The 57,175-nt window shown below is 58.8% G+C and carries 55 protein-coding genes (2 of these 55 only partly in view); 28 read left to right on the top strand and 27 right to left on the bottom strand.

All coding sequences use genetic code 11. The annotated features are described in order from the left end of the window. From HNQ50_RS03045 to HNQ50_RS02990, 12 genes are all read right to left on the bottom strand, one after another. Positions 1–675, bottom strand: the 5' portion of a protein-coding gene (locus HNQ50_RS03045; protein WP_184097417.1) for a GntR family transcriptional regulator. 117 nt of this gene lie to the left of the window's left edge; 675 of the gene's 792 nt are visible here — the first part of the coding sequence; its start codon is at positions 673–675; its stop codon lies beyond the left edge, outside the window. A 71-nt stretch (positions 676–746) separates the two neighbouring features. Then, on the bottom strand, positions 747–1,685 hold the full coding sequence (kdgK, locus tag HNQ50_RS03040) for a 2-dehydro-3-deoxygluconokinase (RefSeq protein ID WP_184097415.1): 939 nt from the start codon (positions 1,683–1,685) through the stop codon (positions 747–749). Then, entirely contained in the window at positions 1,685–2,734 is a 1,050-nt protein-coding gene (gene fba / locus HNQ50_RS03035) for a class II fructose-bisphosphate aldolase (protein WP_184097413.1), read from the bottom strand. The genes kdgK and fba overlap by 1 nt, the downstream gene beginning before the upstream one ends. Before the next feature lie 50 nt (positions 2,735–2,784). Next, positions 2,785–3,840 carry a class 1 fructose-bisphosphatase gene (locus tag HNQ50_RS03030; protein WP_184097411.1) on the bottom strand — a complete coding sequence of 352 codons (1,056 nt, stop codon included), beginning with the start codon at positions 3,838–3,840 and terminating at the stop codon, positions 2,785–2,787. A 26-nt stretch (positions 3,841–3,866) separates the two neighbouring features. Further along, a complete protein-coding gene (gene tpiA, locus HNQ50_RS03025; protein ID WP_184097409.1) occupies positions 3,867–4,682 on the bottom strand; it encodes a triose-phosphate isomerase in 816 nt (271 codons plus the stop codon). A 222-nt stretch (positions 4,683–4,904) separates the two neighbouring features. Beyond that, a complete protein-coding gene (locus HNQ50_RS03020; RefSeq protein ID WP_221302964.1) occupies positions 4,905–7,154 on the bottom strand; it encodes a glycoside hydrolase family 28 protein in 2,250 nt (749 codons plus the stop codon). A gap of 168 nt (positions 7,155–7,322) precedes the next feature. Continuing rightward, entirely contained in the window at positions 7,323–8,573 is a 1,251-nt protein-coding gene (locus HNQ50_RS03015) for a porin (protein ID WP_373282220.1), read from the bottom strand. A 296-nt stretch (positions 8,574–8,869) separates the two neighbouring features. Beyond that, positions 8,870–10,159 (bottom strand): MFS transporter, encoded by a 1,290-nt coding sequence (locus HNQ50_RS03010; RefSeq protein ID WP_184097405.1) that lies wholly within the window; start codon positions 10,157–10,159, stop codon positions 8,870–8,872. Between the two features lie 612 nt (positions 10,160–10,771). Next, a complete protein-coding gene (gene glcF / locus HNQ50_RS03005) occupies positions 10,772–12,010 on the bottom strand; it encodes a glycolate oxidase subunit GlcF (protein WP_184097403.1) in 1,239 nt (412 codons plus the stop codon). Between the two features lie 9 nt (positions 12,011–12,019). Beyond that, the gene (glcE, locus tag HNQ50_RS03000; RefSeq protein ID WP_184097400.1) at positions 12,020–13,117 is read right to left on the bottom strand and encodes a glycolate oxidase subunit GlcE; all 1,098 of its coding nucleotides are present in this window, start codon (positions 13,115–13,117) and stop codon (positions 12,020–12,022) included. Next, on the bottom strand, positions 13,117–14,637 hold the full coding sequence (locus HNQ50_RS02995) for an FAD-linked oxidase C-terminal domain-containing protein (RefSeq protein WP_184097398.1): 1,521 nt from the start codon (positions 14,635–14,637) through the stop codon (positions 13,117–13,119). Before HNQ50_RS02995 ends, glcE begins: the two co-directional genes overlap by 1 nt. A gap of 16 nt (positions 14,638–14,653) precedes the next feature. After that, complete coding sequence (locus HNQ50_RS02990; RefSeq protein WP_184097396.1) at positions 14,654–15,235, bottom strand: DJ-1/PfpI family protein; 582 nt, start codon at positions 15,233–15,235, stop codon at positions 14,654–14,656. A gap of 238 nt (positions 15,236–15,473) precedes the next feature. On the opposite strand from HNQ50_RS02990, the gene HNQ50_RS02985 reads away from it, so the two are divergent. The 7 genes from HNQ50_RS02985 (at position 15,474) to HNQ50_RS02955 (ending at position 20,263) form a co-directional block, all read left to right on the top strand. Continuing rightward, entirely contained in the window at positions 15,474–16,613 is a 1,140-nt protein-coding gene (locus tag HNQ50_RS02985; protein ID WP_184097394.1) for a metallophosphoesterase, read from the top strand. A 226-nt stretch (positions 16,614–16,839) separates the two neighbouring features. Then, positions 16,840–17,634 (top strand): transporter substrate-binding domain-containing protein, encoded by a 795-nt coding sequence (locus tag HNQ50_RS02980; protein ID WP_184097392.1) that lies wholly within the window; start codon positions 16,840–16,842, stop codon positions 17,632–17,634. A 115-nt stretch (positions 17,635–17,749) separates the two neighbouring features. Continuing rightward, entirely contained in the window at positions 17,750–18,166 is a 417-nt protein-coding gene (locus HNQ50_RS02975; RefSeq protein ID WP_184097390.1) for a DUF805 domain-containing protein, read from the top strand. Positions 18,167–18,273: 107 nt separating this feature from the next. Next, on the top strand, positions 18,274–18,591 hold the full coding sequence (locus HNQ50_RS02970) for an ArsR/SmtB family transcription factor (protein ID WP_184097388.1): 318 nt from the start codon (positions 18,274–18,276) through the stop codon (positions 18,589–18,591). A gap of 11 nt (positions 18,592–18,602) precedes the next feature. Next, entirely contained in the window at positions 18,603–19,034 is a 432-nt protein-coding gene (locus tag HNQ50_RS02965; RefSeq protein ID WP_184097386.1) for a YeeE/YedE family protein, read from the top strand. Positions 19,035–19,049: 15 nt separating this feature from the next. Next, positions 19,050–19,472, top strand: coding sequence for a DUF6691 family protein (locus HNQ50_RS02960; RefSeq protein WP_184097384.1), 423 nt, complete (start codon positions 19,050–19,052; stop codon positions 19,470–19,472). Beyond that, a complete protein-coding gene (locus HNQ50_RS02955; protein WP_184097382.1) occupies positions 19,469–20,263 on the top strand; it encodes a sulfite exporter TauE/SafE family protein in 795 nt (264 codons plus the stop codon). The genes HNQ50_RS02960 and HNQ50_RS02955 overlap by 4 nt, the downstream gene beginning before the upstream one ends. 25 nt (positions 20,264–20,288) lie before the next feature. Here HNQ50_RS02955 and HNQ50_RS02950 read toward each other — a convergent pair whose 3' ends face one another. Continuing rightward, a complete protein-coding gene (locus tag HNQ50_RS02950) occupies positions 20,289–20,858 on the bottom strand; it encodes a lipid-binding SYLF domain-containing protein (RefSeq protein WP_184097381.1) in 570 nt (189 codons plus the stop codon). An 88-nt stretch (positions 20,859–20,946) separates the two neighbouring features. Then, complete coding sequence (locus HNQ50_RS02945; protein WP_184097379.1) at positions 20,947–21,534, bottom strand: hypothetical protein; 588 nt, start codon at positions 21,532–21,534, stop codon at positions 20,947–20,949. Between the two features lie 236 nt (positions 21,535–21,770). Here HNQ50_RS02945 and HNQ50_RS02940 point away from each other — a divergent pair, with 236 nt between their 5' ends. Together HNQ50_RS02940 and HNQ50_RS02935 are read left to right on the top strand one after the other, a co-directional pair. Further along, on the top strand, positions 21,771–22,751 hold the full coding sequence (locus tag HNQ50_RS02940) for a hypothetical protein (protein WP_184097377.1): 981 nt from the start codon (positions 21,771–21,773) through the stop codon (positions 22,749–22,751). Between the two features lie 98 nt (positions 22,752–22,849). Beyond that, the gene (locus HNQ50_RS02935; protein WP_184097374.1) at positions 22,850–23,425 is read left to right on the top strand and encodes a GNAT family N-acetyltransferase; all 576 of its coding nucleotides are present in this window, start codon (positions 22,850–22,852) and stop codon (positions 23,423–23,425) included. Between the two features lie 65 nt (positions 23,426–23,490). On the opposite strand, the gene HNQ50_RS02930 is transcribed toward HNQ50_RS02935, so the two are convergent. Further along, on the bottom strand, positions 23,491–24,300 hold the full coding sequence (locus tag HNQ50_RS02930; protein WP_184097372.1) for a MipA/OmpV family protein: 810 nt from the start codon (positions 24,298–24,300) through the stop codon (positions 23,491–23,493). A gap of 166 nt (positions 24,301–24,466) precedes the next feature. On the opposite strand from HNQ50_RS02930, the gene HNQ50_RS02925 reads away from it, so the two are divergent. Next, positions 24,467–25,717 (top strand): DUF1615 domain-containing protein, encoded by a 1,251-nt coding sequence (locus tag HNQ50_RS02925; RefSeq protein WP_184097370.1) that lies wholly within the window; start codon positions 24,467–24,469, stop codon positions 25,715–25,717. Position 25,718: 1 nt separating this feature from the next. On the opposite strand, the gene HNQ50_RS02920 is transcribed toward HNQ50_RS02925, so the two are convergent. After that, complete coding sequence (locus tag HNQ50_RS02920) at positions 25,719–26,993, bottom strand: D-amino acid dehydrogenase (RefSeq protein ID WP_184097368.1); 1,275 nt, start codon at positions 26,991–26,993, stop codon at positions 25,719–25,721. A 244-nt stretch (positions 26,994–27,237) separates the two neighbouring features. On the opposite strand from HNQ50_RS02920, the gene recA reads away from it, so the two are divergent. Together recA and recX are read left to right on the top strand one after the other, a co-directional pair. Continuing rightward, the gene (gene recA, locus HNQ50_RS02915; RefSeq protein WP_184097366.1) at positions 27,238–28,290 is read left to right on the top strand and encodes a recombinase RecA; all 1,053 of its coding nucleotides are present in this window, start codon (positions 27,238–27,240) and stop codon (positions 28,288–28,290) included. Between the two features lie 8 nt (positions 28,291–28,298). Next, positions 28,299–28,826: a recombination regulator RecX gene (gene recX, locus HNQ50_RS02910; protein WP_184097364.1), complete on the top strand. Its 528-nt coding sequence runs from the start codon at positions 28,299–28,301 to the stop codon at positions 28,824–28,826. Here the strand turns inward: recX and HNQ50_RS02905 are convergent. Then, positions 28,823–29,743 (bottom strand): LysR family transcriptional regulator, encoded by a 921-nt coding sequence (locus HNQ50_RS02905; RefSeq protein ID WP_184097362.1) that lies wholly within the window; start codon positions 29,741–29,743, stop codon positions 28,823–28,825. The two genes, recX and HNQ50_RS02905, sit on opposite strands and share 4 nt — an antisense overlap. A 106-nt stretch (positions 29,744–29,849) precedes the next feature. Between HNQ50_RS02905 and HNQ50_RS02900 the strand changes: the two genes are divergently transcribed. Beyond that, positions 29,850–30,485 (top strand): DsbA family protein, encoded by a 636-nt coding sequence (locus HNQ50_RS02900; protein ID WP_184097360.1) that lies wholly within the window; start codon positions 29,850–29,852, stop codon positions 30,483–30,485. Positions 30,486–30,519: 34 nt separating this feature from the next. Continuing rightward, entirely contained in the window at positions 30,520–31,164 is a 645-nt protein-coding gene (locus HNQ50_RS02895) for an NAD(P)-dependent oxidoreductase (protein WP_184097359.1), read from the top strand. Positions 31,165–31,273: 109 nt separating this feature from the next. Here HNQ50_RS02895 and HNQ50_RS02890 read toward each other — a convergent pair whose 3' ends face one another. Further along, positions 31,274–32,224: a LysR family transcriptional regulator gene (locus HNQ50_RS02890; protein ID WP_184097357.1), complete on the bottom strand. Its 951-nt coding sequence runs from the start codon at positions 32,222–32,224 to the stop codon at positions 31,274–31,276. Positions 32,225–32,465: 241 nt separating this feature from the next. On the opposite strand from HNQ50_RS02890, the gene HNQ50_RS02885 reads away from it, so the two are divergent. The 11 genes from HNQ50_RS02885 (at position 32,466) to HNQ50_RS02835 (ending at position 45,760) form a co-directional block, all read left to right on the top strand. Further along, entirely contained in the window at positions 32,466–33,674 is a 1,209-nt protein-coding gene (locus tag HNQ50_RS02885) for a Bcr/CflA family multidrug efflux MFS transporter (protein WP_184097355.1), read from the top strand. A gap of 89 nt (positions 33,675–33,763) precedes the next feature. Further along, positions 33,764–34,501 (top strand): FadR/GntR family transcriptional regulator, encoded by a 738-nt coding sequence (locus HNQ50_RS02880; RefSeq protein WP_184097353.1) that lies wholly within the window; start codon positions 33,764–33,766, stop codon positions 34,499–34,501. Positions 34,502–34,661: 160 nt separating this feature from the next. Further along, positions 34,662–35,573 carry a 2-dehydro-3-deoxygalactonokinase gene (locus tag HNQ50_RS02875; RefSeq protein ID WP_184097351.1) on the top strand — a complete coding sequence of 304 codons (912 nt, stop codon included), beginning with the start codon at positions 34,662–34,664 and terminating at the stop codon, positions 35,571–35,573. After that, positions 35,570–36,217, top strand: coding sequence for a 2-dehydro-3-deoxy-6-phosphogalactonate aldolase (locus tag HNQ50_RS02870; RefSeq protein WP_184097349.1), 648 nt, complete (start codon positions 35,570–35,572; stop codon positions 36,215–36,217). Before HNQ50_RS02875 ends, HNQ50_RS02870 begins: the two co-directional genes overlap by 4 nt. A gap of 26 nt (positions 36,218–36,243) precedes the next feature. Next, complete coding sequence (locus HNQ50_RS02865) at positions 36,244–37,572, top strand: MFS transporter (RefSeq protein WP_246428529.1); 1,329 nt, start codon at positions 36,244–36,246, stop codon at positions 37,570–37,572. Between the two features lie 77 nt (positions 37,573–37,649). Continuing rightward, positions 37,650–39,344 (top strand): dihydroxy-acid dehydratase, encoded by a 1,695-nt coding sequence (gene ilvD / locus HNQ50_RS02860; RefSeq protein WP_184097347.1) that lies wholly within the window; start codon positions 37,650–37,652, stop codon positions 39,342–39,344. A 152-nt stretch (positions 39,345–39,496) separates the two neighbouring features. Continuing rightward, positions 39,497–40,402, top strand: coding sequence for a dihydrodipicolinate synthase family protein (locus HNQ50_RS02855; protein ID WP_184097345.1), 906 nt, complete (start codon positions 39,497–39,499; stop codon positions 40,400–40,402). Between the two features lie 145 nt (positions 40,403–40,547). Beyond that, positions 40,548–43,175, top strand: a complete 2,628-nt coding sequence (gene alaS / locus HNQ50_RS02850) for an alanine--tRNA ligase (protein WP_184097343.1) — start codon at positions 40,548–40,550, stop codon at positions 43,173–43,175. A gap of 207 nt (positions 43,176–43,382) precedes the next feature. Next, positions 43,383–43,769, top strand: coding sequence for a hypothetical protein (locus HNQ50_RS02845; RefSeq protein WP_184097341.1), 387 nt, complete (start codon positions 43,383–43,385; stop codon positions 43,767–43,769). Positions 43,770–43,894: 125 nt separating this feature from the next. Beyond that, positions 43,895–45,136, top strand: coding sequence for a diaminopimelate decarboxylase (gene lysA / locus HNQ50_RS02840; protein ID WP_184097339.1), 1,242 nt, complete (start codon positions 43,895–43,897; stop codon positions 45,134–45,136). Between the two features lie 99 nt (positions 45,137–45,235). Then, the gene (locus HNQ50_RS02835; RefSeq protein WP_184097337.1) at positions 45,236–45,760 is read left to right on the top strand and encodes a GNAT family N-acetyltransferase; all 525 of its coding nucleotides are present in this window, start codon (positions 45,236–45,238) and stop codon (positions 45,758–45,760) included. 60 nt (positions 45,761–45,820) lie between these two features. Here the strand turns inward: HNQ50_RS02835 and HNQ50_RS02830 are convergent, their stop codons facing one another. Both HNQ50_RS02830 and HNQ50_RS02825 read right to left on the bottom strand, forming a co-directional pair. Continuing rightward, entirely contained in the window at positions 45,821–46,153 is a 333-nt protein-coding gene (locus HNQ50_RS02830) for a GrlR family regulatory protein (RefSeq protein ID WP_246428528.1), read from the bottom strand. 152 nt (positions 46,154–46,305) lie between these two features. Further along, a complete protein-coding gene (locus HNQ50_RS02825) occupies positions 46,306–47,262 on the bottom strand; it encodes a D-2-hydroxyacid dehydrogenase (protein ID WP_184097333.1) in 957 nt (318 codons plus the stop codon). Positions 47,263–47,357: 95 nt separating this feature from the next. Here HNQ50_RS02825 and mdtD point away from each other — a divergent pair, with 95 nt between their 5' ends. After that, positions 47,358–48,785, top strand: coding sequence for a multidrug transporter subunit MdtD (mdtD, locus tag HNQ50_RS02820; protein ID WP_184097331.1), 1,428 nt, complete (start codon positions 47,358–47,360; stop codon positions 48,783–48,785). 22 nt (positions 48,786–48,807) lie between these two features. Then, entirely contained in the window at positions 48,808–49,362 is a 555-nt protein-coding gene (locus HNQ50_RS02815; protein ID WP_184097329.1) for a DJ-1 family glyoxalase III, read from the top strand. Between the two features lie 36 nt (positions 49,363–49,398). Here HNQ50_RS02815 and HNQ50_RS02810 read toward each other — a convergent pair whose 3' ends face one another. The 5 genes from HNQ50_RS02810 to HNQ50_RS02790 all read right to left on the bottom strand — a co-directional run bounded on the left by HNQ50_RS02810 (position 49,399) and on the right by HNQ50_RS02790 (position 54,222). Next, positions 49,399–50,265: a CheR family methyltransferase gene (locus HNQ50_RS02810; protein WP_184097327.1), complete on the bottom strand. Its 867-nt coding sequence runs from the start codon at positions 50,263–50,265 to the stop codon at positions 49,399–49,401. 18 nt (positions 50,266–50,283) lie between these two features. Then, complete coding sequence (locus HNQ50_RS02805) at positions 50,284–50,664, bottom strand: DnaJ family domain-containing protein (RefSeq protein ID WP_184097325.1); 381 nt, start codon at positions 50,662–50,664, stop codon at positions 50,284–50,286. A 29-nt stretch (positions 50,665–50,693) separates the two neighbouring features. After that, positions 50,694–52,178, bottom strand: coding sequence for a 4-hydroxy-3-polyprenylbenzoate decarboxylase (gene ubiD / locus HNQ50_RS02800; protein WP_184097323.1), 1,485 nt, complete (start codon positions 52,176–52,178; stop codon positions 50,694–50,696). A gap of 73 nt (positions 52,179–52,251) precedes the next feature. Beyond that, a complete protein-coding gene (locus HNQ50_RS02795; protein ID WP_184097321.1) occupies positions 52,252–53,160 on the bottom strand; it encodes a D-hexose-6-phosphate mutarotase in 909 nt (302 codons plus the stop codon). 159 nt (positions 53,161–53,319) lie between these two features. Continuing rightward, the gene (locus HNQ50_RS02790) at positions 53,320–54,222 is read right to left on the bottom strand and encodes a dienelactone hydrolase family protein (RefSeq protein ID WP_184097319.1); all 903 of its coding nucleotides are present in this window, start codon (positions 54,220–54,222) and stop codon (positions 53,320–53,322) included. A 261-nt stretch (positions 54,223–54,483) separates the two neighbouring features. Here HNQ50_RS02790 and HNQ50_RS02785 point away from each other — a divergent pair, with 261 nt between their 5' ends. After that, a complete protein-coding gene (locus HNQ50_RS02785) occupies positions 54,484–55,281 on the top strand; it encodes an enoyl-CoA hydratase-related protein (RefSeq protein ID WP_184097317.1) in 798 nt (265 codons plus the stop codon). Between the two features lie 16 nt (positions 55,282–55,297). Here the strand turns inward: HNQ50_RS02785 and HNQ50_RS02780 are convergent, their stop codons facing one another. Beyond that, positions 55,298–55,474 (bottom strand): hypothetical protein, encoded by a 177-nt coding sequence (locus HNQ50_RS02780; RefSeq protein ID WP_184097313.1) that lies wholly within the window; start codon positions 55,472–55,474, stop codon positions 55,298–55,300. Between the two features lie 276 nt (positions 55,475–55,750). Then, positions 55,751–57,175, bottom strand: the 3' portion of a protein-coding gene (locus HNQ50_RS02775) for a peptidylprolyl isomerase (protein ID WP_184097311.1). It continues 423 nt past the right edge of the window; 1,425 of the gene's 1,848 nt are visible here — the last part of the coding sequence; the start codon falls outside the window, past its right edge; its stop codon occupies positions 55,751–55,753.

Below are 57,175 nucleotides of genomic sequence, written 5' to 3'. Positions count from 1 at the left end.
ACAGGCGGCTTGTTCGGCTTCGCCCGCTTCCAGCATCGCCACCACATGGTCATGCTCTGCCACCACGACATCCATCCGCCCAGGCATGGGCAGGGTGAGCCGGCGATAACGGTCTATCTGCGTTTTGGCCTGCTGGATCATGCGCCACACCCCGGGAAACCCGGCAATCTCGGCCAGCGCTTCATGAAACTCTTCATCCATCCGGTGGAACCTGACAATATCCGCAGCCGCTACACAAGCCAGTTGCCCGGTCAGCGCGTGGCGCAAGCGGGCGATGTCTTCTGGCTTGATACGCAAAGCCGCACGCTGGACGATGGCCACTTCCAGCGCCGTGCGTACCAGCATGGCTTCACCCAGCCGGTCCAGTGGAATGCGCGAAACATAAGTGCCGACCCGCTGCGTGACTTCAACCAACCCCTCTTCCACCAGACGGCGTACCGCTTCATGGACCGGGGTGCGGCTGGTTCCGTGGAGGACCGCAATTTCTTTCTCGTTAATCCGGGCGCCCGGCAGCATCACCATGTCCACAATCTGTTGCCGCAGCGTCTGGTAAACCCGCATGGCAGCACTCGGACGTGAACTGTCCGGTGCTGCGCTGGCGGCATCCAGCAACGCTTCACTAACCGCAAAAGCATCTTCAATACGCAGGGTGGTCCCGGGTTGCGCTTCGTGCATCGTGGTTTCCCGTTATCTTTTTGTGGGGTTGTATCGGGTTATATGGATTGGGCGATTCTGCTGTACCTGACTCAGGGCATGGCGCTGAGGGGAATAATGGCGCCGGGATGCTGGATCACCGCGCCAGCCAGCTTGTGGGCTGCCTGCATGGCTGGGCCTGGCGCCAAGCCTTGCAAACGTGCCGCCAGATAACCTGCGGCAAACGAATCCCCTGCTGCGGTGGTGTCTACCACCGGGGTCACCGGTACCGGCGCGACTTCCAGTCTCAATGCGTCTGTAGCAACCACGCTGGCCGCCCCGCCCCGCTTGATCACAATTTCAGCCACACCCAGCGCGCGGGTCCGGGCAATGGTGGTTTCCACATCAGCCTCGCCGTATAACGCGACTTCATCGTCCAGCGTGAGCAGTGCCAGACTAGAGAGCGACAACATACGGCGATAGCTCGCAGCGGCCACCGCCGGGCTCTCCCACAGACGGGCGCGGTAGTTGTTGTCGAACACGATCATGCCGCCCCGCGCCTTGCACTGAGACAACACGTCAAACAGCGTGTCGCGGTCTGCGGGCGTCAGGATGGCGAGAGAGATGCCGGAGAGGTACACCACGTCCGCTTCCTGCAACGCGGCCAGCACCTGTGGTGTCTGCGGTCCATGCAGCCAGTAACGTGCCGCTGCGTCTTTGCGCCAGTAATGAAAGGTGCGCTCGCCCGTATCATCGGTTTCGATCAGGTAGATACCCGGCAGCTTGTCGGCAAGGCGTTGTACCAGCTGCGTGTGGATGCCCTCGGCTTGCCAGGCCGCCACCATTTCATCGGACAAGCTATCCGTGCCCAGCGCGGACAAATACGCCACCGCAAACGGCCGCCCCTTGAGCTGGCGTGCCATATAGACCGCCGTGTTCAGCGTATCGCCACCAAAGCGGTACGCCAGCCCGCCCGGTTGGCGTTGTAGTTCAACCATGCATTCGCCAATGATGGCAATGGTCTTGTGGGCTTCAGAGCGGGCGGCATCCATCAGATGTTTCCTTTGGCGTAACGGGCAGCCATGGCATCCAGGCTTACCGGTTTGATCCGGCTGGCCATACCGGCAGCGCCGAAGGCCTCGTAGCGGGCAATGCAGATATCACGCATGGCTTCTGTGGCCTTCCCCAGATATTTGCGCGGGTCGAATTCATCCCGATGCGTGGCAAACGCACGGCGAATCGCGCCCGTGGCAGCCAGACGCAGATCGGTATCGATATTGATCTTGCGTACACCGTGGCGGATGCCTTCGACAATCTCCGGCACAGGTACGCCCCAGGTTTCAGCGATGTCGCCACCGTGATCATTGATGGTTTTCAGCCAGTCTTGCGGGACGGAAGAACTGCCATGCATGACCAGATGGGTATTGGGCAAACGTGTGTGAATCTGGCGGATGCGATCAATCGCCAGCGTGTCGCCAGTAGGTGGCTTGCTGAATTTGTAGGCCCCGTGGCTGGTGCCAATGGCAATGGCCAGCGCATCGACCCCGGTGGCGGCGACAAAGGCTGCGGCTTCTTCCGGGTCGGTCAGCATCTGGCTGTGATCCAGTGTGCCCTCTGCACCGACGCCATCTTCCTCACCCGCCGAGCCGGTTTCCAGGCTTCCCAGGCAACCCAGCTCCCCCTCGACCGAGACCCCGCAAGCGTGGGCAAAGTCGGTTACGGTCCGGGTGACGTGGACGTTGTAGTCGTAATCTGCCGGCGTCTTGCCGTTATCCAGCAACGAACCATCCATCATCACTGAGGAGAACCCCAACTGGATGGCGCGCTGGCAGATCGCCGGGCTGGTGCCATGATCCTGATGCATGACGATGGGCAGGTGGGGAAACTCCTCAATCGCTGCCAGAATCAGATGGCGCAGGAACGGTGCCCCCGCGTAGGCGCGTGCGCCCGCTGAAGCCTGGACGATCACCGGACTATCTGTACGGTCGGCGGCCAGCATGATGGCGCGCATCTGTTCCAGGTTATTCACGTTAAAGGCCGGCAGACCGTATTGATAGTCGGCGGCGTGATCCAGCAACTGGCGCATGGATACCAAAGGCATAACAAAACTCCTTCTACCCGCACGCCTCAGGCCTGCGGGAAATCATTGGGTCAGTACTCAGTCCACAAATTGCGCAGCGCATCGACAAGGTCAGGCAGCGGTCGGCGGACGTGATGGTGATAGTTTTCCAGGCGCTCGACTTCCTCGCGCGAACCCAGCATCACCGGTGTGCGCTGGTGCAAGGCATGGGGCTGGATCTCCAGCACGCGCTGCTGGCCGGTGCTGCTCATGCCACCAGCTTGTTCCACCAGCATGGACATCGGGTTGGCCTCATACAGCAGCCGCAACTTGCCAAAGCGGCTGACTTCGCGCGCATCTTGCGGGTACAGGAACACACCACCGCGCAGCAAAATGCGGTGTACATCTGCCACCATCGCGGCGACCCAGCGCATGTTGAAATCTTGCTGGCGCGGACCGTTGGTACCGGCCATGCACTCTTGCACGTAGCGTTTGACCGGGCTTTCCCAATGGCGGGTGTTGGCCGTGTTAATGGCAAATTCGCGGGTGCGCGCCGGAATGGACATGCGTGGATGTGTGAGCACAAACTCGCCGCTATCGCGCTCCAGCGTAAAGCCGTGCGTGCCATCCCCCGTGGTGAGTACCAGCATGGTGGCTGGGCCATAAATGGCATAGCCGGCGCAAACCTGTTCGGAACCCGGCTGCAAAAAGTCAGCCTCGGTGGCTGGCGCGCGGGCGCTGGGGCATTTCAGGATGGAAAAGATCGTCCCGACCGGCGCATTGATGTCGACATTGGATGAGCCATCCAGCGGATCAAACAGCAGCAGGTACTGGCCTGCGGTGCGCTCCTGGCTGGTGCGGCTGATGCGGGCCATTTCTTCAGACGCCACGGCCGCCAGCGCAGTGTGCGTCTGGGTGCCCTCCATCATCAAATCGTTGGCGATGATGTCCAGCTTCTTCTGTTCTTCTCCCTGCACGTTGTCGACACCCGCGCTCCCCGTCGTGCCCACCAGCGCACTGCGATCTACTGCAGCGGCAATGTCGCGGCAACACATGGCGACCTGGTGGATCAACTGGTACAACGCAACCGGATGGCGGTCGTCAGACGCGCATTCTGTGGCAATGAAAGTGGAAAGATTGATACTCATGAATCACCTTTCTGGCCGTGCCACGCTCAAGAGCGCAACGCTGCCGTGTAAATTCTGGAAAGCGCTTGTGGCGAAAGCGAAGCGCGACCGACCAGGGCACCGTCCACATCTGGCATGGCAAACAGGGCCGCTGCGTTATGCTCGTTGACGCTGCCGCCATAGAGCACGCTGATCTGCGCCGCGGCGACCGGGTCGGTCTGGGCAAGGCACGCGCGGATAAAAGCGTGCGCAGCCTGTGCTTCATCCGGCGTCGCGGCGTGACCGGTGCCGATGGCCCATACAGGCTCATACGCCACCACCACCTCCCGCCAGCCCGGTATCTGCACCAGATGGCGTAACTGCCGACCCAGAATGTGCTCGGTCAACAAGTTGTCGCGCTCCAGTTGGCTTTCACCAATGCACACTACGGGCGTGATCCCGGCATTCAGGCACGCTTGTGCCTTGGCGGCGGTGAGCTGGTCGCACTCCAGATGGTGCCGGCGGCGTTCTGAATGCCCGACGATGGCATACCGGCAGCCAACTTCTGCCAGCATGCGGGCAGACCATTCACCGGTCCGCTCACCGCCAGAGAGTTCAGCCACGTTTTGCGCACTCATATCCAGCCTGGTGCCCTGCGCCAGACGCCGAATCTCACCGAGATAAGGCGCGGGTGGGCACAACACCAGTCCAACCTGAGGTGTCACCACGTCCGCCAGCACGCTGACGGTTTCCAGACATAAATCCAGATCGCCATGCATCTTCCAGTTACCAATCACCAACCGCTGGCGGGCGGGCGGGATCGGCAGCACATTGGCCGCTTTGTTCGGGCTTCTTGTGAAAGCCGACAGCGGTCCTTTTTTCATCTCAGCCATTTCCTGTCCTGTAGGGGCTGTCAAAAACGCTGCAAATGGCTATGCGATTGGCATTGCTACCAGCATCGCTGACCGGATCCGGCTGCAGTCCTGCCTGAGTACGGATCGGGTCAACAAGCTGTGAATACTGAAATACTGGAAAAAACCTCCCGGCCAGGCCGGGAGGTTGAAGGACATGCCGTCAGGATTGGACGGCATGCCGGTTGCACTGGATTACTGCGAAGCCCAGGTGGAACCAAACAGGTTGGATTGACCAATGGCCGGGAAATCAACAAAGGCGTTGCTGCAATCCACCACCTTGGTGGGATCAACAGCCTGCGTAACCTGACCATTCACCACCACGTTGTTGGACGGGTCAGCAAAGATCGGCAGGTTGACGCCCTTGATGGTCAGGTTGGCATCAGACATCGCGCTCATGGTGATTGCGGTACCGCTATCAGCCACCACGTTGTTCAGCGTCATAGTCAGCGGGTAAGCCGGGTTACCAAAGCCGCCGGTATTGGCTGCGAAACCTTGCAGCTTGGCGTTGGAGGTGCCCAGGATACGCACGTTGTTCAGCGTGATGTCGTGGAAGTTCGGGTACAGCGGGCCAGCCGTCGGCAATGCCTTGGTGCTGTAGTACGGGGTAAACAGCAGGGCATTCTGGGCGTTCTTGATACAAATGTTGGTGTAGGTAATGTTGCTGACCTCACCGCCGCGAGCGTAGTCGGACTTGATGCGCAGACCTTCTTCCGAGTTCTCGAAGGCATTGTCATACACCTGCACATTGGTCACGCCAGAGTTGGTTTCGCTACCGACCGAGATGCCATGACCCCAGTAGATATGGTTGTGGGCGATGATGATGCCCCACTTGCGGTCAGAGCGAACGTCACGGTTACCATCGATGGCGAACAGACCAGAACCGTTACCGCCCGGAGTCGGGTTGTTGCTGCCCTTCAGCGCAATATCATCGTCACCCGTGCTGACATAGTTGTACGCAAACACGAAGTTCTTCAGATAGCCGTCAAAAGAGATCTTGCCGGTGCTGGAGGATGTGGTGGTCGAGGTGACTGCAGAAGCACCCGAGCCCGTCGTTACGCTATTGGTGCCGCCCGTAGCCAGTGCAACTTGCGTAGCCTTGCTGGCAGAACCCGGGTCAAAGGCGTCGGTGTTCTTGACGTTATCTTCAGTGAAGGTGGCGCCGGTATACAGCGGATTACCGTTACCTGCCGGGTTGGCAAACGCGGCCAGAGTCGGGGTTTGTACCTTCACGCCCCAGATGGTCAGACCATCAACACCACTCGGAACCACGTGGAAGTTGGCGCTGTTGTTCAGGGTAATGCGATACAGCGTCAGGTTCTTGGCGTAGTTGAACACCATCATGCGGAAGTTGGACTGCGAGCCGGTACCGGTCGTGCCGTTCTGCACCATGTTGCCCAGATAAGCCAGATCCCACCAGGTCATGTTGCGGGCGGAAGACTTGGTATCCACGATCGTGCCGCCGTTGTCGCAAGACGTGCCGTTGGCCGCTTGTGTACCGGTTGCATAGGCCGCATAGGTGTTGGAGCAGCTCATGTCCACTTTCATCAGCGGATAGAGTTTGTTGGACGTCACGATTTCCGAATAAGCACGGCTATCGATACGCCCATCGCCCATCACGGCCGAGTTCACCATATTGGTACCGTTGATCAGCGCCAGACAATTGCTGGAGCTACCGGCCTTGGTGGCACTCACTGCGGTATTGGCACAGTATGTGGTCGAGGTGGGCAGATACGTCATGACATCGCGTGAGGCGTACAACGTCACGCCCTTATCAATCCACAACGTCACCCCCGACGGCAACGTCAGCGGGCCGCTGATAAAGCCGTTGGAGCCATCTGTACCCTGGCTGACCACAAGGCGCACCGCAAACTTGGATGCCTTGTACTGCGGCTTGGCCAGTTCTTCACCCGAAACGCCGGCGATGTTCACCGGTTGAGCGCCTTTGTTGGCGGTCACTACGGTCACACCGGCCAGTGTTTGCGCAGCGGTAGCCGCCGCGTCAGCAGCCTGAATCTTGGCACCGACTTCCGCATCAACCGATGCGCCGCAAGCGTTCAGTGCCGCCTGGATACGGGCCTGGTCCGGGTTGCTGGTGGTCGTTGCCACGCCCGCACCGGAGGTTGACGGATCAGCCTCTGGCGGCAGCGAGCCATCCGGGCGGCTGACGACGGGCACCTTGTTCGTGCCAATCGTGTTGGGCTGCGCATACAGCGTGGCGCAAACCTGGGCATCGGTCGGCAGGCTGGGTTCCGCCGGCAGGTTGGCGTCATAGCTGACGGTCCCCACCTGGAACGGCTTGTCAGACGAATAGCTGTTGGCATTGGCGTTATCACCGCCGCTGCCACCGCAGGCCGTCATGGTGATGGCTGCGGCCATCACGCAAGTCAGGACCGCCGCCCCTTTCCAGTGCTGCATAAGTGCTCTGGATGCATTTATTTTCATGGTTGACTTCTCCGGAACTCGGGCACCTGCAACACACAGGTCCCCATTTGTTCATCATTGTTTTGGCCAGCCATTGGCCAGCGAACGGCAAGCCGCTCCCTGCGGTACGGAAAATCCGTACCGGGGTTTGCTGGGTCAATGGCGTCCTGGCGCGTTTGCGCCGGAAAATCAGAAGTGCGCGATCAAACCAATACCAAATGCACGTGGGCTATCACCCGGCGCCAGATAGGCGCTGCTTGTGCCCGAATTGTTGCTATAAATCGGTGCTTGTCCCAGATTCACGCTTTGCTGGGATTTATTTTTGATATCGGTGTAATAGACGTAGGTTGCCAGGTAATCATTGAATTTATACATGGCACCCAAAGACCATTGAGTGGCTTCATAGTCTTCCGGATTGGCAAATGTGGTGTTATCCAGCTTGCCTAATTTGGCATATCCAGCCATCAGCGAAATGTTTTCGCCAATATCCTGCGCGGCCGAAATCATCCAGGCATTTTGTTTCATGCTGCCTGTAGTCAGGCTTGGATAAAGATTGCCGCCGCTAGCGGCCGTGAATTGCGAGTAGCCATAATTGCCAACTTCATAACCTGCGCCCACATAGGTTTTTGTCGGGAACTTGTACGAAGCGACGACCTTATAAAAATAGGTATCGACGTTATTGACCGAACCGGTCTGAAAGCCATAACCGGAGCTGAGGTTATCCGTCAATACACCGGTATTGGCCTGGCGATCGTAGCCCACACCCACTTCAAAACCGGCGATACCGTATTTGGCTGCCAGCGAGTAACGACCACGATTGCCGCCACTGCTTTCGTTCTCATCAAAGCCGTATGAAGCCGCAGCCTGAAAGCCCGCCCATGTTGGCGATGTGTAATGCACCGAGTTTTTGTAGCGTGCTTCGCCACGGCTGAACACGCTGTTGGCGTTACCGGTCATCTGGGCAGAGGTATTGTTGAGCACATCCAGACCATGCGAGGTCATGCCCAGGTTACCACCCAGCTCGCCCCCCGAACCGACGAGGCTGCGATAGGCCGAATCGTTATTACCCGCAACAAAACGACCAAAACGGGTATCGTCAATACCCACGAATGTATTGCGCGACTCCAGGGTAGCAGAACTGCCCTGATCATTAACGCCGCCATTTTCAAAGTTGTTCAGGCCACCTTCCAGTTGCCAGATCCCTTTGGCGTACTGGTTGATACCAATAGAACCGCTAAATCCCAGGCGCGAATTACCATCGGAAACGCGGCCGCGTGAATTATATGGGGTCGCCCCGCCATCAGCCTGTACCGATTCAACCTGGCCATTCAGAAAACCGTAAATCGTTGTCTGAATATCAAGATCTTTCATGGCCTGGCTTAAATCGGCAAATGCCGGAGCACAGATACAACTGAAAACCGATGCGCCAGCCAGCAGCATGGCTTTCATTCTGAAATTGCCATTTCTTACCATAGTATTACTCCCTGTTTTATAACGCCGATATATGCGGCCTTGAAGTACTGCAATTCACCTGCAATCTTTTTTATCAATTGCAAAATGCGGGCGTAAAAAGCCCCTTCCGGCAGAAAGACGGAAAAATGCAGTACCAGGTATTAGTTCAGTCTGTTGGTTCAGGCTGTCAGATATGTATTTCCAGACTGCTATCCGGTCCGCCAGACCCTTTGCGCAGGGCCTGGCGTTCTGGCTAATCGATCAACCAGTCATGTTCATCATAATCAGGCCGTAGCCACCGCACCCACCGGTGCCTGAGTCACGATGACACGTTCACGGGCCAGCAAGCAGACAATGATGGCCGCCACGATGTCAAAGAATGCCAGCACCACAAACAGCGGGCTGTAGCCGATTTGGGTGACCAGCACGCCAAACACCAGCGTGAACAGGGTGGCACCAAGGTAACCAAACATGCCGCCCAGACCGGTTGCAGTCGCCACTTCGTTTTTGCCGAAGACGTCAGACGTAATGGCATACAGCGCGCCGGAGAGGGTCTGGTGGGCAAAGCCACCTACACACAACAGGGCAATGGCAGCGTACGGGCTGGCAACAAGACCCACACAAGCCGGACCGACCATACACAGGGAACCTGTCACCATCACCATCTTGCGGGAAGTAAACAGCGATACCTTGCAATACTTGTGATACAGCGGGCTCAGATAACCACCCAGCACGCAGCCAATATCAGCGGCCAGGAACGGCAGCCAGGCAAACAGGGCAATCTCTTTCAGGTTCATATGGCGTTCAGTGGCCATGTACAGCGGAATCCAGGCATTGAAGGTTTGCCATGCCGGTTCAGACAGGAAACGCGGGATACCGATGGACCAGAAGTCACGGTTACGCAGAATTTCTTTCCACGATGCCTTCTTGGTGCTGGTGTCGTTGTACTTGGCTTCCTGGCCGGCCAGGATGTAGTCACGCTCATCGTTAGAGAGGTGTTTCTGGTCTTTGGGGTGCTTGTACAGCCACATCCATAGCCCGGTCCAGACAAGGCCCAGCCCGCCGACGATCAGAAAGCCCCACTCCCAGCTACCATGCAGGATGGACCAGACCACGAGCGGTGGCGCGCACAATGCGCCAATAGAAGAACCGATGTTGAACCAGCCAATCGCCACCGAGCGCTCTTTGGCCGGGAACCATTCGGTCGTGGCCTTCACACCTGCCGGAATGCCCGCAGCTTCACTCAGCCCCAGCAAACCACGCATGAACGCCAGGCTCTGCCAGCCGGTTGCCATTGCAGCACCGGCACAAGCCACGGACCAGGCCAGCGCAAAAATGGCAAAACCCATCTTGGTGCCGATCGTATCCAGAACATAGCCTGCAACAGGCTGCATAAATGCATAACAGATCTGCCAGGAGACCACGATCCATGAGTACTCTTTGGCAGTGAAATGCATCTCCTCCATCATGGTGGGCGCGGCAACCGACAGCGTATTGCGTGCCAGATAATTGACAATCAGCCCCGCGGTGACCAACCCCACCATCCACCAGCGCATGCCTTTGATTTTATTCATGACATATCCTTCAACCACTTGATTGATAAGCCAGCCACTCCGGTCTGGTTTATGCCAGATACCGGACTCCAGCGCGGCTGGATTTAACCGGGTCGTTAAGGTGATGGCTAGCTTGCCAAAACCGCCGACCTCTGCAAATTGAATTCAGTCCATCTACGCCAGTAACAGCGTGTTTGTCTGCACGACCCCGGATTGACCCAAACCCTGCGGTTTTTCCGAATGGAACAACCAATCGGGCTCACGTAGGGTACTGTTCTTCCAGTGATTTTTTGTGCAGCGCACCAAGTTCGTGCTGTTTCGCACTGCATTGGTGATATATCAGAATGCTGCACCTAATATATCAGTATGACAAGCGCTTTGTAGGCCGTCTGGATCAAACTACATTTGGTCTGTAAGCGGCAAAAAATGGGGAAACCCAAGGCCGATGCGGGCCCGCAGGAAGAAAGTGTGAATCAGCCTGTTACAGTTTTTTTGCGTTATATCAAAAAATGGACTGCAACCTTTAGGCGACACCCCTGCCCGCCCGCTGGCGGGGTATAGCGGGATCAGCGGCAAAGTAGCGTGGATGCTGGTTTTGCTGGAGGCGGGCTAAAACGGGATCAGCAGTGCAATTTATAGTGCAGTGCCGCAAAGCACACTGTCGATGACCTCGATCCAGTGCACAACGGGAATCGCCGTCCCGTTTTGCAAATGCGCAATACAGCCAATATTGGCAGTCGCCACGCAGGTGGCGCCGGTCTGCGTCAGCGCCCGGCATTTTTCGTCACGCAAGGTGAGGCTCAATTCTGGCTGGAACAATGAGTACGTACCGGCCGAACCACAGCACAGATGCGCATCGTGCGGCAGACGGGCATTGATGCCAAAGGCGGCCAGTATTGCCTCGACCTTGCCGCGGATTTGCAAGCCATGCTGCAAAGTGCATGGCGGGTGGAAAGCCACGCCAGCCGGCGGTGGAAAGCGCGCCTCCTGCGCCAGTTGCGCAGCATGGGGCTCCAGGACTTCGGCAATGTCTTTGGTCATGGCAGAAATCTGTTCGGCTTTGCGGGCATAGTGCGGATCGTTGCGCAGACGGTGGCCATATTCCTTGAGCGCCACGCCACAACCCGAAGCATTGCTGACAATCGCTTCTGCACCGCCTTCAATCAGCGGCCACCAGGCATCAATATTGCGTCTGGCATCGGCCAAAGACGCTGCTTCAAAATCCAGATGCTGGTGAATGGCGCCGCAGCAATGCGCTGCGGAGGCACGCAGGACCTGAATGCTGGCCTGATCCAGCACCCGTGCGGTTGCCCGGTTGATGTTGGGGGCCATGGCGGGCTGGACACAGCCTTGCAGCAAAATGACCTTGCGTTCATGCGTCATGCGTGGCCAGACACCGGCTGCGGGACGCCGCGCGGGAATATGATCCGCCACTGCCGCCGGCAAGGCCGCCTGCAACACCTGGCCCAGCCGCAGTACGGGCGTAAACAGCACCCCCGTATGCAGAAAGGCCGCCAGCGCGCGGCGCATAGCCTGTTCGGTCAGTGATCGTGGATTGCGTTTGAGCGCCAGCCTGCGCCCGGTTTCCAGCAAGCGGCCGTACTGGACACCGGCCGGACAGGTGGTTTCGCAATTGCGGCACGTCAGGCAACGATCCAGATGTTGCCGGGTATCTGCGCTGGTGGCATGCCCCTCCAGCATTTGTTTGATCAGATAGATCCGGCCGCGCGGGCCATCCAGTTCATCCCCCAGGATTTGGTACGTGGGGCAGGTCGCATTGCAAAAGCCGCAATGCACACATTTGCGCAAAATGGCCTCGGCTTCCTCGCCCTCCGGGGTTTCACGCATGGCTTGTTGTAGACGCGTTTGCATGGGGTCTGGTCAGAAGCGCGGGTCAATACGGCATGGATTAAAGATGCCCGTTGGATCGAACACCGCCTTGAGGCGCCGTTGTATCGCGGCCAGCGGGCCGGGTATGGAAGAAAAAGCCGGCAACCCGCCTTCAGTGTTGGTCCCGCGCCGGAACAAGGTGGCGTGCCCACCGGCCCGTTCGGCAACGCGGCGGATTTCTGCCGCAGGTTCCGGCGTGCGCCACCAGCGCAGTCCCCCGCCCCACTCCAGCCACTGCGCGCCTTCCAGCGCCAGCGCCGGGGTGGTGGGTGGTACGGCAATACGCCACAGCGCGGTGGCGGAAGGCGCAAAGAAATCACTGGTCTGTTCACGCAAGGCTTGCCAGTACGCGGTAGAACCGTCGTCTGCCACCAGATCGCCCCCCAGTTGGGCAATGGCCGACTGGACGCCAGCCTTGCTGCCGGACAAACGCAACAATAATTCGCCCTCATGCCAGGCGGATGCACTCATGGGAACCGGCTTGCCGGCCCAGTGATTCAGCGTTTCGATCGCCTGGTTTTCATCCATCACAAACCGCAGCGAGTGCGTGGCGACCGGTACCGGCAACAGCCGTAGCGATACATCCAGAATCACCCCCAATGTGCCGAGTGACCCGGCCATCAGCCGCGCCACATCGTAACCGGCCACATTTTTCATGACCTGACCGCCAAACCGCATCACCTCGCCGCGCGCGTTCATGATGGTCACACCCAGCACATAATCCCGGATCGCCCCCGCGTACGCCCGGCGCGGACCAGCCAGGCCCGCCGCAATGCAACCGCCCAGGGTGGCAGTCGGGCCAAAGTGCGGCGGTTCAAACGGCAACATTTGTCCATTTTGGGCGATGGTGGCTTCGATTTCGGCCAAAGGGGTGCCACAACGTGCTGTGATCACCAGTTCAGCAGGGTCGTACGCCACCACGCCGGCATAGTCGCGCACATCCAGCACCGGGCCGGGCACCGGGTTGCCGTACCAGCTTTTACTGTCGCCACCACGAATACGCAACATGCCGCCAGCCGCCCGCGCAGCCCCGATTTGTTCGCGCAGGCGCTCCAGCACGGGCGAGGATGTCACTGCCGGCAGGGGCATCAGAACCTCTCGATATCCGGGAACGGCAAGCGCCCGCCGCTGACATGCATATGACCGTACTCGGCACAGCGGGCATGCGTGGGAATCCCCTTGTCGGCATTGAGCAAACCGGCCGGATCAAACGCACGCTTGATCGCCAGAAAAGTCTCGCGCTCGGCGGGCGTGAACTGCACGCACATGGAGTTCAGTTTTTCGATGCCCACGCCATGTTCACCGGTAATGGTGCCACCCAGTTCCACGCAGCGCTCCAGAATGTCAGCCCCGAAATCCTCGGCCCGGCGTAACTGGTCAGCGTCGTTGCCATCAAACAGGATCAGGGGATGCAGATTGCCGTCTCCGGCATGAAACACGTTCAGGCACTGCAGGCCGTAAACCTCTTCCATGCCCTGAATACGCTTGAGCAATTTGCCAATAGCGCGCCGCGGTATGCTGCCATCCATGCAGAAGTAATCCGGGGCCAGCCGCCCGGCGGCCGGCAGCGCGTTCTTGCGGCCAGACCACCATTTGAGCCGCTCGGCCTCGTTGCTGGAGACCTGTACATCCCGGACTTCATGCCGCTGCAATACAGCACAAATGCGGGCGACCTCTTCTGCCACTTCTTCGCGGTTACCATCTGCCTCACATAACAGGAGGGCGGCGGCCTCCTGGTCGTAGCCGGCATGGACAAATGCCTCCACGGCGGCAATCGCCGGCTTGTCCATCATTTCCAGCCCGGCCGGGATGATGCCTTCACCGATAATGGCGGCGACGGCGTCACCGGCGGTTTCCACGTCGTCAAACGAAGCCAGCACCAGTTTGGCCACGGGCGGCTTGGGGATCAGCCGCACGGTAATCTCGGTGACCACCGCAAACATGCCCTCGCTGCCGATCAACAGCGCCAGCAAATCCAGTCCTGGTGCATCTGGCGCCAGCGAGCCAAACTCAAGCACTTCACCATCCATGCTGATGGCTTTGACGCGCAGGATGTTATGCACGGTCAGCCCGTATTTCAGGCAATGCAAACCCCCGGCGTTCTCGGCCACATTCCCGCCGATGGTGCAGGCAATCTGGGACGATGGGTCGGGTGCGTAATAGAGTTCATACGGCGCAGCGACTTCAGAAATGCGGATATTGCGCACGCCAGGCTGGACGGTCGCGGTCCGCGCCAGCGGGTCAACCTCCAGCACCCGCGTCAGCCGCGCCAGGGACAACACAAGGCTGTTGGGCATGGGTGTGGCCCCGCCGGACAAACTGGTGCCCCCGCCTCGGGGCACCACCGGTACGCCTAGCCGCCGACACTCACGCAGTACGCCCTGCACTTGCGATTCGTCATCCGGCAACGCCACCATCAGCGGCAATTGCCGGTATACCGGTAGCGCATCTGTCTCATAAGGCGCCAGATTCTCCTCTCCCGTCAGCACCTGGCAGCCGGGCACCGCCGTTTGTAAAGCATTCAACAACCGCGCGCGCAATTGCGCACCGGCGCTGGTCGGCGGCGTATCCAAAGCAGAAGCGTGGTGGCTGCCCGCATCAGTCGTCATGGCTTGGGCCATAGGCTCACAAAGTAATGCGGGTGCCGAGCACGTCCAGAAATGCAGCGAGCCAGGCCGGGTGGGCGGGCCAGGCCGGCGCGGTGACCAGATTGCGGTCCCGATGCGCCGCGCTGATCTCGATCTCGGCATAGCTGCCGCCGGCCAGGCGGACTTCCGGCGCGCAGGCCGGGTAGGCAGAACACGTGCGCCCTTCCAGCACGCCGGCGGCGGCCAGCAATTGCGCACCGTGGCAGATTGCGGCGATAGGTTTGTCCGCCTTGGCAAAATGACGGACGGCATTCAAAACGTCGGTGTTCAAGCGGATATATTCTGGCGCCCGCCCGCCTGGAATCAGCAAGGCATCGTAGGCAGCGGGGTTGATTTCGCTGAACGTGGCATTGAGGGTGAAGTTGTGGCCGCGTTTTTCGCTATAGGTCTGGTCACCTTCAAAATCATGGATGGCCGTACGAATCTGCTCACCCGCTTTCTTGCCAGGACAAACCACATCCAGTTGATGGCCCACCATCAACAGCGCCTGAAACGGCACCATCAGTTCATAGTCTTCAACATAGTCGCCCGCCAGAACCAGTATCTTTTTTGCGCTCATGATGTTTCTCCGCAGAATCGCAACATCGGCAAAACCCGCCGCCCTGGCTTCAAGCTAGTACACAAAAATGACGAATGCCGTTCTTGTTTTACACCCGCCTGACAGTACCAGCCAGTGCCCGGTGTTTATCTGGATTTCTTGTACCGGATGGCATTCATGACGCTTGAATATGCTGTGCCGCCCACCCACCTGATCTGGGTGCGGCTTTTCCGCACTGACGTTTATCCGGAGCAAGTACATGCGTCGTCGTTTCCTGTTTGCGGTCAGCATTGTTGCGCTGCTGCATGTGTATATCGGCCTGCGGTTAATTCCCGCATTACCGTTCGGGCCAGCGGTAGATACCGCCGCAGTCGTCTTCCTGGTGCTCTCTACCCTCTTGCTGCCTTTGGGCCTGATTGCCCGTGGCATTGCCAGTCAGCCTTTGTCAGACCGGCTGTCCTGGGTCGGGCTGATTGCCATGGGGCTGTTTTCTTCCTTGTTTGTGCTCACGCTGCTGCGGGAGCCCGTCTTGTTGCTGGGCACTTTGGCGCTGTCGGCAAATGGTCTTACCAAACTGGTCACGGCCTCTGCCGTCGCTGTACCGGTCCTGGCGCTGGTCGTCAGCCTTATTGGTTTTGCCAATGCGCGGCGGCGGGCCCGCGTGGTCCAGATCGATGTACCGCTGGATAACCTGCCCGCCGCGCTGAACGGCTTCACCATTGTGCAAATCAGCGATATCCATGTGGGGCCAACCATCAAACGCCGCTATCTGGATGCCATCGTCAACAAGGTCAATGCACTGCAGCCTGATGTCATTGCCGTCACCGGTGACCTGGTTGATGGCAGCGTGGCCGACCTGAGCCCGCACACTGCGCCCCTGGCCCGTCTGCAAGCCCGCTATGGCGCGTACTTTGTGACAGGCAACCATGAGTACTACTCCGGTGCAGATGAATGGACTGCCGAGTTGCGCCGCCTGGGTCTCCATGTGCTACTGAACGAGCACGTGGTGCTGGATCACGATGGTTCGCCGCTGGTCCTGGCGGGCGTGACGGACTACAGCGCCCACCATTTCAATGAAGCCCAGCGCAGCGACCCGCAAGCCGCGCTGGCCGGTGCACCGGATAACGCCGGCGCACGCGTGTTGCTGGCGCATCAACCGCGCACTGCCACTGCCGCGGCAAAAGCCGGTTTTGATCTGCAATTGTCCGGCCATACCCATGGCGGCCAATTCTGGCCATGGAACCTGTTTGTGCGCTTCCAGCAGCCGTTTACAGCGGGGCTCAACCGGCTGAACCGCCTTTGGGTGTACACCAGCCGGGGCACGGGCTATTGGGGACCGCCCAAACGCTTTGGCGCGCCCTCCGAGATCACCCGCGTACGGCTGGTTACGGCCGGCTGAAACCGGCGTTGAGAGGTTGGAGATGCCAACATGGCTGCCTGCGGGCAGCCATGTTGTTTTTGGGCGCCAGACCTGCCGCAGATGACCGTTTTTCAGCGTGAATACGCCCTTGGAGACGAACGGTCTTGCGATGCCGGAGGACTCCTGACAGAGTGTCGCCCCCATGCATTTAGCATAAAACAATCAATCAAATACCAATCAGGTAGCGTACCAGACGGAGAGACACATGAAGTTGCACAAGTCCCTTGTGCTTGCACTAATGCTGGCCTGCGGCAGCAGCGCGGCACTGGCGGCCAAAGGGCCAGCCATCCGCATCGGCATCGATACGGCTTACCCGCCGTTTGCCTCCAAGAATGCGGCCGGTAAATTGCAAGGCCTGGATATCGATATCCTCAACGCCGTTTGCAAAAAGCTCGATGCCCAGTGCAGTTGGGTGGAAACCCCGTTCGACAAACTGATCAGCGGCCTGATGACCGCTCGTTTTGATCTGATCGGCTCGTCGCTCAACATCACGGAAGAACGCAGCAAGAGCATTGCGTTTACCGACGCCATCTACAACGTGCCCGTGCAACTGGTGGCCAGCAAGGCCAGTCAGCTGCAAGCCACCCCTGCTGCGCTCAAGGGTAAGCGGGTTGGCGTGCTCAAAGACTCGACGTCTGATGCCTGGGCCCGCGCACACTGGGAACCCTATGGCGTCACGCTGGTGGAATACCCCACGCAAGACAAGGTGTATCTGGATCTGATTTCCGGCAAGATCGATGCCTCACTGCAAGACGCGCAAGCGGCCTATACCGGCTTTCTGAAAACAGCCTTTGGTAGTGGCTACAGCTTTGTCGGTGCCCCTTTGCAAGACGCGGCGCTGTTTGGCGGCGGTATGGGTCTGGGGGTGCGCAAGAGTGACACCACCCTGCACCAGCAGATCAACGCGGCGCTGCTGGCGCTCAAGGCGGACGGTACGCTGGATCGCATCGCCCATCAGTACACCCAGATCACCCTCCTCAAGAACGCCCCGGCCAAATAAGCCCGTGCGTGTCTGATGCGGGCCTTGCGCCCGCATCAACTCCCTCTCCAGCGCATCAGGCCATATACAGCGGTATCTTCGGCTATAAAGCCTCAAGGAGCCTTGGAGAACCCGCATGAACTGGTATCTGGCTGTCCTGAAAAACTACACCGGCTTCACCGGCCGCGCCCGGCGCAAAGAGTTCTGGATGTTTGCGCTGTGCAATTTGCTGATTTCGCTGTTGTTACGCGCCCTTGATCATTTGATCGGCACCACCTTTGTGGCAGAGGGTGAGGTCGTCGGCATTCTGGGTACCCTCTATGGCCTGGCGGTGCTGATCCCCAGCATGGCCGTGGCCATACGCCGCCTGCACGATGGCGATCATGCCGGCTGGTGGCTCTTCATGGCGTTGTTACCCATCGTGGGGAGCATTGTTTTGCTGGTGTTCATGTTGCAGCAAAGCACACCGGGCCCCAACCGCTTTGGCCCTTCGCCACGACTCGACTTCGACGAACCAGAACCCCCTGTTCCTCCGTTTTACCACCAACACTGAACTAAACAGCCGCCAGGCAGCCGGTCCGCGCGTGCCCAACACTTTTCATTATATTTTTATATATAATATAATGATGTAAATTGTTGAGCCTGTGTTGATCGCAAATCATGAACCCGCCTGAACTCCCCTCTGCCCAAACCCTGCGCCAGGGTGCGCTGGCCGCTGCGGCGACGCTGCGTGTGCTGGCGAACCAGGATCGGTTGTTGTTGCTGTGCCAACTCAGCCAGGGGGAAAAAAGCGTCAGCGAGCTTCAGTCCCTGCTTGATTTACAGCAGCCTTCGCTCTCCCAGCAGTTGGGCGTATTGCGGCAAGAGAACCTGGTCAGTACGCGGCGCGATGGTAAGCAAATCTACTACCGCATTAGCGATGGTCGCGTCCTCACCCTGCTTGAAACCCTCTACACCCTGTACTGCCCTGCAGACTGAACGAGCCCCTCATGACCCTGGACTGGCAACATTTCTCTCCCTTTACGGCACTGGCCGGCGGCGTGCTCATTGGCATTGCCAGCGGCGCGTTGTTTCTCCTGACTGGCCGCATTGCCGGCATCAGCGGCATTGTGGGCGGACTGCTGCAAGGCCCGGTGCGCAACACAGGCTGGCGCTGGGCCTTTGTCGCCGGTCTGTTGATTGCGCCGTGGCTTTGGCGCGGGTGGTCGGTGCTGCCAGAAATCCAGATCAGCGCGTCCAGCGCCTGGCTGATTGTCGCCGGACTCCTGGTGGGCTTTGGTACTCGCCTGGGTTCGGGCTGCACCAGTGGTCACGGCGTGTGCGGTTTGGCGCGTCTGTCCCCGCGTTCATTGATCGCCACGCTGAGTTTCATGGCGACGGGCTTTGCCACCGTCTGGTTGCTGCAACACGGTTTGCGATAAGCAAGGAGGTACAACATGGCGATTGTGTTTGCTGCATTGTCCGGACTGATTTTTGGTCTGGGGCTCATCCTCTCCGGCATGGCCAATCCGGCCAAGGTGACGGGGTTTCTTGATCTGACCGGCGTGTGGGACCCGTCCCTGGCGCTGGTCATGGCCGGGGCTATTGCCGTGGCGCTGCCATTATTCCGGCTGGCGCGCCGACGGCAGAACGCCGTGAGTGGCGACGCATTGCAATGGCCGCAATCCCGCCAGATTGATGCGCCTCTGGTGATCGGGGCACTGATTTTTGGCGCTGGCTGGGGGCTGGCCGGTATCTGTCCTGGGCCGGCGCTCGTATTGTTGGGCGCAGGGCTGCCGCAGGGGCTCTTGTTTGTGGCGAGCATGCTGGCTGGCATGGGGCTGTTTGGCCTGGTCCGCCGCCGGATAACCCGCACATGATTGTGGTGTTGTTGCTCGGTACGCTGGTGGGCGCCGTACTGGGCCTGACGGGCGCTGGCGGCGGCATCCTGGCCGTGCCCGCGTTGGTCAACGGTCTGGGTTGGACCGTGCAGCAAGCGGCTCCGGTCGCGCTCATTGCCGTTGCCACAGGTGCTGCGGTCGGCGCGCTGGAGGGGTTTCGCCACGGGCTGGTGCGCTATCGGGCGGCGGCGCTAATTGCCCTCGCCGCCATGCCGATGACCTTTGTCGGCCGCTGGCTGGCCTTGCAGATTTCCGCCACGTTGCTGGCGGGTGTGTTCGGTGCAGTGATGTTACTGGTCGCGTGGCGCGCCTGGCAAAGTGCCACCGCCAGAGCCGAACACCCACAACAGGCCGCAAGATGCCGGGTCGATCCGGTTTCCGGGCGACTGATCTGGACGCCTCTGACCGTGGTGTTGATGTGCGTGGTGGGGATGCTGACCGGTTTGTTGACGGGCTTGCTGGGCGTGGGCGGCGGCTTTGTCATCGTGCCAGCCCTGCGTCGGCTCACCAATCTGGCCATGCAATCCATCGTGGCAACCTCGCTGCTTGTCATTGCCTTGACCGGGATTTCTGGTGTGGTCTCGACGCTGGTCCATGGCGGCCAGCTTCCGGTAATGGTCTTGTGGCCCTTTATGGGGGCGCTGATTGCGGGGATGGCCCTGGGACGCAAGCTGAGCGGTCATCTGTCTGGCGCAACCATCCAGCGCAGTTTTGCGCTGCTGCTGTTGCTGATTGCCGGCAGCATGCTGTGGCGTGCTGCCGGCCTCTGAGCCGGGTAACTGGCGCCCCACAAACTCAGTTCAATTCCTGATCCAGATAAAACTTCACGCCCTTGCCGGTTAACTCTGGCGCGACATTGCCTTTGGCATCCAGCTGGTACATCCAGACGCCGGGCAACACCTCAGCGGCAGCCTTACCCGTGCCTTTGGCAGCATCGACCGCGTACTGGCTCAAGGTGTAGCCCCTGGCCAGAAAGCTCTCCAGCCCATCCTGGGTTTTAAAAACAAACACTACGCTATAGGTCTTGATGCCTGTTCCCCAGCCAGAGGGCGTGTTGAACATGCGCATATAGGTTTTCTTGTCAGTACCCGTGGTTTTCACCATGCCGGTACCAAAACCGCCGGGCAGCAAAATGCCCATGCCGCCGTTGGTGAACGCGCCAAAACCCACACTCTGGTCAATCTTCGCCTTCAGTTCCGGGTCGGTTTTTTCCAGCTTGTCCACCAGGTCACGCGTGTTCATATCCACGGTATGGCGTTTTTCGGCAATGTTGGACCCGTTGACCGCGTGCGCCGGGCTACACAACCAGACGGCCACCAGTGTCGGGGCAAGCCAGCGCAAGGCCGGCCAGACGAATCGTTTCATGTTCTGCTCCTGGCCGCCTGGGCCATCCGGAAAACATAAACAAACCGGCCTGCCTGCGCAGACCGGTTCATGGTTCAAACCACCCGATTTACTTGGCTGGCGTGACAGAAATTGCCAGGGCATCTGTCAACACGGCCACGATCTGATCGCCCTTCTTCACGTCTTTCATGACCTGGGGGTCTTCCACCTTGACGTCCACAATGTGATCCTTCGGACCCTTGACGCGAATGGTGCTGTGTTTTTTATCCACGCTGATCACATTGGCCACAATGGTCTGGCGGCGAACGGCGGCGCCACCCGGTTGCTCACCCGCAGCGGCCGAGGTCGTTGCGGAGCTTTCGACATCGGCGCGAATACCATCGCCCCCTTTCTTGAGCGCCAGCGCGATGGACCGGCGATATTCCGCATTCACGCGGTCACCTGTTTTGAGTTGATCAAAGTTCTTGGCATCCGGGCCCACGGTCAAATCGAACACATTGCCCCGGTCACCCTTGATGGTGACCACACGGTTGGCCGTATCAATCGCGGTAATGGTGCCCGACCCGCGCACAACGGCTGCGCCGCCTTTGACATCCTTGATTTGCGGCGCGGACGCTGCGGTGTCAGCGGCCATGGCGGTGTGACCCAGCGTCAGCGTTGCCAGGGCAAAAGCGGTCAGGAGCATACGTTTTTTCATGGAAAATACTCTCCGAAAAACCAGATTGTTATGAGCTTGCGGTGGTGGTCGCCCAGGCCAGCGTAGCGGCTGCCAGATACCAGCCGGGGCGGTACGCTTCATCATAGAAAAGACTGACAAAATCGCGAATGTTACTTTCGGGAATTTTTCCATGACTTGACCTAACCTCGATAAGCGGGCATCAGAAATCACTAAAGTAGCTCGCCCCTTCTTCCGTGATTGCCGCAGGAGCCGCCATGCGCAAAAGCACCTGTCTCAAGACCCTTTGTCTGCTTGCCACCGCATTTGGCGCTGGCACCGCCCGGGCCGACACCCTCTGGCTTGATGCCGGCCTGATGAGCGCCCCGGCGCAGGATGACCACTCCTATGCCTGGAGTCTGGTATACAGCCATCCTTTTACAGCCAACTGGTCGGCCAGTTTTTCCTGGATCAACGAAGGCCACGTAGAAAACCACCATCGAGACGGCCATTCAGCCCAGCTCTGGTACAACACCGATCCGTTCTGGCATGGCCTCAAACTGGCGGCAGGTGTGGGTCCTTACCGTTATTTCGATACCACCACAGCCAGCACCAGTGACAATTACGCCGACAACCACGGCTGGGGTGCGATTTACAGCGTGGCGGCCATCTGGCAAACGCCGGGCAGCAACTGGCAATACGAGATGCGTTACAACCACATTGCGGCCAGCAGCAGCATTGATACCAACTCGGTGACCCTGGGTCTGGGTTACAGCATGGCGCCCGATACGCTGGGCGCCGCTGGCTGGCGCGCGGGTGACGGACAGCAGGAAATCACGGCCTATTACGGGCGCACCATCCTCAATAGTTTTGATTCCGAAACCGGTACGGCGGGCGGACTGGAATATAGATATTCGCTGAGCCCCTGGGTCAAATTGTCGGGCGCGTGGCTCATTGAAAACAACAACGCTACCGTACGCCATAACGGCGCGCTGGCGGAGATCTGGCTGGAACCGGAATTCTTCAACAAGCGCTTTACCATTGGCGTCGGTGGCGGGGCGTATCTGCTCCTTGACGAGAAAGACAACGTGGTCGCTGGCCGTGATGCCGATCCCAGCCGCGTGTCTGGCGTGGTGACACTGACCAGCAGTTATCGCCTGGATGACCGTTGGCGTGCCCGGGTGTCATGGCACCGTATCGTGACCAGTTACAGCCGCGACAGCGACATCATTTTGCTGGGTGCGGGATATCAGTACTGAGGCACTCGCGCCGCTGCGCACAAGCAGTTACGCACCCTGGCATGCTGCGCCATCACGAACATGGCATAGTCATTGACCGACCTCAGTGAGCCCCATCGATGGATTTTCCGGAACTGAAAACCGATCGCCTGATCCTGCGTCCATTTGTCGCTAGCGACGCCGCCGAGTTATACGCCATTCACAGCGATGTGGAAGCCATGCGCTGGTTTGGTTCCAACCCGGCACAAACACTGGAAGACGCAGAGAAAATCCTGCAGTTTTTCATGGCATTACCGCAGCAAGCGGTGCCTGGCATGCGCTGGGCCATTGTGCGGCGCGCCGATCTGCAATTGATGGGTTCATGCGGTTTTTTCAAATGGGACCGGGCCTGGCATAACTGCCAGATTGGTTATGAACTGGGTCGGGACGCCTGGGGCCAAGGCTATATGCAGGAAGCATTGGGCGCTATGCTGGACTGGTTGTTTGCCCATGTGCGACTGAACCGGATTGAAGCGCGGGTACATCCGCTCAATAGCGCATCACTCAAACTTCTGGGCAAACTGGGGTTTGTGGTTGAGGGGACACAGCGGGAAGCCGGCTACTGGCACGATCAATATCATTCGCTCGTACTATTGAGTCTGCTGGCGGCTGAGTTCGCCACACCCCGAACCGGGGTACTGGTCAACAACGGCTGAACCCGCTGATGCTGCCAACCAAAAAGCCAGTCGACGTGACTGGCTTTTTGGTTGGCGCACCCGCCTCACCACATATACCCGACACCAAAACCCCAGGTCAGCTGGCTGGCCTTACCCCGCTCGGTGATGATGGGTGAATCCCCCGCCGAGCCAATCAGATACTGGTCAATGACCGCCGCGCCCACAGCCCAGTGTTGATCCAGTTTGTAGATACCCCCTAACCAACCGTACACCTGCTGATTGCCGCCATGCGCGGTGAACATGGGGAGACCGGAGGCTTGCGCCCCGCCCGCGTCCACGCCGTAATAGGTATTCATGAAACTCTGGCTGGCCCAGGCATAGCCCGCCCCGCCGCCCAGCAAAAGGCGCTCGGATGTGGGCAGCCAGACAGAGGCAAACAAACCACCCCGCACACCGTCATACACGCTGCCGGCATTGGTCAGCACGTTAGCGTAAAGCCGCATCCGGTACGGGATGTCGCCAGAGTGGTAGTACTCGTAACCGACAAATGCGCCGCCCTCCAGCGTGGTGCTGATTTCAGGCAGGCGTTTGAGTACGGGATCATCCAGATCACTGCGGCCCAGTTTGACCGAGAGCGCCGGTCCCCAGCGGAAATGCGATCCTGGCTCACCCAGGTCAATCTGCGCATACGGGCCATACCACTCCAGCAACCAGCCCTGTCCGTGATACTCCACGCCCGGCACCGCGCCGATCATGGTGTCGCTACAACCACTGCATTGCGTGGTCGAGCCCACCCCCACCCCAATCATGTTCGGCATCTGTGGCAGATCAAATGCACTGGCCCTGGCGGCCAGCAACAACAATGCCGCCCCCAGACACCGCACTACGCCTCTTCGTTGGCTGCTGCCCCCCATGTGCATTTACTCCATCTTCTTTATCGTCAAAACCTTCATTCAAGACTGCAAACCGCAAAGCTACAAACCCGGTCACCCTCTTCACATCAAGATACTTGCGCGGTCATGGTTGAGTGGCCGCAAGTTTGGTACGCTTGCGCTTCTTTTCGCTGCCTGTGTCCCCGCCGTGCGTACCGTTCTTTTTTGTCTTGCCAGTGCCCTTGTTGCCGCCCCCGCCATCGCGGCGGATGAACCTGCCAACGCAGTCGAGCCCGTGCCAGAGCGGATTGAAGCTTCTGCCCCGCCGGCAGAAACGGCATCTGCGCCGGTGGCCTCCGCGCCCGTTACGGCCTCCGTGCCAGTCAGCACCGCCACGACGCCAGTGCCCGCGCCATTGCAGCCTAACCAGGCGGTCAGCGGAGATGCCGCTGGCCGTGCTTTGCTGAATACACTGCTGCCGACCGGTATCCCGGATCGGAGCGGCTGGTCGACGGACATTTTTACTGCCTTCAGCACCCTGAAGATCCCCTACACACCGGCATACTTTTGCGCATCCATTGCGGTGATTGCGCAGGAATCGAGCTTCCAGAGCGACCCGGTCGTGCCTGGGCTGGGCGAGATCGTCTGGCAAGAGATCGACAAGCGCATCCACAAATTCGGCATTCCGCGGCTGGTGGTTCAAGCCGCATTTGCCAAATCATCACCGGATGGCCGTAGCTACAACGAACGGGTCAATACGCTGAAAACCGAGCGGCAAATGAATGCCCTGTTTGAAGACATGATTACGGAGCTGCCCTTCGGCCCCAAACTGTTTGCGGACGACAACCCCATCCGCACTGGGGGCCCCATGCAGGTCGGGGTGGAATTTGCCAAGGGTCACGTGCAGGTCTGGCCCTATCCGTACAAGATTCAGCGCAGCCTCAGAGACGAAGTATTTACCCGGCGCGGGAGCGTTTACTTTGGGACTGCGCATTTGCTGCAATACCCGGCCAGCTATCCAGACATGATCTACCGCTTTGCCGATTACAATGCCGGCCGCTACGCCAGCCGCAGCGCGGCCATGCAAGTGGCGCTGGCAAAAATCAGCGGGCAAAAGCTGGTGCCAGATGGTTATCTGGTGAGTTACAACGGTGCGGTGCCCACCAATACGGTGACGGATAGCCAGCGCATCTTGTTCTCGCTCTCCGACAAACTGGGTCTGACGCGCCAGCAAATGCTGGCCGATATCAAACAAGAGCGGTACGCCGCCTTTGAGAAAACGGCCACCTTTACCCGCGTGTTTGCCCTGGCGGACAAAACCGCCAGCAAGCCCATGCCCCGCGCAGCGTTACCGCAGATCCGGCTGATTAGCCCCAAAATCACCCGCAAACTCACCACCGCCTGGTTTGCCCAGCGGGTGGATGGCCGCTATCAGGACTGCCTGACCCGGTTGAAGTAACTTATAAGCCGGTGCAGAACGGGTAGTCCACGTCTGGCCGGCGACCACTGATGATCTCTGCCACGGCATGACCCGAGCCCGCGCCCTCGGTCCAGCCCAGCGTGCCGTGCCCGGTGTTGACGAACAGGTTGGCATAACGGGTGCCACCAATATAGGGCAGATTGCCTGGCGTGGCAGGGCGCAGCCCGGCCCAGAAGGTGGCGTTGGCGTAATCGCCCGCGTGCGGGAACATCTCCTGGGTCCGCTTGAGCAGCGCGGCACAGCGGATTGGATTCAAGCTCAGATCATAACCATTGAGCTCAGCCGTCCCCGCCACCCGAAAGCGATCACCCAGGCGAGAAAGCACCAGTTTGTGACCGTCATCCGTCAGGCTGACTTCTGGTGCTTGATCACCATCACGCACCGGAATAGTGGCGGAATAACCTTTGACCGGGTAGACATCCAGGGTAATCCCGACCGACCTGAGCAAGCGGGCGCTGTAACTCCCCATGCAGACCAGATACGCGTCGGCCTTCACGTGTTCCGTCCGCAACACGCCGTCTTCATCCGGCCCGCGCAATAACGCGCCTTTCACTTCACAGCTTTCTTCCCCATCCAGATGCAGCACCTCAGTGCCATATCTGAAGCGCACCCCCGCCTTCACCGCATGTGCAGCCAGTGCCTGGGTAAATTTGTGAGCGTCGCCAGATTCATCACTGGGGGTGTAAGTCCCCCCCACAACGCGTTTGCGCGCGTGCGCCAGGGCCGGCTCAATCAGCAGGCACTCGGCCGCGGATTTCACTTGCCGATCCAGCCCGGTCTGTCGCATATGTTCCGCAGCCGGCAAAGCGGCGGCAAATTCGCGTTCGTCGGTGTAGTAATGCAGGATGCCGCGCGTGAGTGCGTCGTATTCCAGGTGAAGGTCTGCGCGCAGGCTCTGCAATTGCGCGCGGCTATATAACCCCAGCCGCACCAGGCTTTTCAGATTGGCCCGCGCCCGCGCCGGCATGCACTCGCGCAAAAAACGCAAGCCCCAACGCCACTGGTGATGATCCGCCCTGGGGCGCCACAACAAGGGCGCATCTTCTTCCGCCAGCCACTTGAGTATTTTCCAGGGCGCTTTGGGATTAGCCCAGGGTTCGGCATGACAAACCGAGATCTGGCCGCCGTTGGCAAAGCTGGTTTGCAGGCCCGCCGCCGGTTCGCGTTCGATGACCGTGACGTCATGTCCGGCGCGCGCCAGAAACCAGGCGGAGCTTACGCCTGCAATGCCTGCCCCCAACACGACCACCCGCATTCGCCCGTTCCTCCCGTACCGAAGGCGCAATTATGCATGTATCCTGGACCACGGCGTGGACCGGTTACAATCACACTTGATTCAAGCCAGACTCCCCTCTATCAGCGCTTGACGCCGCATCAGCTCATTTGCAGCACTTTTTTGACAGGCGCAAATGCACACCGATCATCCCCAACGCTTTTCTTCTGTAGAACAATTGTTCTATAATCCGGCCACCACACATTTTCTCTACAGGTCGATCGTCATGGATGACAACAAGAGCAAGGCGCTTGCCGCCGCACTGGCACAAATCGAGCGGCAGTTCGGCAAGGGCGCCATCATGAAGATGGGCGATAACCAGATCGAAAACGATCTGCAAGTTGTCTCCACAGGCTCTTTGGGTCTGGACCTGGGGCTTGGGGTTGGCGGTCTGCCGCGTGGCCGTATTGTGGAAATCTTCGGGCCGGAGTCCTCCGGTAAAACCACGCTGTGTCTGCATGTTGTGGCGGAAATCCAGAAGCTTGGCGGTACTGCCGCCTATATCGATGCGGAAAACGCACTGGACCCGATCTACGCCCAGAAACTGGGTGTGAACGTGGGCGATATGCTGATTTCCCAGCCGGATACCGGTGAGCAGGCACTGGAAATCGCTGACATGCTGGTGCGTTCCGGTGGCGTGGATATCATCGTGGTCGATTCGGTTGCCGCGCTGGTCCCCAAGGCGGAAATCGAAGGCGAAATGGGCGACACTCACGTTGGCCTGCAAGCCCGTCTGATGAGCCAGGCACTGCGCAAGCTGACCGGTAACATCAAGCGCACCAACACACTGGTGATCTTCATTAACCAGTTGCGGATGAAGATTGGTGCCATGATGCCTGGCCAAAGCCCGGAAACCACCACTGGTGGTAACGCGCTCAAGTTCTATGCTTCTGTCCGTCTGGATATCCGTCGTATTGGGGCGGTGAAGAAGGGTGAAGAAGTGATCGGCAACCAGACCAAGGTGAAGGTTGCCAAGAACAAGGTGGCTCCCCCGTTCCGCGTCATTACTTTCGATATTCTGTACGGCGAAGGCATTAGCCGCGAAGGCGAAATTGTTGAGCACGGCGTGACCCACAAAGTGGTGGAAAAATCCGGCGCCTGGTATAGCTACAACGGCAACAAGATCGGCCAGGGTCTGGAAAACTCCCGCCAGTACCTGAAAGACAATCCGGAAGTGGCCGCAGAAATTGTCGCCAAAATCCGTGAAAAAATCGGTCTGTCCAGTGCCCCGATTGAAATGGGTGGCAATCAGGATGACGAGCTCGAACTCGAAAACTGATCCGTCTGATGCACGACGAAGACGATGTGTTTGAAGAATCCACCAGCGCCGATCGTGAAAACGACGGCGCGGTGGCGTTTGACCCGACGCGGTTTCGCAATCGCGCACTGGCACTGCTCTCCCGCCGCGAATATGCGCGCGCCGAACTGCGGGCCAAACTGCGCCCGCACTGCCCCGACGAACAAATCCTGGATGACCTGCTGGATGACTTCCAGCAACGCAAATGGCTCTCTGATGAGCGCTTTGCCGAGCAATGGGCGCATTACCGCTCGCAACGCTATGGCACGCGGCGGCTGGTTGCCGAGTTACGCCAGAAAGGCGTCGCCAGCGAAATCATCAGCAATACGCTGGAAAACCTGGAAACCGACGAGTTCACCACCGCCCGCACCGTGTGGCTGCGCAAGTTTGGCCAGCCACCACAAGACGCCAAAGAACGTGCAAAACAATTACGCTTTCTGGCGGCGCGCGGTTTTAGCACCGGGGTGATTTACCGCGTAGTCGGCGGGGAAGACGAGTCTGACCACTTTGACGACTAAGCAGACCGTACCGGCCGTTTACCCGCCAGCCAGTCCCGAAAGAACGCAATAAACACCCGCACCTTGGCCGGTACATGCCGGCTATCCGGGTAAACTGCGTACATCCCCCCTGCCGGTAACGTCCACTCCGGTAACAGCCGCACCAGCCGGCCGTCGTTCAGCAGCGGCGTCACCGTTCCCTCATCCAGCACCACCACGCCTGCGCCATGCTGCGCCAGCACCAGTGCCGTGGTGGGAGTACTGGTCCGAATAGCCGGCTGAACGCGGATGGTGCAGTTCTCACCTTCTGGATGGACAAAAGTCCAGGTCAGTGGCGCAGATAACAAACTCAACACCAGCCAGCGTTCCCCGACCAGATCACGCGGGTGTCTGGCCTGCAAACCGGAACGCGCCAGGTAATCCGGTGCTGCCACGGCAAACTGTTCAAATCGTCCCAATTGCGTCGCCCGCAAGCTGGAATCCCGCAGCCAGCCCATGCGGATCGCCACATCCACGCGTTCGCGTACCAGATCCAGCACTTCGTCCGTCGCCAGCAGATCAATCTGTAAATCCGGGTACAGGTCACCAAATGCCGCTAGCGCCGGTGCCAGCAAACTGGCGGCATGATCCGCCGGTGCCGTGATGCGTAACGTACCTGTCGGCACGGCGATATCGCCATTCAGCCGCGCCACACTGTCATGCAAAGACTGGATCAACGGTGCGGTATCCCGCAGCAAGGTTTCGCCCGCTTCGGTCAGCGTGACACGGCGGGTGGTGCGCACAAACAGCGCAGTGCCCAGTTGCGCCTCCAGCCGGGCAATCTGTTGGCTCAGGCCCGCTTTGGTCATGCCCAGGCGCTCCGCCGCCGCGGTAAAACCACCCGCCTCGGCAACCGCAGCAAAGAGTTCAATCCGGTTCAGATTCAGCGGTTCGGCCATGATTTTGTAAACAAAAAGTGAACAGTTAATTATCAAGCAGGCACTTTATCTGATCAATCCAAATACCGACAATGATCGCCATACCCGATTTGATGCGGAACTTGCCGTGCAACCTGTTTTGACTTTGCTGTTCGACCCTTTATGTGGCTGGTGCTACGCCGCCCACCCCGTACTGGAAAAACTGACCACTGCACTGGCGGGCCAGGTGCAATGGCAAATGTTGCCGACCGGCCTGTTTGCCGGCGAAGGCGGTCAGGCCATGACGGCGCAAAAGCGGGAGTACTTCTGGCGCAATGACCAGCGTATTGCCGAACTGACCGGCCAACCATTTACCCAGGCGTATTACGACCAGGTATTGAGCGATTTCAGTCGCCGCTTTGATTCCGCCCTGGCCACCAAAGCGTGGTTTTTGATTGCGCAGGCGCTGGCCGCGCTGCAGGATATCCAGCGGGTACGTTATGTTCACGGCCACGGCAGTGACGACCGTGCGGCACTGACCGGCGTTGCCAAACACTACGGGCTGGATGCGGATGCGTTCGACGCGGCCCTGCAAGCCAGAACACCCGCCGCACTGGATGCCGCCCAGGCCGAAGCCACGCGGCTGATGCGCAGCTTTGGTGTCTCCGGCGTGCCCGCACTACTTTTGCAGACGTCCCAAGGCAGCGGCATTGTGCCTGGCGGCGCGCTCTACCAGGCCCCTGAGCAACTGATTGAGATGATCCGCAACACCATCACCGCTTGATTCACAACACCAACGACCTACAAGGAAAAACACCATGAATATCGCGCTCATTGGCGCCACCGGCTTTATCGGTTCCGCCCTGCTGCAAGAAGCCCTGCAACGCGGTCACAAAGTGACCGCACTGGTGCGTGACACCAGCAAGCTGTCCGCCCACGCCAATCTGACTGCAGTTGCGGTGGATGTGAACGACGCTGCCACGTTGGCCAACGCCCTCAAGGGTAGTGATGCCGTGATCAGTGCGTTAAGCGGCCACACCCAGGGCAATGACGCCATGCGCGCCTATTTTGTGGCCGGTTATCACAGTATTCTGGCCGCCACCAAAACGGCCGGGATCAAGCGCATTCTGGTGGTGGGCGGTGCCGGCAGTCTGGAAATCGCACCGGGCGTGCAACTGGTCGATACCCCGAATTTTCCGGATGCGTACAAGCAATCGGCGTTGGGCGCGCGTGACGTGCTCAACCTGTTGCGTGAAGAAACCGCGCTGGACTGGACCCTGTTGAGCCCGGCGGAAATGATCAAGCCGGGCGCGCGCACCGGCCAGTTCCGCCTGGGTGGCGATCAACTGGTAGCCGACGCCAACGGCAACAGCGAGATTTCAGTCGCCGATTACGCCGTCGCCATGCTGGATGAAGCCGAGCAAGGCAAGCATATCCAGCGCCGCTTTACCCTGGCGTACTAAGGACTTATAAAAACGGCCCTTTGAACGGGCCGTTTTTGTTGGCATGCCCAGGCAAACAGTAGGGTGGATTCGCGCAGCAATCCACCCTACACCGGCAAGCTGCCCCGCATTATTTCACGGAGGACGGAAAATCCGTCGATTGCGAGCCCTGCATCCAGCAATCCCACGGCGGCGTTTCACCCCACTTTTGCTGCAGGTAATCCACCAGCGAGCGCACTTTGGCCGACAAATGCCGGCGACTGGGATAAATGGCCTGCAACGACATTTCCGGCAAGGTATAACCCGGCAATATCTGCACCAGCCGTCCTGCGCGCAAGTCTTCACCCACCAGAAAAGTCGGCTGGATAATCACGCCCTCGCCCGCCTTGGCCGCTTCGGTCAGGATGTCGCCATTATTGGCCCGAAATACCGGTTTGATCTGCACCGGCACTTTACGTTGCTGGGCGTCTTCAAATGCCCAGGTATCCCCTTCGGCAAAATAGGAATACGACAAGGCCCGATGATTTTTCAGGTCGCCCGGCACTTTGGGCGTGCCGTGGCGCACCAGATATCCCGGCGCGGCGCAGGCCACAATGCGGATGGGTGCAATCCGCCGCGCCACATACGATCCTGGTAATTGCGCGGCAATGCGCAAACCCATATCCAGGCCTTCTTCCACCAGATCTACCGCGCGGTCAGACAGCGAGACATCCAGGTGTACTTGCGGAAACTGCGCGCAGTACCCGGGCAAAACGTCCGCCAGATGCCGCGTGCCGAGCGAGAGCGGCGCGGTAAAACGTAACCAGCCAGAAGGTTGCGAGGCTTCGCTACCTACATCGGCCTCGGCTTCTTCGACGTCAGACAAAATCTGCAGTGCGCGTTCGTAATACGCGCGGCCCGCATCGGTCAGACTGAGCCGGCGCGTGGTCCGCTGCAACAAGCGGGCGTTTAAATGCGATTCCAGATCCGCCACCAGCCGCGACACGGCAGACGTGGACATATCCAGTTTCTCGGCAGCGCGCACAAAGCTGCCGGTTTCCACCACGCGGGCAAAGGTCTGCATGGCCAGCAAGCGATCCATAGGGAATACCTTTTATTGCGGCAGCTGGAACAATCCAGCGTCATAAAGCAGATTTATCACAGATAATCTGAGGTATCAAAGGGGATTACGTGCTGATACGATGCGGAGCGGATAAATAGGTGATAATGACAACTAATTTTGATCAACGTCTGCTCACCACGGTCGGCCGGCCATTTTGTTTCGCCTGCTTGAGCAGGCCAGGCTTGCGCCGCTACCCGGCCAGATCGCACCCGGTTTAACCATGCAAAACACCCAGAAAACACCACTTTCACTCGGCGCCATCATCCTGCTGGGCACGCTGACCGCCATCGGGCCTATGTCTATCGACATGTACCTGCCCAGTTTTCCGTCCATTCAGCAAAGCTTCAATACCGAAGCCGGGATGGTGCAGTGGACGCTGGCCAGCTTCTTCATCGGTCTGGCGCTGGGGCAGCTGTTCTACGGCCCGATTTCTGACCGCTTTGGCCGCAAGCCGCCGCTGTATTTCGGCATGTTGCTGTACGCCGCCGCCAGCGCCGGTTGCATGCTGGCGCCCAATATCGAAACCCTGATTGCGTGCCGCTTCTTGCAGGCGTTGGGCGGTTGTACCGGCATGGTGATCTGCCGCGCCATCGTGCGGGACCGCTGTGAGCCACAAGCAGCAGCCAAAATATTCAGCATGCTGATGCTGGTCATGGGGCTGGCCCCCATCCTGGCCCCGCTGTTGGGGGGCTGGCTGGCGGTGCATGCCAGTTGGCGCGTGTTGTTTGGCATTCTGGTGGTGTTTGGGCTGGTGTGCGTCACCGGCCTTCACTTTGGCCTGACCGAGACGGTTGATCGCCACAAGGCAGCGCCACTGCATCTGGGCAATGTTTTACAAGGCTACGGCCTGCTGCTGCGGGATCGCTGGTTTCTGGGCTACACACTGTGTTCGGGCCTGGCGAGCGCGGGCATGTTTGCCTACATCACCGGCTCGCCCTTTGTTTTGATCAATCTGCACGGCATTCCGGCGGAACATTTTGGCTGGGTATTTGGTAGCAATGCTTTTGGCCTGATTCTGGCCTCCCAACTCAATACCCGGTTTTTGAAAACCAACGATATCGACACCTTGTTGCGCCGCGCACTCTGGTCACCGTTCCTGGCGGGCCTCTTGCTGCTGGTCACTGCCTGGTTACATATCGATGCCTTGTATGTGCTACTGCCCTGTCTGTTCTTCTTTGTGGCGGCCATTGGCTTTATTGGCCCCAATGCCTCAGCCGCGGCGCTCAAGCATCACGGTAGTCGTGCGGGTCTGGCCTCAGCCCTGATGGGCAGTCTGCAATTTACGCTGGCGACGCTGGTGGGTTTTTTGATGGGAGCGTGGCAAGACCCCAGCGCCCGTCCGTTGGCGACGCTGATGTGCGTCTGCGGCGTGTGTGCGTGGCTGGTTCATCGCACGCTGGTGATGCGCAATAACATCAGCCAATCCTGAATGCCCCATCAGGAACTGCAATGCAGATGCGTTGCGCTGTTTATCCCGGATAATGCATTTTTTGCCTTTTTGCTTGCCAGGTTCAGATCATGACAGCCCGCAAACCTTCAGTTTCTGCCACATTGACCCGTCAGTTGGCTGCGCGAATCCTCGGCGGGGATCTGGCGCCCGGAGAACAATTGCCGGGCGAAAACGAACTGGCAACGCAATACGAAGTTTCACGCACCACGGTACGCAATGCGCTACAGGTGCTGGCGGCCAAAGGGCTGATTTCGGTACAGGCCAAGCGCCGCAGTACGGTGTGTGAGCAAGATCAGTGGAATTGCCTTGATCAGGAGGTGATCACGTGGTTGGGTGAAACAGAAATCAGCCAGGACACCGTGAAGCAACTGATGGTAACCCGTCTGATTTTTGAACCGGATATGGCGGCGCTCGCCGCCACCCACGCCAGCGCGGCCGATCTGGCCGCAATTGAAGCCGCATGGATCACCATGAAACAAGCCCAGAAACAGGCCGATGGCGCCTTGTTTGAAAAAGGCGATCTGGCCTTTCACCTGGCCCTGCTCCGTGCTACCCACAACTTCTTTTTGCAGTCGCTCGGCAATGCGCTCGCGGCGGCCATGATGCTTTCATTCAAACAAACGCTGGAACACGATGTCAGCCTGACCGCGTTAGCGGTTGAACAGCATCAGGCCGTCCTGGAGGCGATTCGGTTGCGGCAGGCCGATACGGCCCGTCAACGCATGCGTGAAATACTTCTTGCCGCCATCCAGAAATCCGGCGAGCTTCACCAGGCCGATTTACTCGCTACCCTGGGCCAGCGGTAGCAAAATGCCGGGGCGCATGACAGGCTGAGCGCCCCCCCAGCCCTCCTCCAAACCAGACCCACCCGCTGCCGCACATCGAATGCGCGGTTAATTAACCTGGATCAACCAGGTTTTGCCCCCGCATCTTGTATTACAAGTTTATTTGATTTGTAATACATAAATGAATACTACACACTGGATCGCGATTGATTGGGGCACCACCAACTTTCGCGCCTTCCTGATTGATGGTGCGGGTGCAGTTACGGCCAGGACTGCTGAGTCCCTTGGCTTGCTGCAGGTCAAAGATCGTGACTTCGCTGGCACTCTGGCGCGTTTGCTACAGCCCTGGCTGGCCAGTAATCCCCAATTGCCCGTCCTGATGGCAGGGATGGTGGGCTCACGTAACGGCTGGCTTGAAGTGCCCTACATGAGCACCCCATGTGCCTTATCTGCACTCGCCCGGCATGTGGTGACGGTGCCCTGGCAGGCTCGGGCCTTGATCATCCCAGGCATCACGGGCATGAGCCTTGGTGGTCAGCCCGATGTAATGCGCGGTGAGGAAGTACAACTTTTGGGTCTGACCCAATTACAAACCCGCCCCCATTGCACCGCTATCTTGCCTGGCACGCATAGCAAGCATGCGCAATTGGTGGGGGACACGCTGCAGTCCTTTGCCACGTTCATGACCGGTGAACTGTTCTCCCTGCTGAGCAAGCACAGCATTCTGGGGCGTGGCCTTCCACCTCAAACAGACGATGAATCCGCTTTTGTCAGCGGTGTTCTGGCGGCTCGCAAAGACCCGGAGCTCAGTCGACTTCTGTTCTCTGTACGCACCCGGCTGCTTGCCGGTTTGCTCCCTGCTCCAGCAGTCCATAGCTATTTGTCCGGCCTGCTGCTGGGCGCTGAACTGGCTGGGCTGCCTGCAGATACCCACGCCTGGGTCATCGGCGCCCCGGCGTTGTGCGAGCGCTATCAGTTGGCCGCTCAACACCTGGGTATGCAGCTCGAATTTGCTGATGGCGATGACTGCTTTATTGCAGGCATGCGCCATCTGCACAGCCTTCTTGAACCCGTCACCGGAAGCTGCTCATGAACCATCAGGATTTCTTCACCCGGATACAGCAAACCACCGTTCCTCTCGTCGCCATTTTGCGTGGCATCACCCCCGCAGAAGCCAGGGCAGTTGCGCGGTTGTTAGTGGAAACGGGATACCGCTATCTGGAAGTCCCCCTCAATAGCCCGCAGCCCTTTGAATCGATAGCAATCATGGCCGAGGAGGCCGGCCGGGAGGCCTGCGTCGGAGCTGGCACGGTCACCACCGAGGAACAAGTGCACAAGGTCGTGGCTGCCGGCGGCCAGTTGATCGTGTCACCCAATGCTGATCCGGCGGTCATCCGCTTGAGCGCGCAGTTGGGACTGACCAGCCTGCCTGGTGTCGTGACGCCATCAGAAGCATTTGCGGCGCTACAAGCGGGAGCATCCGGCCTGAAGTTGTTTCCTGCCGAGATGATCAGCCCCGCCACCGTGAAAGCGTTGCGTGCTGTTTTACCCCCGCAGGCTGTGCTTTTACCAGTGGGTGGCATTCACGCCGACCCAGACCAGATGCGGCAGTACCTGCGGTGCGGCGCCCAGGGGTTTGGTCTGGGCTCAGGTCTTTATCAGCCAGGAATATCCCTTGCCACATTGCACGAGCGCGCAACGATGTATCGCGACGCAATCATTGCGGCCCGGAGTTAATCAATACCACCTGCAGGAGCAACAAGATGTCTGATCCCACCATGCCAAAGACATCCACCACGCATCACGGTGTCGATGAAAAAAAGCTTTACGAGAAAATCACCCGGCGGCTCGTGCCGTTTCTGATCCTTTGTTACTTCTTTGCGTATCTGGACCGCGTCAATATCAGCTTTGCCAAATTGCATATGCAAGACGCGCTGAATTTCAGCGACACCATTTATGGCCTTGGCGCGGGCATATTCTTTGTCGGCTACTTTCTGTTTGAAGTGCCCAGCAACCTGCTTATGCAACGCTTTGGCCCCCGCTTCTGGATTGCCCGCATCATGGCAAGTTGGGCTGTTTTGTCTGCCCTGATGATCTTTGTCAAAACACCCACCCAGTTCTACGCCCTGCGCTTTTTGCTTGGCGCTGCAGAAGCGGGTTTCTTTCCAGGCATTGTTTTTTACTTTACCTACTGGTTCCCCTCCTGGCGTTCGGCGCGGGTGTTGGGGCTGTTTATCCTGGTCACGCCACTCTCCACCATTCTGGGCAGCCCGTTGTCCGGCTTGATCCTCAAGCTGTTCGAAGGCGTGGGTGGTCTGCATAACTGGCAGTACCTGTTTTTGATTGAAGCCATCCCGTCTTTTGTGCTGGCTTTTGTGGTGCTGCGCTATCTGGACAACAAGGTTGAAGATGCCAAATGGCTGACTGCGCAAGAAAAAGCAGTGGTCATGGATAACCTGGTGCGTGACCAGGGCAGCCGGGTGCAATCCAGCCACCGCCTGGGGGACATGCTGCGCAACCGTTATGTCTGGCTGCTGGCGCTCGTCTTCTTCAGTTTCAACATCCGCTATTACGGCATCAATTTCTGGTTGCCGTCGATCATCAAGACCTCTGGCGTCAAAAACGATTTGCATATCGGCTTGCTCACTGCTGTGCCCTATGCGTTCGGGGCCATTGCCATGGTCTGGAACAGCCGCCATTCCGATCAACAACGCGAGCGTCGCTGGCATATCGCCATTCCCGCAATCATCGGCAGCATCGGGTTGGCGTTGAGTGCCTGGTGTAGCGGCTCTACCGGCTGGATGCTGGCCTGGGTCAGCCTGGCCATGTGCGGCACGCTGGCGCTGATCCCCACCTACATCAGCCTGCCTGGCGCCATGTTATCTGGCACGGCAGCGGCGGCAGGGATCGCCCTTGTCAATTCGGTAGGCAACCTTGCCGGCTTTTTTGGCCCGACCGTGCTGGGCTGGCTGAAAGACCAGACCGGCCGCACCGATACCGGTTTGTACATCCTTGCGGGCATGTTGCTGCTGTGTGCGCCATTGATTCTGGCCCTGCCCAAGCACCTGGCCAACCCTGCCAGAACAGTCTGACCCTGCATTTTCAAACAACGAAGGTGGGCAGGCCCGGTTTCCGGCATTGCCCACAGCACCCCATAAGGAGTTTCACCATGAGCGGATGCCAAGGCTGTAGCAACCATTTCAACCCGGTACTGGAAGGCGACGACGGCGCACTGAAACGCGCCTTGTACAAATCCATGGGTCACACCGACGAACAATTGCGCAAACCCGTGATCGCGGTCGTCAACAGCTATACCAACGCCACTGCCGGGCACGTCAACCTGAATGAACTGACCGAGAAAGTACTGAAGGGCATTGCTGACGCAGGCGGCGTTGGCATGGTCTTTGGCACCATTGCCCCGTGTGACGGCATTGCTGAAGGCCATCTGGGCATGCGTTACGTGCTGGCCGCCCGGGAAGTCATTACCGCCTCTATTGAAGTGATGATGCGGGCGCACCGGTTTGACGGCATGGTCATGCTGGGCTCATGCGACAAGATTGTGCCCGCCATGCTGATGGCCGCAGCGCGGCTGGATGTGCCCGCCATTCTGGTCAATGGCGGCCCCATGTACCCCGCCCAATACAAGGGCAAACATTGGGACGGCAATATTGTGACCGAGGCGATCGGCTGGAAAAAACGCGGCCAGATCACCGAGGCCGAGTTCCGTCATATTGAAGATATCGCCGAGCCAGGCCCTGGCTCTTGCACCATGTATGGCACCGCCAACACCATGTGCTGCCTGGCCGAAGCCCTGGGCATGAGTCTGCCTGGCAGCGCCGTCATTCCGGCCACGCATCCGGAACGTCGCACAGTGGCCGAACAATCCGGCCAAACGATCGTTGATCTGGTACGCAACGGCATTACGGCCCGGCAGATCATCACCCCGGCATCAATCCGCAATGCCATGGCATTTTTGCTGGCCACGGGCGGCTCCACCAATGCCATTCTGCATCTGCAAGCCATTCATGATGAGGCTGAACTGGGGCCGCTGCCTCTGTCGGCGTTCGATGAACTCAGCCATCAGGTCCCGCTGCTGGCCGCGCTTTACCCGGCGTCAGAACACGACATGATCGATTTCTGGGAAGCCGGGGGCGTACCCGCCGTTGAACATGAACTGCAATCGCTGTACGACCTCAATACCCTCACCGTGTGCGGACAAACGAAAGCGGAACTGCTCGCGGCCGGTAAACCAACCGCGCGCCCTGCGGTCGTTCATCCACTCGACAATCCGGTCCGGCAGGAAGCCGGCGTCGCTGTGCTTCACGGCAATATTTCCCCACTTGGTTGCGTGGTCAAACCCGCCGCAGTGCCAGAAAACCTGATGCAGTTCAGCGGCCCGGCCGTGGTGTTTAGCAGCGAACAGGAATCCATCGACGCCATCATGTCCGGCCAGATCAAACCGGGTAGCGCCCTCGTCTTGCGCTATGAAGGTCCGCGTGGCGGCCCGGGCATGCCGGAAATGTACAAGCCCATGAAAAGCCTGGAAGGCATGGGTTTGTCGGACACCTGCGCGCTCATTACCGACGGGCGTTTTTCTGGCTCCAACCGGGGGCTGTTTGTGGGACATATTTCCCCGGAAGCCGTCGATGGCGGGCCACTGGCTTTGATCGAAAACGGCGACCCTATCGCGATCGATATCCCCGCCCGCACACTCACACTGCAAGTCGATCCAGCCATTCTGGCCCAGCGCAAACACACCTGGCAGCCGGTGCAAAAAGAAGTTCCGCGAGGGTTCTTGCGCCTGTATCGCGACCGCGCTGCGTCTGCCGCGCTGGGTGCCGTTCTGAACAATGAACAGGCATGACTGAACGGTCACAATGGCCTGTTTCCGGCTGGGTAAACCGCATGACGGCCTGGTCGGCCAGCCATTGTCAGCTTTTGATACTGGCAACGCAGTGGCACGACACCCTTTCGTTTTGCCCTCATCTCAACAACTCAAAAGGATAAAGTTGCCCAATGACTCACACCTTTACCGCTCGCGACATTGCCGGCGTCAATCCGATTGCCGCGATGCCCTTCACCACGCAGGGCAATATCGATCTCCCCGCCTTTGAGCGGATGCTGGCCCATCTGGCCCGGACCGGCGTCCAGGGCATCACGCTGTTTGGCATTGCCAGCGAATTTCCGAAGCTGAACGATGGCGAACGCCAACAACTGGCCGAGGCGTTCATTTCGACCCTGGCGGGTTCTGGTGTGTATCGCGCCATGTCGGTGACCGATCACAGCACCGAACTTGCGGTCATCCGCGCCCGCCAGTATCAATCCATGGGCGCCGATGCGCTGATGCTGTTGCCGCCGTTTTTCCTCAAACCGGGTCCCGAGGCGATCCAGCAGCATATTTTTGCAGTGCTTGATGCGGTGCAGATTCCGGTCATGGTGCAATATGCGCCGGGTGAAACAGGCTTGCCCATCACCCCGCAACAACTGGCGGAGGTCGCTAGCCGTTATCCGCACGCGGTATTCAAGATTGAATGCAATCCGCCAGTCGATTACACCCGCGAGTTCCTCGCTGCCGCACCTCAAGCCACCGTCCTGAATGGCTACGCCGGCTTGTATATGCTCGATATGCTGAGCGTGGGCGGTAAAGGGGTGATGCCCGGCTGTTCATTTGCCGAGATTTACGTCCGCATTTATCAACTTTGGCAAAGCGGCCAGCACGACGCGGCTGGTACTTTGCATGCGCAGTTGCTGCCCTTTATCCAGCGCTGGATGACGCACCCCGAATACATCATCCAGGCTGAAAAAACCATTCTGCTGCGTCGGGGCATCATCAGCACGGATTATTGCCGCAAACCAGGTTGGCAACTCAGTGCAGAGGACGACGCACTGATTACAAAACTGCTGACTGATTTTTCACTCTGACTCCGGGTTGCCACAGTTCCCGCCAGCCCGGCACGGCGGGGCTGTGGCGCTGGTTGCCACGCCCGGACAAGCGCCCCGCTATCCGCCCTACCCGGTTTGCACTAGAATCATGGGTTCTCATCTAGCCACGAACACGTCCACGACCATGACATCCGCTGAAATCCGGCAGAAGTTTCTTGATTTCTTCGCCTCGAAGGGCCACCAGATTGTGGCTTCCTCGTCGCTGATCCCCGCCAACGATCCGACACTGTTGTTCACCAACGCGGGCATGAACCAGTTCAAGGACGTGTTCCTGGGCTTTGACAAGCGTCCGTATACCCGCGCCACCACCTCGCAGAAGGTTGTGCGCGCTGGCGGCAAGCACAACGATCTGGAAAACGTCGGTTATACCGCACGTCACCACACCTTCTTTGAAATGCTGGGTAACTTCAGCTTTGGCGATTACTTCAAGGAAGACGCCATCAAGTTTGCGTGGGAATTTTTGACCAGCAAAGAATGGCTGGCCCTGCCCACCGAAAAACTGTGGGTTACCGTCTACGCCGAAGACGACGAAGCCTATGACATCTGGCACAAGCAAGTGGGTGTGCCGGCGGAACGCATGATCCGCATTGGCGACAACAAGGGTGCCAAGTACGCTTCCGACAACTTCTGGACCATGGGTGATACCGGCCCGTGTGGCCCGTGTACCGAGATCTTCTTTGATCACGGTGCCGACATCTGGGGTGGCCCGCCGGGATCGCCGGAAGAAGATGGCGACCGTTACATCGAAATCTGGAACAACGTGTTCATGCAGTTCAACCGTGACGAATCCGGTGTGCTGCATAAACTGCCCAAGCCTTCGGTGGATACCGGCATGGGTCTGGAGCGCATTTCCGCTGTCATGCAGCACGTGCACTCCAACTACGAGATTGACCTCTTCCAGGCGCTGATTGCCGAAGCACAAAAGGTGACTGGTGCAGAAGATATTAACAGCCCATCACTCAAGGTCATTGCGGATCACATCCGTTCGTGTGCGTTCCTGGTGGCCGATGGCGCCCTGCCCGCCAACGATGGTCGTGGTTATGTGCTGCGCCGGATCATCCGCCGCGCGGTCCGCCATGGTTACAAGCTGGGCCAGAAGGGTTACTTCTTCCACAAGCTGGTGGCCAAACTGACCGAACTGATGGGCGATGCCTATCCGGAACTGCGTCAGCGCCAGTCGCAAATTGAAGATGCCCTCAAGCAGGAAGAAGAAGTGTTTGGCCGTACGCTGGAAAACGGCATGACCTTGCTTGAATCTGCGCTGGAAGGCGGCAAGAAAGTGCTGGATGGCGCTACCGCGTTCAAGCTGGCCGATACCTTTGGCTTCCCGATCGACCTGACCGCCGACGTTTGCCGCGAACGCAACCTGACCGTGGACATGGAAGGCTTCGAAAAAGCCCTAGAAGCGCAACGCCAGCAATCCAAGGCGGCCGGTCAATTCAAGATGGCTGCAGGCCTGGCATATGAAGGCGAAGCCAGCAGCTTCCATGGCTATACCGAAAACAGCCGCGATGCCAAGGTCATTGCACTGTATCGCGGTAGCGAGCCAGTACAGGCGCTGGCTGCGGGCGATGATGGCGTGGTTGTGCTGGATCACACCCCGTTCTACGCAGAATCTGGCGGTCAGGCCGGCGACACCGGCGAGATCTCCGCCAATGGCGGCCTTGATGCACTGTTTGATGTGACCGACACGCAAAAGGTGAAGGCCGATGTGTTCGGTCACCAGGGCCGTCTGGTGCGCGGTGCGTTGAAGGTGGGCGACACCGTTGCCGCCACCATCGACCTGCACAAGCGCAGCGCCACTGCCCGCAACCACTCGGCCACCCACTTGTTGCACGCCGCACTGCGCGAAGTGCTGGGCAAGCATGTGGAACAAAAGGGTTCGCTGGTCAACAACGAACGCACGCGTTTCGACTTCAGCCACCCCAAGCCGGTGACTGCCGAAGAACTGGCGCGCATTGAAGCCCTGGTCAACCACGTCGTCATGCAGAACTACAGCGTTGACGTCGCCAATATGACCTATGACGACGCCATCAAGGCCGGTGCCATGGCGCTGTTTGGCGAAAAATACGGCGACGAAGTACGCGTATTGAAGATGGGCGACTTCTCGACCGAACTGTGTGGCGGCACGCACGTGCACCGCACCGGGGATATCGGCTTCTTCAAGATTCTGGCTGAAGGTGGCGTCGCCGCTGGCGTGCGCCGTGTAGAAGCCACCACCGGCGAAGGTGCCGTGGCCGTAGCGCAGAACCTGGATCGTGAGCTCAAGCAAGCGGCCGCGCTGGTACAAGCCCAACCGGGTGAACTGATTGCCAAGCTGGAAAAGCTGCAAGACAACGCCAAATCGCTGGAAAAAGAGCTCGCCAGGCTCAAGGGCCAACTGGCCGCAAGCAAGGGTGATGAACTGGCCAGTGAAGCAGTGACCATTGGCAATGCCAGGGTATTGGCCGTGGAACTGCCGGGTGCGGATAACACCGCCCTGCGTGAAACGCTGGACAAGCTCAAGGACAAACTCGGCTCTGCCGCAATTGTTCTGGGCTCCGCCGCAGATGGCAAAGTGACCCTGGTGGCGGGTGTGACTGCCGATCTGACCGGCAAGGTCAAAGCCGGTGAGCTCGTCAACTTTGTCGCCCAGCAAGTGGGTGGCAAGGGTGGTGGCCGTCCGGATATGGCCCAGGCTGGCGGCACGCAACCGGAAAACCTGGCCGGCGCACTGGCCGGTGTGAAGGATTGGGTTGCCGGCAAACTGTAATACGGTTTGTTGTTACCGATAAAACGGGCGTCTGGATAAGGCGCCCGTTTTTTATGTCGCATCATCCGACCGACATGGGGTGGATTGTCGCTATCGCTCCGAATCCACCCTACGCGCCGTGTGCTGGAGCGCTCCCTGGTATGAAACGCCTTTAAGCCCCACGCCGCAGGCGCTAACATAAAGCCCACACTTTCAGGAGCATCTGCTGTGCCCTTCAACTGGCTCGCCGCCGTCCAGGCCATTCCCTGGGGTCAGGTTATCGACAACACCCCCAAACTGATCGAGGCCACTCGCAAACTCTTTACCCGGTCCAGCCAGCCTTTGCCACCAGAGCCTGTGCCACCCGCCAATTTGAGCGCCAGCGACAGAGATGCCTGGCTGGAACAGCAACTGGCGCAAACACGCGCGGAACTGGCCGACCTGCAACATGATCTGCAAGAGTCGGTACGGCTGATCAACGGGCTGGCAGAACAGAACGCGCAGATGGTGCTGGCCATTGAGCGCCTGCGTATTCGCACGCGCTGGTTTGGTTTCATTGCCGCCCTGGCGCTGGCCGGCGTGCTGGGTCTGGCTTTGTTCGGGCGCATGCATTGATCTGGCTGATCATGCGCAAAGCGCAGCAGATTGATGATCTGTTACAGCCCACCCCGTGTAAAAGCGCGCCGGGCATGTAGAATAAGGGTTTTCCTGCACACTACAAGAACGGATACCGGAATTCCATGAAGCCTGCCAACGGCCCCCTGCTTGCCCGTATCGCCAAAGAGTTTGGCACGCCCTGTTATGTCTATGACGCCGCCATTATTCGTGAGCGCATTGAGCAACTGCGCTATTTTGATGTGGTGCGTTTTGCGCAGAAAGCCAACTCCAATGTGCATCTGCTCAAATTGATGCGTGCACAAGGCGTACTGGTGGATTCGGTCTCTTTGGGTGAACTGGAACGTGCGCTGGCCGCAGGCTACCAAGTGGCCGATGAGCCCTGCCCCATGGTACTGACCGCAGATATCCTGGACCGCGCAACGCTGGACCGGGTGGTGGAACTCAAAGTGCCGGTCAACGCCGGCTCGCCGCAAATGCTGGAACAACTGGGCGAGCGTAGCCCGGGTCATCGGGTCTGGCTGCGCATCAACCCCGGCTTTGGTCACGGTCACAGCCGCAAGACCAACACCGGTGGTGAATCATCCAAGCACGGCATCTGGTATGAGCATCTGGGCGAGGCCATTGAGCTGATCAAGCGTTACCAGCTTGATCTGGTCGGCCTGCACATGCACATTGGCTCCGGCGTGGATTACACCCACTTGCAGCGCGTGTGTGATGCCATGGTCGAGCAAGTCAAAACCTCCGGCCACGATATCCGCGCGATCTCGGCGGGCGGTGGTCTGTCCATCCCCTACCGCGCCGACCAGACCGCAACGCGGGTCGATACCGAACACTATTTCAGCATTTGGGACAAGGCACGCAAGCAGATTGAGGCGCATCTGGGCCACCCGGTGCATCTGGAAATCGAACCGGGCCGTTTCCTTGTGGCGGAGTCTGGCAAGCTGATTGCCGAAGTGCGCGCCAAGAAGGATGTGGGCAGCAACCACTTCGTGCTGGTCGATGCCGGCTTTAACGACCTGACCCGTCCGGCCATGTACGGCTCCTACCACGAGATCAGCGTGATTGGTGCGGATGCCGTGGAAAAACGCAACCCGACCCGCCCGACCGTCGTTGCTGGCCCGTTGTGTGAATCCGGCGACGTCTTCACGGTGGAAGATGGCGGCATCGTCGCCCCCCGCGCACTGCCCGATGCCGAGATTGGCGACTTGCTGGTGTTCCACGATGCCGGTGCTTATGGCGCCAGCATGTCGTCCAACTACAACTCGCGTCCGCTGGTGCCAGAAGTCCTTGTCGACGGTGACAAGGTCACGCTGATTCGCCGCCGCCAGACCATTGCCGAGCTACTGGCGCTGGAGAACGTCTGAGCCACAGCCGGCGCATTGCTTCGTTTTTTAAAAAAGCCCCGGTTACGGGGCTTTTTTCATGGCCTCGTACCGTCACTCTTTGCTCAGTGAGGAACCGTCATGCCCCAGCAAGCCCTTGTTCGCCCGGCCACTCCGGATGATGCCGCAGCCATTGCCGCCATTCATATCACCGCATGGCAAGCTGCCTATGCCGGGATCATTGATCCAGCGTTTCTGACTGCGCTTGACCTGGCCAAACGTACTCAACGCTGGCAGCACCTGCTCACCCGCGATAACCAGTCCACCCTGGTGACCATATCGGGCGAGGAAATCACGGGCTGGGTTGGTTTTGGCGCAGATGATGAGGTGCCAGCGGATTGCGGCGCGCTCAAGGGTCTTTATATTGCGCCTCAGCATTGGCAGCACGGCTACGGCACCCGCTTGCTGACTGCGGCCTGCACCAGGTTACGCCAACTCGGCTGGCGTCATGCAGGGCTGGTGGTTTTGCAGGACAACCACGCCGCGCGAGCCTTTTATGAGCGCGCGGGCTTTACCACCAACGGTGTGGCCCAGCCACACACTGTCGGCCAGCAAATCTTGCCGGTGCTGCAATACCGGCGGCCCCTGGATACAAGTCGAGTGTAGGAATATTAGACCTCAGCAAAGAACCCAAATTGAGCAAATTAAATTTGGGCTCTTTCATCACTACTCTACAGTAGATAGATATGTACCAACGATGCTAATTTTCAGAGAATCCATCCCCATAACAGTTCCCTTCACTTCAAATTTTTTGCGTGACTCCAATTTTCCATTAAGCGCCAATTTAAATGCCCCTACAGTTCCAAAAACAGAGCTAACCGCCCCATTCCATTGCACAATTTCGGCAATCATATTTATTTCATTATGCGCTGCAGTTACCTTTCCCCTATAGACATATCCGCTATCGGCCCCATTTAGAAATCCATTTTTGATCACAACAATGCCTTCACCCCAATCATGCACATTGGAAGTAAATTTCACTTTGTAAATTCCATCCATAGCTGTCGACTCACTCTTCTTGTTCAAGATGAGCGCTCACAATATAGGTGAAATCCCCAATTAACATTGATAAATATTAAATAAAAATTATTACTTGCTCCAATTTCCACATTTGAAATTTTGGTGAAATTTTTATTGGAGTTTTCTATTTATTAAACACCGCATACCACATTGCGTGGCTCACCACGCAAAAACGCCTCGATATTGTCGATCAGCTGCCCGGCCAGCACAGACATGGTTTCCACACTGGCCCATGCCACATGCGGCGTGATAATCAGATTGGGCAGGTTCACCTCCAGCAGCGGATTGCCATTGCGTGGGGGTTCTTCAATCAGCACGTCCAGCCCGGCACCGCCCAGTTGCCCCTGCTGCAAAGCGGCGAGCAACGCCGGCTCATCCACCAGGCCGCCACGCGCGGTATTGATCAGCACACAACCGGGCTTGAGCAAGGCCAGTTCGCGCGCACCGATGCTGTTGCGGGTTTGCTCGGTCAGCGGGCAATGCAGGCTGAGCACATCCGCATGAGCCAGCGCCTCATCAAACGCCAGATAACCATCCCGAACCTGGCTTGCGCCTTTGCGCTCGGCATACACAATCTGCATGCCAAAGGCCTGGGCGAGTCTGGCAGTGGCTTTGGCCAGCGTGCCAGAGCCCACCAGCACCAGCGTCGCGCCTGCCAGGTCATGCATGGGTGCGCCAAACACGCAAAAACCGGGAGCGCGCTGCCATTCGCCAGCGGCGACCGCGTTGCGATAAGCTGGCAACTGGCGTTTGAGCGCCAGCATCAGCATCAGGGTGTGTTCAGCCACACCGGCAATGGCATAGTCGCGGATATTGCACACCGTGACACCCTGCGCACGGGCGGCGGTCAGATCGACCTGGTTATACCCCGTCGCCGCAACCGCAATCAGTTTAAGTTCGGGCAACGCGCCCATCGTGGCTGCGTTTAGCGGGACCTTGTTGGTAATGGCCACCTGCGCCCCGGCAAGCCGCGCCACGACATCCTGCGCGCTGGTTTGCGGGTAATGCACCCACTCATGCGGCACGCTCACAGCGCGCACGGGAACAGGCAAGGTTTCGCGATCCAGAAAAACAATACGGGGCGGCACAGGACACCTTTGGGCAAACACAAAGCCCAGAGATTAATCCATCCGCCGTCTAGAATCAGTAGCAACTTCCAAACCCATCCAGAACAAGAGCCGCCATGCCGCCAGTAATGGACCCGCGCACTGCCAAATTACTTCCCTGGATTGTCGCCATTGCGTTTTTCATGCAGATGCTGGACGGCACCATCCTGAACACTGCCCTGCCCAGTATGGCCGCCAGTCTTAACGAAAGCCCGCTGCGTATGCAGTCTGTGGTGATTGCCTATTTGCTTACGGTCGCGTTATTGATCCCGGCATCGGGCTGGATTGCGGATCGCTTTGGCACACGACGTGTCTTCTTTGCCGCCATATTGTTGTTCAGTATCGGTTCACTGTTGTGCGCAGAATCCCCCAACCTGGGTTTTCTGGTGGCATCCCGAGTAATCCAGGGGGTGGGCGGGGCGTTGATGGTGCCGGTGGGGCGACTGGTCGTACTGCGGGCCTATCCGCGCTCTGAACTCGTTGACGTGCTCAGTTTTGTCACCTTGCCTGGCATGGTCGGCCCGTTGATTGGCCCGACGCTGGGTGGCTGGCTGGTGGAATACGCCTCCTGGCACTGGATTTTCTTGATCAATATTCCGGTGGGCATTGTCGGTTGTATTGCCACCCTGAAGTTTTTGCCCGATCTGCGCGGCGCCGAGCGCGTGCGCTTTGACCTTGGTGGTTTTGTGCTGTTTGGGGCGGCGATGGTGCTGGTCTCTGTTGCGCTGGAAGGGCTGGGCGAATTGCATCTGGCCCATGCCCGCGTCATGTTGCTGTTGTTGGCGGGCCTGGCTTGTCTGGCCGCGTACTGGTTGCATGCCGCCAAATTTGAAAAACCCATCTTCAGCCTGGCACTGTTCAGAACCCATACCTACGCTGTGGGCATTCTGGGTAATGTGTTTGCCCGGCTGGGTAGCGGGGCGATGCCATTTCTGATGCCGTTGTTGCTGCAAGTGGGGCTGGGGTTCTCGCCCTCCCGCGCGGGGATGACCATGATCCCGACCGCCGTGTTTGCCATGTTTGCCAAAGCCATGGCGCGCCGGCTGATTGAACGGCTGGGTTATCGCAAATTGCTGACCATCAACACCCTGCTTCTGGGGGCATTGATCGCCAGCTTTGCCACCGTAGATGCATCTACCCCCTACCCTTTGTTGCTGGTGCATCTGGCGATCTTTGGTGCGGTTAACTCTCTGCAATTTACGGCCATGAATACCGTGACGCTGATTGACCTGTCTGATGCCGATACCAGCAGTGGCAACAGTCTGTTGTCGGTGGTCATGCAGTTGTCGGTCAGTCTGGGCGTGGCGGCAGCGGCAGCCTTGTTGCAAGGCTTTGTCTCGCAATATGTGCATCCGTCAGAGAGTCAGGTGCTCGAATCGTTCCACTATACTTTCTGGTGCGTGGGTGGGATGTCGGTGCTGGCTGCGGCCATCTTCCTGCAACTCTCGCCCGATGCAGGCCGGGCCGCTACGCCGGTGGAACAGCATGCCGCTGGCGAATTGTGACGCCAGCGAGGGAGAAAACAGCATGGCCAACGCCCACGTGTATGTCGCACCCGGTTTTGAAGAAGTCGAAATGATCACCATTGTGGATGTGCTGCGCCGCGCCGACATCGACACCACCATGGTGGCCCTGACCAGCAGCCGGGCGGTGACAGGCGCGCATGGTATTACCGTGCAGGCGGATATAGGTTTTGATGCGGCCGAAGGCATTCTGGCCGATGCCCTCATCCTGCCCGGTGGCGGCCCGGGTACGGCGGCATTACAGCAAAAGGCGGAGCTGGTACCAAGACTGCACAGCCATCTGAATGCGGGCAAGATCGTCGCGGCCCTGTGCGCGGCACCCACCGTACTGGCACGCGCCGGCATGCTCAGTGGGCGCAAGGCGACCTGTTTTCCGGGCAATGAAGAAGTACTGCGGGAGGGGGGTGCCACCGTCACCGCCGCTAACGTGGTGAATGACGGCCAGGTCACCACCTCACGCGGGGCCGGCACGGCCGGGTTATTTGCGCTGGACCTGGTCCGGCAACTGGCCGGAGAAGAGCGCGCCCGCGAGATTGGGCGCGCCATGCTTTATCTCTGAAGCGGCTGGATCAAACGGCGCCAGCGACCGACCCGCCTAGCGCAAGGTGCTGCGCAAGCCGCTGGCGGGCGTGGGCGCGGCGCCACCACTGACGCGCTCATAAACCGTCTTGCTGCGCAGTTTGAAGATATCCGAGGCGTGATAGAGGTTTTCCGAGTGCCCGACAAACAGCAAGCCATCGGGCTTGAGCAGCGGCGCAAAGCGTTGCAGTATCTTTAGCTGTGTCGGCTTATCAAAATAAATCATCACGTTACGGCAAAAAATGCCATCCAGCGGGCCACGAATAGGCCAGTTGGGCTCCATCAGATTGACCCGGCGGTAGACGATCAAATCCCGCAGTTCCTGCTTCGCCCGATAACGACCATCTGCCTGCCGATCAAAGAAACGGCGCGCACGATTGTTGTCCAGTTTTTCCACTTCATCCGCGTTGTATATGCCCTGGCGCGCGGTTTCCAGCACGCCGGTGTCCAGATCGGTGGCAATGATATGCACGGGCGGGCGCAGACTATCAAAGGTCTCGCATGCGGTCATCGCCATGGAGTACGGCTCTTCGCCGGTACTGGAGGCGGAACACCACAGATTCAGCACGCCGCTACCGCGCGCTGCTTTGAGGTGGTCTGACAGCATTGGAAAATGGTGCGACTCGCGGAAAAACGAGGTGAGGTTGGTGGTCAGCGAATTGGTGAACAGCTCGAACTCTTTGCTGTCCCCCCGCTCCAGCACTTGCAGATACTCGTTGAAGGTGCGCAGGCCCAAGGCGCGCAGACGTCGCGCCAGGCGCCCATAGACCATGTCGTGTTTGGCCGGCGTGAGCGCAATGCCGGCATAGTTGTAGATCATCACCCGGATTTTCTCGAAATCCTGTTCGGTGAAGGCAAACTCGCGGGGGGTATTGGTGAGCATGGGCGTTGCTTTCAAAAGTTATGATTGCGGATCGTCACGCTGCACGAGCCGGGAGTGGATTTGCGCCAGATACGTCTCCGGCACCTTGAGCGACGGATGCCCGGTGTGAGCCAGCCACAGATTCAGTTGTTCCAGCCGTGCCAGTTGTTCTACCGGTATTTCTGTATCGCTGGTGGCAAGCCGCATTGCAAGTTCCACCGCTTCTTTGTGCATTTCAAGCTCTGGCGGCAAAAAGCCACTGTGCTTGAGTACCCGCCACGCCATGCGCTGATGCTCAGGCACCAACGGGTTGATCTGGTCTTCCGGCAAGGGCTGGCCTGCGCCGGGCAGGTTATCGAATGCCCCCTGCTCCCGGGCCTCAGCAATCCGCCGCTCTGCCAGTTCGGTCAGGAACCACATGCGCCCTCCCTGCCCATCCGCACTACCCGCTACAAACCCAATTCAGACCACATGGCGTCAACCCTGGCCACCACGGCCGGGTCTTTCTCAATGGGCCGGCCCCACTCACGGCTGGTTTCGCCTGGCCATTTGTTGGTGGCGTCCAGCCCCATCTTGCCACCAAGACCACTGACCGGCGAAGCAAAATCCAGATAGTCGATCGGGGTGTGCTCTACCAGCGTGGTATCGCGCACCGGGTCCATGCGGGTGGTAATTGCCCAGATGACTTCTTTCCAGTCCCGCGTGTTGACGTCTTCGTCCACCACCACGATGAACTTGGTGTACATGAACTGCCGCAAGAACGACCATACCCCAAACAGGATGCGTTTGGCATGGCCCGGATATTGTTTGCGGATCGACACAATCGCCATGCGATAGCTGCACCCTTCCGGTGGCAGATAGAAGTCGACGATTTCCGGAAACTGCTTTTGCAAAATGGGCACGAATACTTCGTTCAGCGCCACGCCCAGCACGGCGGGCTCATCTGGCGGCTTGCCGGTGTAGGTGCTGTGATAGATGGGGTCTGGGCGCTGGGTAATGCGGTCGACCGTAAACACCGGGAACCAGTCTTGCTCGTTGTAATAGCCGGTATGGTCACCATACGGACCTTCCAGTGCATGTTCGTAGCCAGAGGGATGGTTGGCATCCGGGTAGATGTGCCCTTCCAGGACAATCTCTGCCGTGGCGGGTACTTGCAGATCGTTGCCGATGCATTGCACCACTTCAGTTTTGGAACCACGCAACAGACCGGCAAACTGGTATTCGCTCAGCGCATCAGGCACCGGGGTCACCGCGCCGAGGATGGTGGCCGGGTCACAGCCCAATACAACGGCGATCGGGAACGGCTGACCAGGGTTGGCTTTGGCAAACTCACGAAAATCCAGCGCACCACCACGATGAGCCAGCCAGCGCATGATGACCTTGTTGCGACCAATGACCTGTTGCCGGTAAATACCCAGATTCTGCCGTTTTTTGTGCGGGCCGCGTGTCACCACCAGCCCCCAGGTAATCAGCGGCGCGATATCGCCCGGCCAGCAGTGCTGCACCGGAATGCGCCCCAGATCGACATCCGGCCCTTCAATCACCGTGTCCTGGCAGACGGCCCGACGCACTTCTTTGGGTGCCATATTGAGCACTTGTTTCAGCAGCGGCAGCTTGTCCCAGGCGTCTCGCAGGCCACGCGGCGGTTCGGGCTCCTTGAGGTAGGCCAGTGTTTTGCCAATCTCCCGCAGGGCACCGACATCTTGCGCCCCCATACCCAACGCCACCCGGCGCGGCGTACCAAAGAGATTGCCAAGTACCGGCATGTCGCTGCCTGGCACGTTCTCAAACAAGATGGCGGGGCCGGCCGCACGCAGCGTGCGATCACAAATTTCTGTCATCTCCAGCACGGGCGAGACCGGCGCGGTCACGCGCTTGAGTTCACCCTGCTGTTCCAGTTGCGCCATAAAGTCGCGCAAATCGCTGTATTTCATGGGACTCCACGGCAAAGCAGACGGGCCGCACTGCGGCGGCCCGGCGGGTTAATCGCAAAACGCTATTTTACGATCAGGCAATAGACAGCGTCATGCTGGCGCGATACGTCTGGCCAGGTTGCAACACCGGCGAGTAGTCGCGCATATCACCGCGCTCTACACACAGATAACCGACGTAATTACCCGGGCCGATATCGGCAATCTTGTCTGCATTATGCCAGGCATTCCAGACCACGGCGCAATGGGTGTCCGCGCTTTCAATGACAATGGTGCGTGACGGTGTCTTGATCTCTTGCCGGGGCGGTACATCCAGATAAATACGGTCGGTCGGGCCCGTCAACTGCGGGGCGCCTTGCTGGGTAAAGCGCGGCAGACCTGCCTGCGCGGTATCGATGTAGGTCAGGCTTTCCAGACCATGAATCACCGCCTGGGTCACGTCGCCCACATTGAAATAGGTGTGCAGTGCTACGGAATGCAGTTGCGGGGTGCGGCCCTTGTGCTCAATCGACAGATCAAGATGCAAAGCCTTGCCGACGCTGACAGTCAGGCGATAAACAAACGGGTGCTCCCACAGCGCGTGGGATGCCGGGCTGTCGCGCAGTTCCAGTGTCACGCGGGTCAGGCCAGCTTCGGGCTGGCTGGCTTCAACCAGCGACCAGATTTCATTGCGGGCAAAACCGTGCTTGGGTTTGCTCTCGTCTTCCGGATGCGGGCCAAACCAGGGCAAACACAGCGGAATACCGCCGCGGATCGCTTCACCAGCGCCAAACACGGCATTGGGCGAGATCCACATCAGGTCTTGTTCACCCGTGGGTACAAACGACACCACGTGCGCGCCTTGCAGCGCAATGCTGGCACGGCCGGCGGTATTTTCAATGGTAAGAAGGTCCAGACCCGCACCAGCATAAAGGCCGGCGGAAGACACGATGGCAAGACCGGGAACACTGGCGACAATCTGTTGTTCTGCCTGGCTGATGCTCATTGCGGTAACTCCTGCTGCAGGCACGTGTTCTGGCCGTGGCACCGGCCTCAAACATGTGCAAGGTAAGAAAATGCGGTGCCATGGCACCGCAGCGCGAGATCGAACGTTACACCATTGACCACCGCCGAACCTGCATCAAGACAAGGCCGGCAACACCATTCATTGCCTTTTGACGGGTGTCGGTGCTGGTGCGCGCGAAGTCCGTTGTTCATACGGGTAAGTATGGAACGGATCAAGCCAGCGTGAGCACCATTTGAAGACACGGCGATAGGCGTCATCCGTCGCGGCCTGGTTATAACCCACAGTCACACCCTGGCCAGGGTGTTGCTCATTGGGAATATCCTTGCGCACGTGAACTTCGACGCCTGGGTCATCAAAATCGTGAAAGACATCCGGATAGCTGACAAGGCGGAAGGTATCCATGCCAGAACGCGCCACCAGATCACGACACGGTTCAACCGGGGTCCAGTCATCGGCCTCGCCGGCCAGCACCAGCGTGGGTGCGGCAGGTTGATAGCGTTGTGACAATTTCAGGAACGGCGCGCACGACGGATAAAATGCCACGGCGGCGCGCACGCCCGGGTTATCCGAATTCATCAGCGACAGTACGGTGGTGGCGCCCTGCGACCAACCCAGCACGGCAATGCGACTACTGTCGATTTCCTTGCGGGCTTTCAGCCAGTTGATGGCACGCTGGGCGTCTTCTGCACGCCGTTGCACATTGACCGGCCGATCATGGCTGGGCGTAGTGCAAACCTCATGCACGCCACGCGGGCCAAAACTATCCACCATCAATACGCCGTAGCCCAATTCCTGCAGCAAACCCGCCATGCGAGCGGGACGCGCTGCCATCACACCCGGTTTAATCCACAGTCCACTGCAATCGTGCAGCAGCAGCATGCCCGGTGCGTTCGTGTTGCCGGATGGGGGCGGTGTGTATTCCGCAGTGAGCGTTACCCCGCCAACGCCGGGGATTTCGACACGGTTAGCCCGCGCAGGCGACGTGGTCAGCAAAAACGCTGACAGCAACACCAGCAATACGGGGGAAAACCACAACCTCATTGGATCAGTCACGCGGGTACGCAAAATGTTTGTTGTCGCAACGGTTGCTCCGGCAGGGCACAGGGCGCAAATGCGCATGCACCGCAATCGGGCAAGCCGGGATTTAGCGGCGAACTTTATCACAACAGCCCATGTAACTGAATGTGTGTTTATGCCAACGGATTGTGCAGAGCGGCATGGCAAACTGGAAATTAAATCTTTTATACGCTAAATCAATGAGGTAGACCCAATCGGGTTGTGGCCATCAGCAAGGACAGCGGCATGAGCGATACGCTTCGTCTTGAAATGAACTCTGCCGGGGTCGCCACCATCACCTTTAGCCGGCCCGAAACCAGCAATTCAGTCGATGACATTCTGGTTGCAGAGTTGACCGCCTCGCTGGCGGCGCTGGCCCAAAACCCGCACCTGCGGGCCCTGATCCTGCGCTCGGACGGTGACACCTTCTGTTCCGGTAACGATGTGCGCTGGCTGGCGCACATGAGCAGTGAAGAACAGCACGACAATTTTGAGCAGGCGCTGCGACTGGCCCGCATGATGCAGGCGCTGGACCGCCTGCCCGCGCCGGTCATGGCACTGGTGGATGGCCCAGCCATGGGAGTCGGGGTTGGCATTGTCGCCTGTTGCGATATGGTCGTTGCCACCGCAAAAAGCTGGTTCTGCCTGCCGGAAACCCGTATCGGCCTTGTCCCGGCCATCATTGCGCCGTACATTGTCGGCAAGATCGGCACCAGCGCGGCACGGCGATATTTTTTGACGGCAGAACGTTTTGGCGCGGCTGCGGCTGCGCGGTGTGGGCTCGTTCACGAAACGGTGGAAGATGAGGAAGAAGCAGCCCACCAGATCAAGGACTGGCTGGATCACGTACTCCTCAATGGCCCCCATGCGGTCGGCGCGGCCAAACGGCTCATCGCCACGGTGGCCTGGCGAGCGATTGATGATTCACTGCTGTCGGATACGGCGCACCGGATTGCCCACATGCGCACGCGGGAAGAAGCCAGGGAAGGTATTGCGGCGCTAAGTGAAAACAGGGCACCCTGGTGGGTGCCCCATATAGACTGACTGGCCGTCACCAGAATCAGCGGTATTGCTGGCGTGCTTCAGTCGCTTTAGCTTCTTCTACGGTCATCAAACGCAACGCCGTTGCCGGCTCGCGCAGGGGCTGGAGGTTAGTTACAGACTGCATGAAGTCGGCTTCGTCTTGCGCCGGCTCGACCATTCGTGCACCCGATTCCATGTCAAAGATTGCGCTCATGGTTATGAACCTCCGTCAGCGGGTATAAGAAATCAATTGATCTCTCACTACGATATATCCGCCCCTTGAGCAAAAAATTCAATGGTCTTTTGACCCAAATCACACTTTGTTGCGCATTTGTTGCCAGAAATCCGACCAGTAGCAGTCCAGACCGAAAAAATTGTCTACAGATTTACAACCACTCATACTCACACTGACAAATAAGCCAAAACAAACAAAAAAAGCGGGCCTGAGCCCGCTTTTTTAACTTTCTAAAATGCTTTCAGCAATCTTTGCTTACTGCGGATCCTTCGGCTTGGTCGCGCGCACTTCGATCTTGGCGCCCTTTTCCAGGCTGTTCAGGTAGTTATTGAGCGCGGCGTCGCCATAAACACCATCGACACTGCGCGCAATCTGCTGACGCATTTCCGGCGAAATGGCCTGCGCCGGCAGCACCTTGTTGACCTTGTACAGCACGTAACCGCCCTGCACCGGATCATCACCACCCACATAGGCCGGCAGCTTGTTGGCCTGCGGCGCAAAAATAGCGGTCAGACGATCACGACTGATCGAAGGGTCACCGTTCACGCGAGACACCTCTTTGGTTTGAGCATCCCAGGCGACATTCACATTCTCGCCCTTTTGCAGCGCAGCCAGTTTTTTGGCGCCATCTGCGGCAACCAGTTTGGCCGCCTTGTCGTTCTTCAGGCGGTTCTGAATGTCCGGCGCAACCGTGGCCAGTGGCGGCACTTCCGCAGCCTTGTGCTCAATGACACGGGCCGATACCAGCGTACCTGGTGATACTTCCACCGCTTCAGAGTTGTGCTTTTTGTTCAGCACGTCATCACCAAAGATGGCGTCAGAGAGCTTGGGATTGTTTAGCACCGCATCTTGCGCGCCCTTGCGGGTTACCCAACCACTTTGCTGTACTTGCAGCTTGAACTGGTCTGCAGCGGGCTTAAGGCTATCTGCCTGCTGGTACACCACTTCGTTGAACTTGTCGGCTTGAGCCTGATAGGCGCTTTGCGCCTTGTCCGTCTTGAGCTTTTCGACAATTTCCGGCTTCAGGTCGGCCAACGCCTTGGTGCGAACGGCATCGAGCTTGATGATGTGATAGCCGAAGTCAGTCTCGACCACATTGCTGATTTCACCAGCCTTGAGCGAGAACACTGTGTCGTCAAATGGCTTGACCATTGCACCGCGCGCATTCCAGCCCAGATCGCCACCCTTGTCTTTGGAGCCCGGATCTTGCGAATTGGCCTTGGCCAGTTCGGCAAAACGGGAGGGGTTGGCTTTCACTTCCTTGAGAAGTGCCTCAGCCTTGGCCTTGGCTGCTTCACGTTCTGCCGGTGCGGCGGTCTTCGGCGCCTGGATCAGAATGTGCGATGCCTCACGCTCTTCCTTGGCCAGATCGGCCTTGTGCGCATCAAAGTATTTCTGGACTTCCTCGTCAGACACGGTCTGTTGCTCGGCCAGTTGGGCTTTGGACAGCACAACGTACTCGACCTTGACCATTTCCGGGGCTTTCAGATCGGCCTGGTGCTGGTCGTAATACTGTTTGACCTCGGCATCGCTCACGCTCACCTGGCTCAGATAATCCTGCGGCTTGAGCACGGCAACAGCCACTTCACGCTTTTCAGTCATCAGCGCGATCAGGTGATCCAGCGAAGTTCTGGAAGAGATGCTGCCCTGAACAAACGGCAAGACCAATTGGCGGGCGGC

The organism is Silvimonas terrae (assembly GCF_014202765.1).
Taxonomy (GTDB): Bacteria; Pseudomonadota; Gammaproteobacteria; order Burkholderiales; family Chitinibacteraceae; genus Silvimonas; species Silvimonas terrae.
This window is presented reverse-complemented; position numbering and strand designations above follow the sequence as displayed.

Coding starts and splice junctions, on each gene's coding strand:
- HNQ50_RS02790 (WP_184097319.1), bottom strand. CDS start 54,222: ATGAGGTTGTGGTTTTCCCCCGTATTGCTGGTGTTGCTGTCAGCGTTT.
- HNQ50_RS02990 (WP_184097396.1), bottom strand. CDS start 15,235: ATGAGCGCAAAAAAGATACTGGTTCTGGCGGGCGACTATGTTGAAGAC.
- HNQ50_RS02935 (WP_184097374.1), top strand. CDS start 22,850: ATGGATTTTCCGGAACTGAAAACCGATCGCCTGATCCTGCGTCCATTT.
- HNQ50_RS02985 (WP_184097394.1), top strand. CDS start 15,474: ATGCGTCGTCGTTTCCTGTTTGCGGTCAGCATTGTTGCGCTGCTGCAT.
- tpiA (WP_184097409.1), bottom strand. CDS start 4,682: ATGAAAAAAGGACCGCTGTCGGCTTTCACAAGAAGCCCGAACAAAGCG.
- fba (WP_184097413.1), bottom strand. CDS start 2,734: ATGCCTTTGGTATCCATGCGCCAGTTGCTGGATCACGCCGCCGACTAT.
- HNQ50_RS03010 (WP_184097405.1), bottom strand. CDS start 10,159: ATGAATAAAATCAAAGGCATGCGCTGGTGGATGGTGGGGTTGGTCACC.
- ubiD (WP_184097323.1), bottom strand. CDS start 52,178: ATGAAATACAGCGATTTGCGCGACTTTATGGCGCAACTGGAACAGCAG.
- HNQ50_RS02810 (WP_184097327.1), bottom strand. CDS start 50,265: ATGCTCACCAATACCCCCCGCGAGTTTGCCTTCACCGAACAGGATTTC.
- HNQ50_RS02995 (WP_184097398.1), bottom strand. CDS start 14,637: ATGACGACTGATGCGGGCAGCCACCACGCTTCTGCTTTGGATACGCCG.
- HNQ50_RS02870 (WP_184097349.1), top strand. CDS start 35,570: ATGAACCATCAGGATTTCTTCACCCGGATACAGCAAACCACCGTTCCT.
- HNQ50_RS02930 (WP_184097372.1), bottom strand. CDS start 24,300: ATGGGGGGCAGCAGCCAACGAAGAGGCGTAGTGCGGTGTCTGGGGGCG.
- HNQ50_RS02945 (WP_184097379.1), bottom strand. CDS start 21,534: ATGAAAAAACGTATGCTCCTGACCGCTTTTGCCCTGGCAACGCTGACG.
- recX (WP_184097364.1), top strand. CDS start 28,299: ATGCACGACGAAGACGATGTGTTTGAAGAATCCACCAGCGCCGATCGT.
- HNQ50_RS02830 (WP_246428528.1), bottom strand. CDS start 46,153: ATGGATGGAATTTACAAAGTGAAATTTACTTCCAATGTGCATGATTGG.
- HNQ50_RS02795 (WP_184097321.1), bottom strand. CDS start 53,160: ATGAGCATCAGCCAGGCAGAACAACAGATTGTCGCCAGTGTTCCCGGT.
- HNQ50_RS02905 (WP_184097362.1), bottom strand. CDS start 29,743: ATGGCCGAACCGCTGAATCTGAACCGGATTGAACTCTTTGCTGCGGTT.
- HNQ50_RS03030 (WP_184097411.1), bottom strand. CDS start 3,840: ATGAGTATCAATCTTTCCACTTTCATTGCCACAGAATGCGCGTCTGAC.
- HNQ50_RS02940 (WP_184097377.1), top strand. CDS start 21,771: ATGCGCAAAAGCACCTGTCTCAAGACCCTTTGTCTGCTTGCCACCGCA.
- ilvD (WP_184097347.1), top strand. CDS start 37,650: ATGAGCGGATGCCAAGGCTGTAGCAACCATTTCAACCCGGTACTGGAA.
- HNQ50_RS02805 (WP_184097325.1), bottom strand. CDS start 50,664: ATGTGGTTCCTGACCGAACTGGCAGAGCGGCGGATTGCTGAGGCCCGG.
- HNQ50_RS02895 (WP_184097359.1), top strand. CDS start 30,520: ATGAATATCGCGCTCATTGGCGCCACCGGCTTTATCGGTTCCGCCCTG.
- HNQ50_RS02920 (WP_184097368.1), bottom strand. CDS start 26,993: ATGCGGGTGGTCGTGTTGGGGGCAGGCATTGCAGGCGTAAGCTCCGCC.
- HNQ50_RS02880 (WP_184097353.1), top strand. CDS start 33,764: ATGACAGCCCGCAAACCTTCAGTTTCTGCCACATTGACCCGTCAGTTG.
- alaS (WP_184097343.1), top strand. CDS start 40,548: ATGACATCCGCTGAAATCCGGCAGAAGTTTCTTGATTTCTTCGCCTCG.
- HNQ50_RS02950 (WP_184097381.1), bottom strand. CDS start 20,858: ATGAAACGATTCGTCTGGCCGGCCTTGCGCTGGCTTGCCCCGACACTG.
- HNQ50_RS03020 (WP_221302964.1), bottom strand. CDS start 7,154: ATGAAAATAAATGCATCCAGAGCACTTATGCAGCACTGGAAAGGGGCG.
- HNQ50_RS02885 (WP_184097355.1), top strand. CDS start 32,466: ATGCAAAACACCCAGAAAACACCACTTTCACTCGGCGCCATCATCCTG.
- HNQ50_RS02875 (WP_184097351.1), top strand. CDS start 34,662: ATGAATACTACACACTGGATCGCGATTGATTGGGGCACCACCAACTTT.
- HNQ50_RS02815 (WP_184097329.1), top strand. CDS start 48,808: ATGGCCAACGCCCACGTGTATGTCGCACCCGGTTTTGAAGAAGTCGAA.
- glcE (WP_184097400.1), bottom strand. CDS start 13,117: ATGCCCCTGCCGGCAGTGACATCCTCGCCCGTGCTGGAGCGCCTGCGC.
- HNQ50_RS02980 (WP_184097392.1), top strand. CDS start 16,840: ATGAAGTTGCACAAGTCCCTTGTGCTTGCACTAATGCTGGCCTGCGGC.
- HNQ50_RS02835 (WP_184097337.1), top strand. CDS start 45,236: ATGCCCCAGCAAGCCCTTGTTCGCCCGGCCACTCCGGATGATGCCGCA.
- kdgK (WP_184097415.1), bottom strand. CDS start 1,685: ATGGATGCCGCCCGCTCTGAAGCCCACAAGACCATTGCCATCATTGGC.
- HNQ50_RS02975 (WP_184097390.1), top strand. CDS start 17,750: ATGAACTGGTATCTGGCTGTCCTGAAAAACTACACCGGCTTCACCGGC.
- HNQ50_RS02865 (WP_246428529.1), top strand. CDS start 36,244: ATGTCTGATCCCACCATGCCAAAGACATCCACCACGCATCACGGTGTC.
- HNQ50_RS02855 (WP_184097345.1), top strand. CDS start 39,497: ATGACTCACACCTTTACCGCTCGCGACATTGCCGGCGTCAATCCGATT.
- mdtD (WP_184097331.1), top strand. CDS start 47,358: ATGCCGCCAGTAATGGACCCGCGCACTGCCAAATTACTTCCCTGGATT.
- HNQ50_RS02970 (WP_184097388.1), top strand. CDS start 18,274: ATGAACCCGCCTGAACTCCCCTCTGCCCAAACCCTGCGCCAGGGTGCG.
- recA (WP_184097366.1), top strand. CDS start 27,238: ATGGATGACAACAAGAGCAAGGCGCTTGCCGCCGCACTGGCACAAATC.
- HNQ50_RS02890 (WP_184097357.1), bottom strand. CDS start 32,224: ATGGATCGCTTGCTGGCCATGCAGACCTTTGCCCGCGTGGTGGAAACC.
- glcF (WP_184097403.1), bottom strand. CDS start 12,010: ATGCAAACGCGTCTACAACAAGCCATGCGTGAAACCCCGGAGGGCGAG.
- HNQ50_RS02785 (WP_184097317.1), top strand. CDS start 54,484: ATGAGCGATACGCTTCGTCTTGAAATGAACTCTGCCGGGGTCGCCACC.
- lysA (WP_184097339.1), top strand. CDS start 43,895: ATGAAGCCTGCCAACGGCCCCCTGCTTGCCCGTATCGCCAAAGAGTTT.
- HNQ50_RS02955 (WP_184097382.1), top strand. CDS start 19,469: ATGATTGTGGTGTTGTTGCTCGGTACGCTGGTGGGCGCCGTACTGGGC.
- HNQ50_RS03015 (WP_373282220.1), bottom strand. CDS start 8,573: ATGCTGCTGGCTGGCGCATCGGTTTTCAGTTGTATCTGTGCTCCGGCA.
- HNQ50_RS02960 (WP_184097384.1), top strand. CDS start 19,050: ATGGCGATTGTGTTTGCTGCATTGTCCGGACTGATTTTTGGTCTGGGG.
- HNQ50_RS02780 (WP_184097313.1), bottom strand. CDS start 55,474: ATGAGCGCAATCTTTGACATGGAATCGGGTGCACGAATGGTCGAGCCG.
- HNQ50_RS02965 (WP_184097386.1), top strand. CDS start 18,603: ATGACCCTGGACTGGCAACATTTCTCTCCCTTTACGGCACTGGCCGGC.